This window comes from Rhodococcus sp. 5G237 (assembly GCF_053764735.1).
Genome location: NZ_JBSNCD010000005.1, coordinates 56,739 through 114,409 on the forward strand (window position 1 = coordinate 56,739; position 57,671 = coordinate 114,409).

Annotated in this window: 43 protein-coding genes and 1 pseudogene (2 of these 44 cut by a window edge); 22 read left to right on the plus strand and 22 right to left on the minus strand. The window is 68.2% G+C overall.

All coding sequences use genetic code 11. The features are described 5' to 3' along the window. Positions 1-1,092, minus strand: partial view of a helix-turn-helix domain-containing protein gene (locus ACWPOC_RS12645; protein WP_120282566.1) — the 5' portion only. It extends 237 nt beyond the left edge of the window; only the first 1,092 of its 1,329 coding nucleotides appear in the window; it begins with the start codon at positions 1,090-1,092; the stop codon falls past the left edge of the window. Positions 1,093-1,341: 249 nt separating this feature from the next. Here ACWPOC_RS12645 and ACWPOC_RS12650 point away from each other — a divergent pair, with 249 nt between their 5' ends. From ACWPOC_RS12650 to ACWPOC_RS12665, 4 genes are all read left to right on the plus strand, one after another. After that, positions 1,342-2,802, plus strand: a complete 1,461-nt coding sequence (locus ACWPOC_RS12650) for a TIGR02677 family protein (RefSeq protein ID WP_120284256.1) — start codon at positions 1,342-1,344, stop codon at positions 2,800-2,802. After that, complete coding sequence (locus ACWPOC_RS12655) at positions 2,799-4,193, plus strand: TIGR02678 family protein (protein WP_120282565.1); 1,395 nt, start codon at positions 2,799-2,801, stop codon at positions 4,191-4,193. Before ACWPOC_RS12650 ends, ACWPOC_RS12655 begins: the two co-directional genes overlap by 4 nt. Then, positions 4,190-8,350 (plus strand): TIGR02680 family protein, encoded by a 4,161-nt coding sequence (locus ACWPOC_RS12660; protein WP_120282564.1) that lies wholly within the window; start codon positions 4,190-4,192, stop codon positions 8,348-8,350. Before ACWPOC_RS12655 ends, ACWPOC_RS12660 begins: the two co-directional genes overlap by 4 nt. 75 nt (positions 8,351-8,425) lie before the next feature. After that, the gene (locus tag ACWPOC_RS12665) at positions 8,426-9,574 is read left to right on the plus strand and encodes a beta-mannosidase (RefSeq protein ID WP_455408765.1); all 1,149 of its coding nucleotides are present in this window, start codon (positions 8,426-8,428) and stop codon (positions 9,572-9,574) included. Positions 9,575-9,583: 9 nt separating this feature from the next. Here ACWPOC_RS12665 and ACWPOC_RS12670 read toward each other — a convergent pair whose 3' ends face one another. Together ACWPOC_RS12670 and ACWPOC_RS12675 are read right to left on the minus strand one after the other, a co-directional pair. Further along, the gene (locus ACWPOC_RS12670) at positions 9,584-9,922 is read right to left on the minus strand and encodes a tautomerase family protein (protein ID WP_143533330.1); all 339 of its coding nucleotides are present in this window, start codon (positions 9,920-9,922) and stop codon (positions 9,584-9,586) included. Between the two features lie 108 nt (positions 9,923-10,030). Further along, positions 10,031-11,434: an FAD-dependent oxidoreductase gene (locus ACWPOC_RS12675; protein ID WP_085468173.1), complete on the minus strand. Its 1,404-nt coding sequence runs from the start codon at positions 11,432-11,434 to the stop codon at positions 10,031-10,033. A 146-nt stretch (positions 11,435-11,580) separates the two neighbouring features. On the opposite strand from ACWPOC_RS12675, the gene ACWPOC_RS12680 reads away from it, so the two are divergent. Next, positions 11,581-12,213: a pyridoxamine 5'-phosphate oxidase family protein gene (locus ACWPOC_RS12680; RefSeq protein ID WP_455408766.1), complete on the plus strand. Its 633-nt coding sequence runs from the start codon at positions 11,581-11,583 to the stop codon at positions 12,211-12,213. A gap of 179 nt (positions 12,214-12,392) precedes the next feature. Continuing rightward, positions 12,393-12,701: a type II toxin-antitoxin system Phd/YefM family antitoxin gene (locus ACWPOC_RS12685; RefSeq protein WP_085468171.1), complete on the plus strand. Its 309-nt coding sequence runs from the start codon at positions 12,393-12,395 to the stop codon at positions 12,699-12,701. A gap of 22 nt (positions 12,702-12,723) precedes the next feature. On the opposite strand, the gene ACWPOC_RS12690 is transcribed toward ACWPOC_RS12685, so the two are convergent. Further along, positions 12,724-14,301: an ABC transporter substrate-binding protein gene (locus tag ACWPOC_RS12690; protein WP_455408767.1), complete on the minus strand. Its 1,578-nt coding sequence runs from the start codon at positions 14,299-14,301 to the stop codon at positions 12,724-12,726. Positions 14,302-14,452: 151 nt separating this feature from the next. Between ACWPOC_RS12690 and ACWPOC_RS12695 the strand changes: the two genes are divergently transcribed. The 13 genes from ACWPOC_RS12695 (at position 14,453) to ACWPOC_RS12755 (ending at position 30,525) form a co-directional block, all read left to right on the plus strand. Then, a complete protein-coding gene (locus ACWPOC_RS12695) occupies positions 14,453-16,042 on the plus strand; it encodes an acyl-CoA synthetase (RefSeq protein WP_455408768.1) in 1,590 nt (529 codons plus the stop codon). Positions 16,043-16,247: 205 nt separating this feature from the next. Further along, a complete protein-coding gene (locus tag ACWPOC_RS12700) occupies positions 16,248-17,000 on the plus strand; it encodes an SDR family NAD(P)-dependent oxidoreductase (protein ID WP_455408769.1) in 753 nt (250 codons plus the stop codon). 119 nt (positions 17,001-17,119) lie between these two features. After that, the gene (locus ACWPOC_RS12705; RefSeq protein ID WP_159418360.1) at positions 17,120-18,160 is read left to right on the plus strand and encodes an LLM class flavin-dependent oxidoreductase; all 1,041 of its coding nucleotides are present in this window, start codon (positions 17,120-17,122) and stop codon (positions 18,158-18,160) included. Further along, the gene (locus tag ACWPOC_RS12710) at positions 18,157-19,794 is read left to right on the plus strand and encodes a long-chain-fatty-acid--CoA ligase (protein ID WP_455408770.1); all 1,638 of its coding nucleotides are present in this window, start codon (positions 18,157-18,159) and stop codon (positions 19,792-19,794) included. The genes ACWPOC_RS12705 and ACWPOC_RS12710 overlap by 4 nt, the downstream gene beginning before the upstream one ends. A gap of 74 nt (positions 19,795-19,868) precedes the next feature. Then, complete coding sequence (locus ACWPOC_RS12715; RefSeq protein WP_159418362.1) at positions 19,869-21,842, plus strand: LLM class flavin-dependent oxidoreductase; 1,974 nt, start codon at positions 19,869-19,871, stop codon at positions 21,840-21,842. Beyond that, entirely contained in the window at positions 21,839-22,564 is a 726-nt protein-coding gene (locus tag ACWPOC_RS12720) for an SDR family NAD(P)-dependent oxidoreductase (protein ID WP_120282556.1), read from the plus strand. Before ACWPOC_RS12715 ends, ACWPOC_RS12720 begins: the two co-directional genes overlap by 4 nt. A 145-nt stretch (positions 22,565-22,709) precedes the next feature. Further along, complete coding sequence (locus ACWPOC_RS12725; protein WP_120282555.1) at positions 22,710-23,135, plus strand: nuclear transport factor 2 family protein; 426 nt, start codon at positions 22,710-22,712, stop codon at positions 23,133-23,135. 54 nt (positions 23,136-23,189) lie between these two features. Further along, on the plus strand, positions 23,190-24,287 hold the full coding sequence (locus tag ACWPOC_RS12730) for an LLM class flavin-dependent oxidoreductase (RefSeq protein ID WP_120282554.1): 1,098 nt from the start codon (positions 23,190-23,192) through the stop codon (positions 24,285-24,287). A 64-nt stretch (positions 24,288-24,351) separates the two neighbouring features. Next, positions 24,352-24,846, plus strand: a complete 495-nt coding sequence (locus tag ACWPOC_RS12735; RefSeq protein ID WP_455408771.1) for a flavin reductase family protein — start codon at positions 24,352-24,354, stop codon at positions 24,844-24,846. Between the two features lie 5 nt (positions 24,847-24,851). Beyond that, on the plus strand, positions 24,852-26,096 hold the full coding sequence (locus ACWPOC_RS12740; protein ID WP_455408772.1) for a bifunctional 3,4-dihydroxy-2-butanone-4-phosphate synthase/GTP cyclohydrolase II: 1,245 nt from the start codon (positions 24,852-24,854) through the stop codon (positions 26,094-26,096). Between the two features lie 81 nt (positions 26,097-26,177). Further along, complete coding sequence (locus ACWPOC_RS12745; protein WP_120282551.1) at positions 26,178-28,049, plus strand: GAF domain-containing protein; 1,872 nt, start codon at positions 26,178-26,180, stop codon at positions 28,047-28,049. 97 nt (positions 28,050-28,146) lie between these two features. Then, positions 28,147-29,199 (plus strand): phosphotransferase family protein, encoded by a 1,053-nt coding sequence (locus tag ACWPOC_RS12750; RefSeq protein ID WP_120282550.1) that lies wholly within the window; start codon positions 28,147-28,149, stop codon positions 29,197-29,199. A gap of 30 nt (positions 29,200-29,229) precedes the next feature. Beyond that, a complete protein-coding gene (locus tag ACWPOC_RS12755; protein ID WP_268655689.1) occupies positions 29,230-30,525 on the plus strand; it encodes an acyl-CoA dehydrogenase family protein in 1,296 nt (431 codons plus the stop codon). A gap of 79 nt (positions 30,526-30,604) precedes the next feature. On the opposite strand, the gene ACWPOC_RS12760 is transcribed toward ACWPOC_RS12755, so the two are convergent. From ACWPOC_RS12760 to ACWPOC_RS12775, 4 genes are all read right to left on the minus strand, one after another. Then, the gene (locus tag ACWPOC_RS12760) at positions 30,605-31,336 is read right to left on the minus strand and encodes an ATP-binding cassette domain-containing protein (protein WP_120282548.1); all 732 of its coding nucleotides are present in this window, start codon (positions 31,334-31,336) and stop codon (positions 30,605-30,607) included. Further along, positions 31,333-34,179, minus strand: a complete 2,847-nt coding sequence (locus ACWPOC_RS12765; RefSeq protein ID WP_455408773.1) for an ABC transporter permease subunit — start codon at positions 34,177-34,179, stop codon at positions 31,333-31,335. The genes ACWPOC_RS12760 and ACWPOC_RS12765 overlap by 4 nt, the downstream gene beginning before the upstream one ends. 34 nt (positions 34,180-34,213) lie before the next feature. Continuing rightward, positions 34,214-35,452 (minus strand): ABC transporter substrate-binding protein, encoded by a 1,239-nt coding sequence (locus ACWPOC_RS12770; RefSeq protein WP_229580630.1) that lies wholly within the window; start codon positions 35,450-35,452, stop codon positions 34,214-34,216. 252 nt (positions 35,453-35,704) lie between these two features. After that, positions 35,705-37,213: a protein adenylyltransferase SelO gene (locus ACWPOC_RS12775; RefSeq protein ID WP_085468167.1), complete on the minus strand. Its 1,509-nt coding sequence runs from the start codon at positions 37,211-37,213 to the stop codon at positions 35,705-35,707. 17 nt (positions 37,214-37,230) lie between these two features. On the opposite strand from ACWPOC_RS12775, the gene ACWPOC_RS12780 reads away from it, so the two are divergent. Beyond that, complete coding sequence (locus tag ACWPOC_RS12780; RefSeq protein ID WP_229580602.1) at positions 37,231-38,859, plus strand: Mur ligase family protein; 1,629 nt, start codon at positions 37,231-37,233, stop codon at positions 38,857-38,859. A 59-nt stretch (positions 38,860-38,918) separates the two neighbouring features. Here ACWPOC_RS12780 and ACWPOC_RS12785 read toward each other — a convergent pair whose 3' ends face one another. From ACWPOC_RS12785 to ACWPOC_RS12835, 11 genes are all read right to left on the minus strand, one after another. After that, positions 38,919-39,713: an inositol monophosphatase family protein gene (locus ACWPOC_RS12785; protein ID WP_120282546.1), complete on the minus strand. Its 795-nt coding sequence runs from the start codon at positions 39,711-39,713 to the stop codon at positions 38,919-38,921. A gap of 28 nt (positions 39,714-39,741) precedes the next feature. Next, positions 39,742-41,472 (minus strand): phosphonate ABC transporter, permease protein PhnE, encoded by a 1,731-nt coding sequence (gene phnE / locus ACWPOC_RS12790; RefSeq protein WP_283478869.1) that lies wholly within the window; start codon positions 41,470-41,472, stop codon positions 39,742-39,744. 7 nt (positions 41,473-41,479) lie between these two features. After that, entirely contained in the window at positions 41,480-42,301 is an 822-nt protein-coding gene (gene phnC, locus ACWPOC_RS12795; protein WP_085468163.1) for a phosphonate ABC transporter ATP-binding protein, read from the minus strand. Positions 42,302-42,333: 32 nt separating this feature from the next. Next, a complete protein-coding gene (locus ACWPOC_RS12800; RefSeq protein WP_085468162.1) occupies positions 42,334-43,299 on the minus strand; it encodes a phosphate/phosphite/phosphonate ABC transporter substrate-binding protein in 966 nt (321 codons plus the stop codon). Positions 43,300-43,424: 125 nt separating this feature from the next. Further along, positions 43,425-44,663 carry an alpha-D-ribose 1-methylphosphonate 5-triphosphate diphosphatase gene (locus ACWPOC_RS12805; protein ID WP_085468161.1) on the minus strand — a complete coding sequence of 413 codons (1,239 nt, stop codon included), beginning with the start codon at positions 44,661-44,663 and terminating at the stop codon, positions 43,425-43,427. Next, positions 44,660-45,403 (minus strand): phosphonate C-P lyase system protein PhnL, encoded by a 744-nt coding sequence (locus ACWPOC_RS12810; RefSeq protein ID WP_455408774.1) that lies wholly within the window; start codon positions 45,401-45,403, stop codon positions 44,660-44,662. Before ACWPOC_RS12810 ends, ACWPOC_RS12805 begins: the two co-directional genes overlap by 4 nt. Positions 45,404-45,405: 2 nt before the next feature. After that, on the minus strand, positions 45,406-47,268 hold the full coding sequence (locus tag ACWPOC_RS12815) for an alpha-D-ribose 1-methylphosphonate 5-phosphate C-P-lyase PhnJ (RefSeq protein WP_120282544.1): 1,863 nt from the start codon (positions 47,266-47,268) through the stop codon (positions 45,406-45,408). Continuing rightward, positions 47,268-48,377: a carbon-phosphorus lyase complex subunit PhnI gene (locus ACWPOC_RS12820; RefSeq protein WP_085468159.1), complete on the minus strand. Its 1,110-nt coding sequence runs from the start codon at positions 48,375-48,377 to the stop codon at positions 47,268-47,270. The genes ACWPOC_RS12815 and ACWPOC_RS12820 overlap by 1 nt, the downstream gene beginning before the upstream one ends. 1 nt (position 48,378) lies before the next feature. After that, positions 48,379-48,966 carry a phosphonate C-P lyase system protein PhnH gene (phnH, locus tag ACWPOC_RS12825; protein ID WP_179161681.1) on the minus strand — a complete coding sequence of 196 codons (588 nt, stop codon included), beginning with the start codon at positions 48,964-48,966 and terminating at the stop codon, positions 48,379-48,381. Continuing rightward, complete coding sequence (locus ACWPOC_RS12830) at positions 48,963-49,400, minus strand: phosphonate C-P lyase system protein PhnG (protein WP_006551975.1); 438 nt, start codon at positions 49,398-49,400, stop codon at positions 48,963-48,965. Before ACWPOC_RS12830 ends, phnH begins: the two co-directional genes overlap by 4 nt. Then, the gene (locus tag ACWPOC_RS12835; protein ID WP_283478864.1) at positions 49,397-50,161 is read right to left on the minus strand and encodes a GntR family transcriptional regulator; all 765 of its coding nucleotides are present in this window, start codon (positions 50,159-50,161) and stop codon (positions 49,397-49,399) included. The genes ACWPOC_RS12830 and ACWPOC_RS12835 overlap by 4 nt, the downstream gene beginning before the upstream one ends. An 88-nt stretch (positions 50,162-50,249) precedes the next feature. Here ACWPOC_RS12835 and ACWPOC_RS12840 point away from each other — a divergent pair. Next, a pseudogene (locus ACWPOC_RS12840) lies at positions 50,250-50,447 on the plus strand (VOC family protein); the annotation flags it as partial. A 73-nt stretch (positions 50,448-50,520) separates the two neighbouring features. Here ACWPOC_RS12840 and ACWPOC_RS12845 read toward each other — a convergent pair. The 3 genes from ACWPOC_RS12845 to ACWPOC_RS12855 all read right to left on the minus strand — a co-directional run bounded on the left by ACWPOC_RS12845 (position 50,521) and on the right by ACWPOC_RS12855 (position 54,430). Next, on the minus strand, positions 50,521-51,759 hold the full coding sequence (locus tag ACWPOC_RS12845; RefSeq protein WP_455408775.1) for a vWA domain-containing protein: 1,239 nt from the start codon (positions 51,757-51,759) through the stop codon (positions 50,521-50,523). Then, positions 51,756-52,985, minus strand: a complete 1,230-nt coding sequence (locus tag ACWPOC_RS12850) for an AAA family ATPase (RefSeq protein ID WP_120284245.1) — start codon at positions 52,983-52,985, stop codon at positions 51,756-51,758. The genes ACWPOC_RS12845 and ACWPOC_RS12850 overlap by 4 nt, the downstream gene beginning before the upstream one ends. Before the next feature lie 83 nt (positions 52,986-53,068). Further along, entirely contained in the window at positions 53,069-54,430 is a 1,362-nt protein-coding gene (locus ACWPOC_RS12855; protein WP_120282539.1) for a hypothetical protein, read from the minus strand. Positions 54,431-54,600: 170 nt separating this feature from the next. On the opposite strand from ACWPOC_RS12855, the gene ACWPOC_RS12860 reads away from it, so the two are divergent. Continuing rightward, a protein-coding gene (locus tag ACWPOC_RS12860) for a DEAD/DEAH box helicase (protein WP_120282538.1) crosses the window boundary here: on the plus strand, positions 54,601-57,671 show its 5' portion. Its footprint extends 148 nt past the window's final position; the window shows 3,071 of its 3,219 coding nt (coding positions 1-3,071); it begins with the start codon at positions 54,601-54,603; the stop codon falls past the right edge of the window.

Consider the following 57,671-nt stretch of genomic DNA (forward strand, 5'->3'; position numbering starts at 1 on the left):
TGCGGCAGCGGGATCGTCGGCGGCGAGGCGGCCGAGCACATCCCCCACCCAGGCGCGGGCCCATTCGAGATTCGTGCACATCAACGCGACCGCGCCGACCTCGTCGATCGAAACGAGACGCGGACCCGGCAGAGCCGACGTCAGAGCCACCTCCCGCGCCTGCGCCGCCTGCCGGTGCGTCCGGACGAAACCGTCGATCCCCTCCTGCGGCGCGCCGACGGCGACACCGACGGGTCGCTTCCAGGACGCGACGATCCCGGACAGTCCGCTCGGGTCGATGCGATCGACCGTGCCGAGCGGGATCCATGCCCAGGCGGTGTACTCGTCGAACTGCTCGAACAGCACCCGACCTCCCCGCCCGAGATGTTCGGCCAGAGCCGTCACCGCCTGCTCGAGGCCGTCCCATTCGGTGCCGGACCGGTCCCCGCCGACCACTTCGATGTCGTCCGTCCAGACGATCACCCCGAGGTGGTGCTGGCCGAGCCGGTAGCCGAGGGTGCGCTCGGCGTCCCCCACCTCGATCGGTCGTCCGGCCAGGATGTCCTGGATGCGGGCGGTCCGGGAGGCGTTGCGGTTGAGCAGCCAGGTGTCGCGCTCGGTCTCGTAGACCCCGAGCAGCTTCTGCGACACCCCGTCGATCCCGGCGGAGAGTTTCATCAGGATCTCCACGCCCGCCTGCATCACTGCCGCGGCGTCGTCGCTGAGTCCGGCCAGCACCTCGAGGCACCAGCGCATGATGCTGTCCTGCGCGAGCCGGTTGCTGCGGTCGACCACCGAGACCGGGAATCCCTGTCGGGCCAGCATGCGCACCAGCGAGTAGGACGCCGCCGGGATCTCGATCTCCTCGAGGTCGTCCCGCAGGAACCGGGTGATGGCTGCGACGCCTTCCTCCGCGGCCTGGGCGAGGGAGCGGCGGGTGTGGCGGTCGGTGGACATCGCCTCGATCTCGGCCGAGATCCGCTCGGTCATGTACTGCGTGATCTCGGCGTGCCGCGTCGTCGACAGGTCGGCGACCGCCTCGATCAGTGCACGCGTGGCAGGTCCGGGATCGCCCACTCTGTGGGCGCCCTGTCCGATCTCGTGAGGATTCATCGTGTCCGATTCCGGAGGCTATGGCGTCTGTCCGGGTGCACTGCCGTTGCCGAGCGCACCGCCTCGACCGTAACGGCTCGGGGCGGGCCGCCACCGCGGATCGGGGCGTCCATCGGGCAACGATCGTGCCGACACTCACCCCGGGTGTTGTCCGGACCCGTCGGTTGCGCCGCCTAACCTGTCACGGTGAGTGAATCAGGCCGAGCGCGGTTCGGCGCGATCGAGGACGCGTCGGTGCGGGACGACCGCCTGCGCCTGTTCTCGTTCGCCACGGCCGAGAAGAGGGTGCACTACCTGTGGGTTCTTCGCGCATTCGATCATGCGCGCGGCAACTACTCGGTGCTGCTGCACGCCGGCGACGTCGAGAACGTCCTCACCCGGCTCCCGGGAGGGAGCGGCGACGACGTGCCCGATTCCTCCGAGATCCCGGCGCTGCTCGAGCAGCTCCACGCGTGGGGTGTGCTCGAACGCAGCTACGACGGGTCCCGGGCGGCGACGCTCGCCGAGTACCGCAACCGGCACTACGTCTACCAGTTCGGGCAGGCAGGCTACCGGGTGTTCCGCGCCGTGGAGGACGTGCTGTCCTCCCGCGGGGAGGACGTCTCGCTGTCGCGTCTGGCCCTTCCCGATCTGCTTGCCGATCTCAACGATCTCGCCGACGCGAACGCGGCCGGCGACGGCGAGCTGGTCTACCGGAAGTTGAGCCGCCTCGACGCGACGTTGTCGGACATGGCCGAGCGCGCCGCCCGTTTCTATCTCGTCCTCGGCGAGCTGGTGCGCACCAACGAGGTCACTCCGGAGACCTTCCTCGCCCACAAGGACGCGCTGCTCACCCACATGCGCGAGTTCAGCACCGATCTGGCCCGTTATGCCCCGAAGCTCTCTGCGGCGCTCGACCGGGTGCAGGCCACCGGGGTGCAGAAGCTCACGGCGGCCGCAGCCCGGCACGACGAGCGGGTGCTGCTGTCGTTCGAGGAACGCGAGGCGGACTGGGCGCAGCGCTGGTGGGGAATCGAACATTGGTTCGTCGGTGTGGGCTCCGAACCGAGCGAATCCGAACGCCTGCGCGGCGCGACCATCAATGCGATCTCCGCGGTGCTCGGGTTGCTGCGGCGGCTCACCGAGCAGCGGCGCGGGGGTGTCAGCCGCGAGTCGCAGTTGCGGCATCTCGCCGGTTGGTTCGCTGCCGCGCCGTCCGAAGAGGCCGCACACGCGCTGTTCGGCGCGGTGTTCGACCTGGGCCGGCCCCGACACTTCTCCGTCGCCCATCCCGATGCCGACATCGTGCCGGTCACCCGGTCGTGGTGGGAGGCGCCTCCCGTGGAGATCGCCCGCACCCTCGCCGAGACCGGCCGGCGCCCCGCAGCGGGAGCGCCGGGGCGGATCCAGCGCAACGACGCCGGGGTACGACGGCTGCGCGAGGCGCAGCTCGAGAAGCAGCGTCGCCGCGCCGAGGCGGCGCGCTCCCTCGCCGCCGGAGGTGTGCGCGAACGGAAGCTGAGCGAACCGGAAGCGGAGGTGCTGTTGAGCCTGCTCGACGCCGCACTGTCGGCCCGGGTGCCCGTGAGCGGGCGGGTGCGCAGCGACGATGCCTCCTCGGGTACGCAGAACGGGGTCAAGCTCACGCTCCGACCGAGCGCCGAGTCGACAGTGGTGCACACCGCGCGCGGACGCCTGTATCTCGACGGTCTGTCGGTGGAGGTGCGATGAGGGCGCGTTCGATCCCGTCCGTCGAGCTGGATTCGTATCAGCGCGCCGCACGGCTGGTGCTCACCCACCATCTCGTCACCGCGACCTTCCCCGATCGGTCGGCGCTGGCGACGGTGCGCCGCTGGGCCACCGAACTGCGCGAGGATCTGCTCGCCACCTTCGGATACCGGCTCGAGGTCACCGAGACCACCGCGCGGCTGTTCACCGTCGCCGATCGCCTCGACGCGGGGGCGGGCACGTCGACGCACACCGGCCGGCCGTTCGACCGGCGCCGTTATGCCTATCTCGCCTTGGCGATCGCCGCGCTCGGTCGCGGCGCCGGGCAGATCACGCTGTCCGAACTCGCTCAGCACGTCGCGTCCGAGGCGAGCCGGGTGGACGGCGTCGAGCTCGACACCGAACGTGCCGCCGATCGCGATGCCTTCGTCGACGCCGTGACCTGGCTCGGCGTGCGCGGCGCGATCACCCTCGCCGACGGTGATGCGGGCAGGTGGGCGAGCGATCCCGACAGCGGTGAGGCGCTCTACGACGTCGACCGCGCGGTCGTGCACGCCCTGTTCCGGCCGCCACGGGCGTTGCAGCATCTCGAATCGGTGCGCGGTTTGCTCGGCAATGCCGGTGCCCCGCACTCGGATACGGCGGAGGTTCGGCGGCGGGTGCGACGCGCGCTGGTGCAGCGTCCCGTGGTGTACGCCGACGATCTCGACGACGACGAAGCGCTGCAGTTGGCGTTGCCGCGCACCACCGACGAGGTGGAGTTGCTCACCGGACTGGTGTGTGAGCGTCGCGCCGAAGGTGTTGCACTGGTGGACACCTCGGGACGGTTGTCGGACGTGCGGTTCCCGAACACGGGGACGGTCGCGCAGGTCGCGCTGTTGCTGGCCGGGGAGATGTGCGATCGCATCCTCGATCCCGACGCCCCCACCCCTCCACGGATGCCGGTGCCCGCGGAGACGCAGGACGGCCTCGTCGCGGCGGTCGATTCCGCGATCCCGAGGTCGACGGTGTTCACCCCGCTCGCAGCGTCCGACAACCCGATCCCCGACGAGCAGGAGAAGGACGACGACGCTCGTGCGCCACTGGAGCATCCATTGCTCGAGGATTCGTGGCTGGCGGGCACGGTCGGTCGTCTCGTCGACATCTACGGCCGGACCTTCGCGGCGCAGTGGCAGGCCGACCCGGCGGGACTGGCCGAGGCCGCGGTGGACATGCTCGACAGGCTGAGGCTGGTGTCCCGGGTGCCCGGCGGGGTGCTCGTCCTGCCCGCGATCGCCCGCTTCCGCGGCGTGACGGTCAGTGTGCGCGAACGGGATCCGGAGATCGATCTGTTCCCCGCCACCACCCCGCCGACAGTTCCCGCCCCCGATACGACCCCGACGGAGATCTTATGAGCAGCGCCCGATTCCGCCCCACGCGTGCCGGGATCATCAATCTGTGGGACTACCGCGACCAGGAGTTCTCGTTCGCCGACGGACGATTGGTGCTGCGCGGACCGAACGGGTCGGGCAAGACCAAGGCGCTCGAGGTGCTGTTCCCGTTCGTGCTCGACGGCCGGATCGAACCGCGACGTCTGAACCCGTTCGCCGGCGAGGAGCGCACCATGCGCTCGAACCTGCTGTACCGAGGGCAGGACAGCGCCCACTCGTACGTGTGGATGGAGTTCTGCCGCGGCCGCGCCGACGACCCGGAGGCCGTCACCGTCGGCATCGGGATGCGTGCCACCCGCGGAAACGACAAGGTCACCCGCTGGCATTTCGTCGTCGACGGCCGTGTGGGAGTGGACTTCTCGTTGCTCGACGACGAGGACCGGCCGCTCACCCGCAAGCAACTGGTCGAGCAGATCGGGGCCGACGCGATCGTCGATCGTCCCGTCGACTACCGGGCGGCGATCGACGCGCGCATGTTCGGTCTGGGCGCGCAACGCTACGACCAGCTGATCAACCTGATCCTCACGCTGCGCCGCCCCCAGCTCGCCAAGAACCTCGACCCGAAGGGCCTGTCGCAGGCGCTGACCGACGGCCTTCGCCCCCTCGACGACGATCTCATCGTCGAGGCCGCCCGCTCGTTCTCCGCGATCGAGGAGGTCGAGCGCACCCTCGAATCCCTCGCGGCCGCCGACGATGCGGCGCAACAGTTCGTCAAGGTGTATTCGAAGTACCTCCGTCAGCAGGCCCGCACCGCCGTCGACAAGGTCGCCACCCGTCTCGGGGTGGTGGACACCACGGTCCGGTCGCTGCGTGAGGCGACCGAGGCCCGCACCGAAGCCGCCGCCGCGCGCACCACCTCCGAGGAACAGCTCCTGGTCGCCGAACGCGACCACGAACAGGCACGCACCACCCTCGAGGCATTGCACCGCTCGAGCGCCTACGAGGGCAAACAGCAGCTCGACGACCTCGCGTCGGCGGTGAAGAACCTCGAGCGCACCACCGCCGCGCAGGCCGAGCAGGCGAACCGCGCCCAGACCGTCGTGGCCGACCGGCTCCGCGACCACGACAGTGCCCGCGACGCGCTGGAGACGGCGACGGCGGCACGTCGCCGCGCCGAGGACGGGCTGAGTGCGGCGGCCGAGGACGCCGGCATCACGTGGACAGGCCTCGACGGCACCGCACGGACCGAGCAGCTCAACGCCGCGATCGACGCGCTCGCCGAGGAACGCGACGCCGACGTGCGCGCGGTGCGCAACGCACTGTCCCAGCTCGACGGTGCGACCGCCGCGCGGTCGCGGGCCGAGGCCGCCGCGGTGCGTGCCCGCGCGCAACGCGACACCGCGTCGGCCGCGGTGGAGGCCGCCGAGACCATGGTCGAGCTGTCCCGCAGCGAGGTCGCCGCCGAGCTGGGCCGGTGGTGGTCCGATCGCGCCGAGACCTTCGCCGCCGTGGGTGTGTCCACTCCGGCCTTCGAGGCGCTCGACACCGCATTCGGCACCGTCGGTCAGGACGATGCCCCGTCCCCGGCGGCGGTGTTCGCCGATCACACCGGGCCCGTGCTCGATGACCTGCGGTTCCGGCGTCGCGTGTGCGCCTCGGAGATCGAGTCGCTCGGCACACGGATCGCCGAACTCGAGACCGAACGCACCGCCGTCGCGGCCGAACGCGACGACGCTCCCCCGGCGTTCCCGGCTCGCACCGGCAGCCGCGACGATCTCGTCGGCGCGCCGCTGTGGCAGCTCGTCCGGTTCCGCGACGACGTGTCGGCGCACGACGCCGCCGGTATCGAAGCGGCCTTGCAGGCCGCGAACCTGCTCGACGGGTGGATCACCGACGGTGCCGGCGACCTGCCGGACATCGAGTCGGAGCAGTTGTTGGTTCCGCTCGCGCCCGAGCACCGCCCCAGCGGCCCCACGCTCACGGATGTGCTCGTTCCCGAATCCGACACGGCCGTGCCCGAGGAACGGGTCGCCGCGGTGCTGTCGTCGATCGCGTGGGCCACCGATCCCCGTCCGGACGCGCGGGTGTCGGTCGATGCGCACGGCGGGTTCCGTCAGGGAGTGCAGCTCGGTCGCCACGTCAAGGAGCAGGCCGAGTTCATCGGAGCCACCGCCCGCGCCCGGCGCCGGCAGCGTCGCATCGTCGAACTCGAGACGACCATCGCCGAGTGCCGCGCCGACGTGGAGTCGCTGCGCGAGCAGGACCGCGAGATCGGCGACCGGATCACGGCACTCGACGAGGCCGCGAAGTCGTTGCCGCGCACCGGATCCGTGCTCGCGGCGCTGCGCAAGGTCACCGAATGCGCCGGCGCGTTGCGGACCGCATCCGGATCCGCGGCTGCCGCCGATCGCGACCTGGACCAGGCGATCGCCGCGGTCGCCACCAAGGAGCAGCACCTGCGCTCGACCGCCGGCCGGCACCGGGCGCCGCTCACCGCGACGGAACTCGACAGTCTCGACGCGGCCGTGCGGCACTTCCGTTCGCAGGGCCAGGCCCTGCAGCGCGCCCTGCGCGAGCAGGTCACCTGTGGTGATCGCCTCCGCGACACCGAGGTTCGGCTCGACGAGGCGCGGGTCTCCGCCGAGAATGCGGCCGAGCTCGCGGCGGAGAACGCCGAGACGCTGGCCAACGAGCAGCAGAAGCTCGAGACGCTCCGCGAGTCGATCGGGGCGAGCGCCGACCGGATCGATGCCCAGCTCGACGAGGCCCGGCGCCGGATCGAGGTGGCGAAGACCGCCGAGCGGACCGCACGTAAGGCCCACGAATCGGCGCTCGAACGGATCGGCAAGGCCGAGGCCGCCCATACGGGCGCCGAGCAGACGCTGCGGTCGGCGCTCACCGAGGCCCGCGCCGACGCCGACGCCCTGGCGCCCTTCGCCCGGCGCGACCTGCTGACCCTGCTCGGCGTGGAGAGCGAGCACGTGTGGCCGTCCAGCGCGGCCGCGTGGCTCGACGCCGATCAGCTGGCCTACCGGATCCGGCAGTCCCCCGACGACACGGTCGACGTGCTGCCCACCGCGGTCCTCGCGTTGTTCCGGGCACTCGACGCCGCCACCGAGTCGGTCACGGCCTCCGAGTCGACCCGCAAGTCCACGGCCTCGGCACTGACCTCCGCACTGCAGGAGTTCGACGCCGAACTCGCCCGGGGCCGCGACTACCGGCTGCACTGGGATGCCGCCGACGGCATCACCGTCGTGCAGGTGCAGGACGAACAGGGTTACACGTCCGTCGCGGCGTTCGCGCAGCGCATCGCGCGGGCGCGGCAGGAACAGGAAACTCTGCTCACCGACTCCGAACGGCGCATCCTCGAGGACGCACTGCTCACCGGTCTCGCGCAGCAGATCCACGAACGCACCGTCGACGCCCGCGACCTCATCGCCCGCATGGGTACCGAGATGCGGCAACGGCACATGTCCTCGGGCAACACCATCGGGGTGCACTGGGTGCTCGCCGACCATCTCGACGAGCCGGCGCGGGCGGTGTGCAAGCTTCTGGACCGCGACGCATCGATGCTGGCTCCGGAGGATCTGGCGGGGATCCGCGCGCATTTCGCGTCGCGGATCCGCGCGGAGCGGGCTGCGCATCCGGAACGGTCGTACCCGGAGATCCTCGCCGCGACGCTGGATTACCGCCGGTGGCGGGTGTTCTCGTTCAGTCTCGTCGGTTCGGACGGCAGCGAGGACCGGCTCACCCCGGCCCGACATTCGGCGCTGTCCGGTGGCGAGCAGTCCGTCTCCCTGCACCTGCCGTTGTTCGCCGCAGCGCACGTGATGCTCGATTCCGCCGACCCGCATGCGCCGCGTCTGCTCGCCCTGGACGAGGCCTTCGCCGGCGTCGACGACACCGGCCGCAGCGAATTGCTCGGTCTGTCCGTGCAATTCGACCTCGATCTGTTCATGACCGGTTTCGACCTGTGGATCACCTATGCCGGCGTGCCAGGTTGTGCGCACTACGATCTGTCGCATTCGGTGGCCGAGCACACCGTCGCCACCACGCTGCTGGTGTGGTCGGGTGGCGAACTGCTCGCCGAGCACGACGGGTCGGATCTGGAGAGCGCGCTCGGATCTCCGCGGACCCGGCGGGTCACACGTCCGGTGGAGGGGGCCCTCGAGTTCGCCTGATCGTGACGACGGTCACTGCGGCGTGTTCCGCCTCGATCGGAGCTTTCACCTGCGTCGCGGTCCTACGATCCGGAGATGACGAGGCTTCGGGTATCCAGACTCATCGTCGGTGTTGCGACCGTGGCCGGGCTACTGCTGGGCACGAGCCCCGCGGCAGCGGCACCGGCGCCCGGCGCGCGGGTGACCGCGTCGCCGGACGGTTTCGCGCTCGACGGTCGGGCCTGGTGGCCCACCGGGTTCAACGCCTACCAGCTCGCCACCGACTGGTCGGTGAACTGGGGATGCGGAGCGATGGTCGACCTCGATGCCTATTTCGGTGCACTGCCCCCGAATTCGCTCACCCGCTTCAACCTCTTCCAGGCGCTGGCCCTCAACCGGTTCACCGGGCAGCTCGACTTCGGACCGATGGACGCGGTCTTCGCGGCCGCCGAAGCGCACGATCAGATGCTGTTGCCGGTCCTGGCACCGCAGGACGGCGCGTGCGAGGACGAGGTCTTCAAGGGACGGCAGTGGTACGTCGACGGGTGGACCGAATTCACCCCGGGTCACGAGCGGGTGGTGATGAGCTACCGCGACTGGATGAACACCGCCGTCGCCCGCTACCGGAACTCCCCGTCCCTCGCGGCGTGGGAGCTGGTCGGCGAACCGGAGACGAGTTCGTGCACCGACGCCGCGTGCCAGTGGTGGACCCGGTCGTGCGAACCCGGCGCCGCGCAGGTGCTGCGCGACTTCTTCGACACGGCCGGCGCCGAACTGCGCGCCGTCGACCCTCGCACCCTGATCACGGCCGGTTACACCGGGGGTGGCCAGTGCGGAACCCAGGGTGACGAATACCAGTTCGTCAGCGCCTCCCCCTATGTCGATGCCGTGCAGTACCACGACTACGGTGCCGACGCCGTGCCGTTGCCCGGCGATCAGTGGAACGGCCTCGCCCGGCGGGTCGCACAGGCCGCAGCCGTCGGAAAGCCGTTGCTCGTGGCGGAGATCGGCGAACTCGCCGGGTCCTGCGGGGCGCTCGGTGACCGCGCCGACCACATCACCACGAAGATCGAGGGCCAACGCGCCGCCGGCACCGCGGGTGCACTGCTGTGGGCGTTCGTGCCCGACCCGAGGGAGGGCGACTGCACCTACGACATCGGATTCGACGACCCACTGTGGGATGTGGTCGAGGATCTCGGGTCCCTCGAACCCTCCGCCCTCCCCAACGCGCAGTTCTCTCCATGAGAGCAGTCCTCACACGTCGACGGTGAAGCCGAGGTCCACATCGCAGGCAGCCTGTCCGGCGCGGATCCCCCAGCTCTCGGTCGGGATGTCGCGCACGATCACGGTCACGTGGTCGGCGGGGATCGCGAATGCGCCCAGCCGCTCGGTGATCTCGCGGTAGAGGTGACGCTTGGCGTCCACGCTGCGCCCGGCGAAGCAGTCGACGATCACGAGGGTGTAGAGCTCGGGCGAGGTCAGGGTCGGCGGCACCGCGAAGCGTCCGGGTTCGTGAACCACGAGCCGGATGTGCTTGTCGGCCGCCGGGATTCGGAAGGCGGCGACGAGCGCGTCGTGGACTGCGTCGATCATGCCGGTCTCGACCTAGCGGTCGTGGCGGGTATGAACCTCGATGACGGTGCTGGGCATCCGACACTTCTACCCGTCGGAGAACCCCTGTGCAATGGGCAGAGGCGGAATTCATCTGCGTACGGCCGAGAAGCTCCTCCGCCTCTCGCTGGGGACGGCCGCGGGCTCGCCGCTGGTTCTCCGGTGTCGCCGGAGGTTGCCCACGCATACCCGGCCCACGAGCGCGGGATGCATCAGATGTCCGGGCGGATCCATCAGGCTGCTGACCCGAAGGAATCGGTCGACGACCACGGGATCGTTCTCGGCGGCGGCCAGGACCCGCGCCACGTACGCGTTGCCGAGCCGGGTCTGCACGCTGCGGGGTCCTTCGACCTCGGGTAGCGCCAAGTCGGAGCCGACGGCGAGCTGCCACGCAGCACCGATCGGTTTCGTTGCGGCCCGGAAGAACCTGCGGGACAGGTCGTCCTCGCCGCGCCGCAGGCACTCCCGCAGCGACATCGCTTCGACGGCGGCGACCGTCATGCCCTGACCGTAGATCGGGTTGAAGCTGCAGATCGCGTCGCCGAAGACGAGCAGCCCGTCCGGGAAACGGTGCATCCGTTCGTAGTGCCGCCACTGGCTGGATGGGAACTTGTGCTGTGCCACCTCGCCGAGGGGTTCGGCGGTACGGAGCGCGGCCACGACGTGGTCGGGTGCGTACGCCTCCACGGCGGAGATCATGCCGTCCAGGGTCGGTGGCGGTTCGCGACCGGCCATCGCAGCGACCGTGAACAGCCAGGTGTCGTTCTCGTAGCCGAACAGCGCCATGCCCGAGGGGCGTCCCGGTACGGCACCGATCAGCACCATCTTCTCCATCGGTGTGCCGGGCGCGAGTCGCAGCAGTTGGCTGCGGTACACGACGTGGACGACGACGTGCTCTTCGGCAGGCCGCCCGTAGCCGAGTTTCTCGAGGCCCGCCGGGGTGCGGGCGCCCCGCCCCATCGCGTCGACCACCAGCTCCGCCGTTATGGTCCGAACACCCTCGCGGCTGCCCACTTGCACCCCGGTGACCCGGCAGCGGTCGGGTGTCGTCGCCAAGTCGCCGACGTTATGTCCGTCGAGGAGGGTGATGTTCGGGATGGCGCGGACGCGTCGCCGGACATGGTGTTCGAGCAGCGGCCGACTCGGCACGTAGGTGGCTCGGCGGTCGCGGAACCGGCCCGAGGATGCCAGCCGGTGCCCACCGAGGACGAAGTGCATCTCCGACAGGTCGCCGTCGGCGATCACCGGTGCGCCATCGGCGATCAGGTCGTCGAGGATGCCGGGGAACAACTCGTCCATGGTGCGGGCACCGCGGGCCAGGAGCCCGTGGCCGTGCCGCCCCTGCGGTACCCCGTGACGGTTCTCTGCACCGGACGGGAGGACGTCGCGTTCGACCACTGTCACCGCGTCGTAGGACTCGGCCAGCGCGCGGGCCGCGAGCAGACCACCGACGCTCGCGCCCAGAACGATTGCGTGGTCACCGATCTTGTTCATCTCGTCATCTCCGTCGCCCGATCGACTGTCGCACTTCGTGCCTGTACACGAAGTCTGTGGTGGCGATCGTCGACGGTCGCGAGTAGCGCACTACTCGATTCGGAATCCGGTTGCCCGGCCGCGGCGGCACTGCTTCGATCGGTGCCATGAGCGACCGCACGCGCCTGACCCGCAAACCTGAACGCCGCACCGACGATCCAGCGGTGCTGCACCGCCTCCTCGACGAGGCCCGCATCGCGCACGTGGGTTGCGTCCGCGACGGATCGCCCGTGGTGCTGCCGATGGCCATGGGTCGCGACGAGGACCGGTTGCTGCTGCACGGCTCGACCGGCGCCGGCATGTTCCTCGCTGCGCGGTCCGGAATCGAGGTGTCGGTCGCGGTGACGCATCTCGACGGGCTCGTCTTCGCCCGGTCGGCCTTCGACCACCGCATGAACTACCGCAGCGCCGTGTTGTTCGGCGTGGCCACACCCGTCGCGCCGGGTGAGAAGGAACACGCATTGAAGGTGGTGACGGAGCATCTGATTCCCGGTCGGTGGGACGAGGTCCGGTCGCCGACACCGAAGGAACTGGCCGCCACCACGGTCCTGGAAGTGCCGCTCGCCGAGGTGAGCGTGAAGGTCCGGGCAGCCGGGCCGGGAGATGAGCCCGGGGACGGTGAGGACCACTCCGTGTGGGCGGGAGTGGTGCCGTTGCGTACCGTCGCCGACGATCCGATCCCGTCGCCGATCACCGGGTCCTCGACCGCGCTGCCCCGCTCCGTGCGCGCGCTTCTGTGACATCGAACGGACTTTCCGTTGTGACATCGAACGGACTTTCCGTTGTGACATCGAACGGACTTTCCGTTGTGACATCGAAAGGATTTTCCGTCGTGTCCGCCCCCGAATCCGACATCGGTGATGAAAGGATGCCCGCGTCGGGGAACAGATCGGAGTCGCCGCGAGTGCCATCAACGTCCGTGTCCGTGAAAGCCGCACGCAAGCGGCTCGGTGAGCTGGTCAGGGAGGTCAACGACGACACCGTCGCCGTCGAGATCGTCGGCAAACGCGGCACGGGCGTGCTGATCTCTCAGGACCGCTACGCGGCGCTGCAGGAGGCGACCTTCCTGCTGCGTTCCCCCGAGCTCATGGACAGCTTGCGCCGGGAGATGCAGCGGGTACTGCTCGAGGCCGCCGCCGCGCCGACCGACGAACCGCGCCCGGCTCCCGTGCGCCGGCGCACGAAGAACAAGAAGAAGAAACGCAAGAAGTGGCAGCGTTCCCGCTGACCTTCGCGATGCGGGAGGGTCGTCAACCCGTCGTCCACAGCAGTTCCGGACGGATCGATCCCATCCCGTACATCTGCACGCCGTGCACGCCGTCGCCGAGCACCGCGGCCGGGGCGGTGCGGATGTACCACACGACGGGGTTCAGGTCGACGATGCGCTGTTGCGCGATCTCGTAGGCGGCGATACGCGCGTCGAGATCGGCCGCGCGTCGCCCCTCGTCGATGGCAGTGTTCAGTTCCGCGTCGTCGATGCCGGTGAAGTTGCCGGTCGAGTCGCCGTGAAAGTTCGACCACAGGGCGGTATCAGGATCGAGGATCGTGGCCGAGGTGATCGCGACGTCGAAGTCGTAGGTGTTGAGCCGCGGCAACGCCGAGGCGAATTCGAGGACCTCGACCCGGACGTCGACACCGTCGAACGCGCTCAGTTGGGCCTGCACCGCTTCGGCGACTGCCTTGTTCTCGACGGAGGTGTAGGCCAGGAAGGTGAACGACACCGGTCGGCCCTCCGCGGCGAGTTCGTCGAACAGCTCCTGCGCGGCCTGCGGGTCGTGGGCCGGGACCGCGATGTCGGTGTGGAACGGTGACGACTCGTCGAAGAGGGTGCGCGGGAGTTCCGCGCGTCCGGCGAAGACGACGTCGTTGAGCGCGTCGATGTCGATGGCGAGGGCGAGAGCGCGTCGCGCTCGTTCGTCGTCGAAAGGCGCCCGCCGGGTGTTCAGGGCGAGGAACTGCCCGCCGCCCGTCGGCTGGACGAGAGTGCGGAGCCCGGCGTCCTCGGCGCGGCCGAGTGACGCCCAGCTCCCCTCGATGGCGACGCCGGCCTCCCCGGCGATCACCGCGTTGATCCGCTGGTTGGTGTCGCCGTTGTGGATCAGTTCGATGCCGTCGAGATAGGGCGCCGGTTCGTATCCGGGGTTGCGTTCGAGGATGATCCGGTCCTGCCGCCGCCACTGCGTCATCGTGAACGGACCGGCCCCGACGGGTTGTTCGTCGAACGCTTGTCGGCCGCCGTCGAGTGCGGCCGGGGAGGCGATCCAGTTCAACCCGCTCCACAGCACGGCCTGGCCGTAGTGCGGGTTGGGTGCCCGCAGCGTCACCCGCAGCGTGAGCGGGTCGGTGACCTCGAGTGCCTCGATCTGTGATGCCTGGATCAACGACGGCGAGCCCGCGGCGGGGTCGCGCATCCGGTCCCAGTTGTGGCGGACGGCCTCGGCGTCGTAGGCGGTGCCGTCCGTGAAGGTGATGCCTTCACGCAGTGTCAGTTCGAAGGTGGTGCCACCGTCGGTGGTGTCGAACGATTCCGCGAGGACGGGGCTCGGATCGCCGGTCTCGGGGTCGTTGACCAGCAGCGTGCCGTACAGGGCGTTGCCGATGAGACTGTTGGAGACCCAGGCGTTGACGAGGGTCGCGGGATCGAGCGAACGCGGCTCCCCGCCCTGGACGATGCGCACCGTCCCACCGTGGACCGGGTCACCGACCTCCGCGTCCGCCGTGGCCACGGAACCATTGCTTCCGCAGGCGGTGAGTACCAGGGCCACCGACACGGCCGCGGCGACCGCCGAAATCGTGCGTCGGGTTCGACGACGTAGGTGATGCAGCATCGGGACTCCTTCACCGGCAGTGCCTGTGGCAGCGGGACTTCGGGGTGGAACATCGGTTGCGGTCGAAGCCTGGCCACGACCGGATCGAAACGATACTCTCACACAAGAGAATCATCTTCTTGTAACGCAGAGTGAATGTCCGGAGGTCCCCATGACGGCATCGGCCGCCGATCCGACCCAGCTCGAACTCACCCCCGCCGTGCACGCTCGGCACACCCCCGACGTGCCGGCGATCGTCATGGGACGGGGCGAGGTGGTCACCTACCGGGAACTCGACGACCGATCCGCGCGACTCGCGACCTACCTGCGCGATCGAGGACTGACACCCGGCGACCACATCGCCATCCTCATGGAGAACTCCCGCGCCTTCCTCGAAGTCGCCTGGGCCGCCCAGCGCTCGGGCCTGTACTACACCGCGATCAACCGGCATCTGCGCCAGTCGGAGGTCCAGTACATCCTCGACGACGCCGGGGCGGCCGCACTGATCACCTCGGAGTCGATGACCGATGTCGTCGACGGACTCGAACTGTCGGCCGCCCACATCCGGGTGTGCACCGACGGCACTCTCCCCGGTTTCGACGATTACGCCGCGATCCTCGCCGGTCACGACCCGCTCCCGCTCGGCGAGTCCGTCGAGGGTCGCGAGATGCTGTACTCGTCAGGAACCACCGGTCGCCCCAAGGGAGTTCGCAAACCCCTGCCCGGCACCTCGTTCGGTGATCCCACCGCGCCGCCGGTGCTGATCGCACAGGGCGTCGCGGCGCGCGGCATCGGACCGGGCAGCGTCTACCTGTCCCCCGCCCCGCTGTATCACGGCTCTCCCCTGGTGTTCTGCATGTCGGCGCAGCGCCTCGGCGCGACCGTCGTGGTGATGGAACGGTTCGATCCGCTGCACTGCCTCGAACTGATCGAACGGCACCGCGTCACCTACGCGCAGTTCGTACCGACCATGTTCGTGCGCATGCTCAAACTCTCCGACGACGAGCGAACACGCTACGACCTGTCGTCGCTGCTGGAGGTCACGCACGGCGCGGCGCCGTGCCCGGTCTCGGTGAAACACCGGATGATCGAGTGGTTGGGTCCGATCGTGCACGAATACTATTCGGGCACCGAGGATGTCGGCGCCAGCCAGATATCGGCGACGGAATGGCTCGCGCATCCCGGCTCCGTCGGCCGGCCCATGCAGGAATGCCACATCGTCGGCGAGGACGGCGAGGAACTACCGCCCGGGGAGATCGGCGTCGTGTACTTCGCGGGCGGTCGGCCGTTCGAGTACCACAACGATCCGGAGAAGACCGCCGGTGTCACCCACCCCAACGGTTGGCGCACGCTCGGCGACATGGGTTATCTGGACGACGACGGTTACCTCTACCTCACCGATCGCCAGGCTCTGATGATCATCTCGGGCGGGGTCAACATCTACCCGCAGGAGGCCGAGAACGTGCTCATCGGGCACCCCGCCGTCCTCGACGTCGCCGTCATCGGGGTCCCCGACGAGGACATGGGTGAGGCGGTGAAGGCGGTCGTGCAACTCGTCGATCCCGATGCCGCCTCCGACACGCTCGCCGACGAGCTGCTCACCCACTGCCGACGCGAACTCGCCACCTACAAGTGCCCGACCAGCGTGGACTTCGTGCCAGACCTGCCGCGCGACCCGAACGGCAAACTCTACAAACGCCACATCCGCGAGCAGTACTGGGACGACCACGGCCCGACCCGCACCCGACTCGTCCAGGGCTGATCGAGACCGATGTTGTTCGCGAAATCAGCGAGGAAATCGCACACAACATCAACCTCGAATCGTTGCACGGAGCACTTTCGTTGTTCCGCTCTCCAATCGTCGTCACAGTTCTCTCACCATCGGGACCCTCGCGTTCGTAGCGTCTGGCGGCACAGGACTCGATCCTGTTCCTCCACCCGACTCCACGGACAGAAACGAGAGAACGATGTCGTTGAACGGAAAGATCGCAATCGTCACGGGCGCCGCACAGGGTATCGGTGAGGCCACCGCCAAGCGTCTCGCCGGCGAAGGCGCCACCGTCGTCGTAGCAGACATCCAGGATTCGACCCGCACGGTCGACACGATCCTGAAACTCGGCGGTAAGGCCGAAGCCCACCATCTCGACGTGCGGCTCAAGGACAACTGGGCGAACGTCGTCCGCGAGGTCGTCGAGCGCCACGGCCGCGTCGACCTGCTCGCCAACGTCGCGGGCGTGGTCAACATGCTCAGCGAGGACAGCGTCGTCGGACTCACCGAAGAGGCGTGGGACCACGTCGTCGGCACCGATCTCAAGGGCGTGTGGCTCGGCATGCAGGCCGTAATTCCCCACATGATCGAACGCGGCGGCGGACGGATCGTGAACATCGCGTCCATGGCCGCGCTCCGCGGACTGCCGAACCTGGCGTCCTATTCCGCCGCGAAGGGCGGGGTGGTCTCGCTGACCAAGCAGGCGGCCTTCGAGTACGGCGAGAAGAACATCCTCATCAACGCGATCTGCCCGGGCACGATCGACACCCCGATTCTCGCCGACATCACCGACGAGATGCGGCAGGCCAACGCAAACGCCCATATCGTGCGACGTCTCGGCGAACCCACGGAGATCGCATCGATGGTCGCGTATCTCATGCGTGAGGGCAGTTTCCTCACCGGCGAGATCTACCCCGTCGACGGCGGATGGGCGGCGAAGGGCAACTTCTGATCCTTTGGATCCGCCCACAAAGGCGGCGGCACGGAGCGCTTCACCGTGCAGCCCCGGCAAGGCATCGTGTGATCCACGACATACCCGAAGCCCGCCGACGAAGCTCGAGGAGATGCGCCGTGAACGATGAGAACTGCACGTTCGGCCTGTGGTACGACTTCCGCAACCCGGAACGGTGGCCGCGGACGTTCACCGACTTCTATGCCCAGACCCTCGAACAAATCACCTGGGCCGAGGCCCGGGGCATCGAATCGGTCTGGTTGACGGAGCACCACTTCATGGCCGACGGCTACACCCCGTCGCCGTTCGTGCTCGCCGCAGCAATCGGAGCACGCACCCGTTCGCTGCGCATCGGCACGAATCTCATCGTCTCGCCGCTACACAATCCCATCCGCCTCGCGGAGGACGCCGCGACCCTCTCGCTGCTCACCGCGGGTCGCTTCGATCTGGGGGTCGGGCAGGGCTACTGGAAGCCGGAATTCGCCGCCTTCGGGCAGAACTTGCGCAACCGCCCGAGTCTGCTCGAGGAGGGTCTCGATCTCATCCGTCGCGCCTGGTCGGGTGAGTGCGGCGAATTCCATGGCAAGCGCTACGACTTCCCCGCCCTGCCCGTCACCCCGCGACCCGAATCCACCCCGCAACTGCTCGTCGGAGCAATGGCCGAACCGGCGATCGAACGGGCCGCTCGGATTGCCGACGGTTATCTCAGCACCCAGAACGCCCACCATGAGATGTATCTGGACGCCCTCGATCGTGTCGGTCGTTCACGCGAGGACGGCCGGATCTATGCCGGCCAATGGGCGGTGATCGCCGACGATCCCGAACGCGAATGGGCACGCATCGGCGAGCACGCGCTGTACCAGATCAACGGGTACATCGAGATGGGCGCGTTCGGTCCGCCGGACGCCGTCCCGACTTTCACGACTCCCCAGGACCTGCTCGACGCGGGCTCGTTCACCCTGTGGGACGCCGACATCGCGGTCTCCGAACTGACCACGATGCTCGTGGCACGCCCGCAGATCAAGGACGTTCATTTCTGGGCGCAACTGCCGGGCGAATCCGTCGACAGCGGCTCGGCACGTATCGAACTGCTCACCTCCAAGGTGATCCCACAGGTACGCGCGGCGGTCGCCGCCGCCCGACAGGAGGTATCCGCATGACCCCGGCGCCGACCACCGGCTCCACCACTCCCCTCGTGATCACCGATTTCCTCTACCGGGCGCGAGATCTGTTCTCCGCGAAGACCATCACCCAATACCAGGGCGGCGCGAAGGTCTTCGAATATACCTACGGCGAGTACGCCGACCGCGTGCTGCGGCTCGCAGCGGCGCTCGTGGACCTCGGCGTGCGTCCCGGTGATCGGGTCGCCACCCTCGCGTGGAACCACTACCGTCATCTCGAGCTGTACATGGCGGTTCCGTTGGCCGGCGCTGTTCTCCACACCGTCAATCTGCGGCTCGAATCCGACGAGATCGCCTACATCGTCGACCACGCCGACGACCGCGTCGTCTTCGTCGACTCCTCCCTGCTTCCCCTGCTCGACGCGACGCGCGCGCAACGTCCCCACATGCCCGTGTTCACCACCGACGGGGACGGCAATGGCCTGCCGAACCTGGACGCGCTCGCCGCAGCCGCCGACCCACTCTCCGAGCCGGTGCCACGGGACGAGAACGACCTTGCCGCACTGTGTTACACCTCGGGCACCACAGGATCACCGAAGGGCGTCGGGTATTCGCATCGGGGCCTGTACCTGCACACCTTCACGGCCTGCCTTGCCGACGGCCACGCGATCAGCGAACGTGACACAGTCTGCCACGTGGTGCCGATGTTCCACGCCAACGCATGGGGTATCCCCTTCGCCGCCCTGATGACCGGCGCGAACCAGGTGCTTCCCGGCGAGCATCCGGTTGTGCCCGACATCGCCACCATCCTCGCCGAGCAACAGGTCACCTACACCGGCATGGTGCCGACGGTCGCCGTAGACCTCGTGCGACACGCGGTGTCCTCGGGCATCGATCTGACGTGCCTGCGCGCACTCGTCCTCGGTGGGTCGACCCCGACCCCGGAGCTGGTGCGCAGCATCGAGGAAGACCTCGATGTGCGCGCCTATCAGGGCTGGGGCATGACCGAGCTCTCGCCGATGGGTACCTTCGCCCGACCGCCACGAACCGCCGACGACGACCCGCAACTGCGATATTCCTACATCCGCAGGCAGGGACGGCTGCTCCCGGGACTGCGGTGGAAGCTCGTCGACGACGAGGGCACTGTAGTTCCCCACAACGGCATCGACCGCGGCGAACTGCTCATGCGGGGACCGTGGGTGGCCGAAAAATACTTCCGCGACGAGCACCCGGAGGCGTTCGTCGACGGCTGGCTGCGCACCGGCGACATCGCCACGATCGATCCCGAAGGCTATCTGACCATCGTCGATCGGGCGAAGGACCTGATCAAGAGCGGCGGTGAGTGGATCAGCTCGCTCGCCCTCGAACAGGCACTGACCACCATCGCAGGCGTGGCCGAAGCCGCGGTGATCGCGGTGCCGCACGAACGCTGGCAGGAACGTCCCTTGGCTTTCGTGTGCCCCACCGAGGGAACCATGCTCGCTCCGGATGCCGTAGCCGACGCGCTCGCCGCGATCGTGCCGCGGTGGTGGCTGCCCGAGCGCATCGTCGTGGTCGACGACCTGCCCCGCACCAGCGTCGGCAAACTCGACAAGAAACGCCTGCGCAGCACCGTCCGAGACCGGTTGTTTGTGGATACCCACAACAGCTCGACCGCAGGTTCGCCCGGGTGAGGCCGCCCTCGCTCTAGCGTCGGGTCCACCGGCCCACCGATCCGGGGGCATCCGTCGTCCCGAGGAGGAACACCGTGAAGTTCGGGATCTTCTACGTCCTCGAATGCCCCGACCACGACTTCGCGCGGGCCTACCGCGAGATGCTCGACCAGATCGCCTACGCCGAGAAGCTTGGTTTCGACGAGGTGTGGCTGGCCGAGCATCACGGAACCGATTACGGCTCGATGCCGTCGCCACAGGTCGCGGCGGCGGCCATCGCAGCTCGCACCGAGCGGATGCGCATCGGCATCGCCGTGAGCAACCTGACCTTCGACTGGCCGGTCCGCATCGCCGAGGACTACGCGATGGTCGACGTCCTGTCCGGCGGCCGCCTCGACTTCGGGGTCGGTCGTGGTTACCAGCCGCAGGAGTTCCACAACATGGGCGTGGGACATCTGCAGAGCGAGAGCCGCGAGCGGTTCGTCGAAGCCCTGGAGATCGTGCGAGGCCTGTGGAGCAAGCCGGTCGGAGCACCGTTCTCCCATCACGGTAAGCACTTCGACCTCGTCGATATCGACTGCCGGCCTGCGCCCGTCCAGCAACCCACTCCGCCGATCTATATCGCGTCCATCAGTCCCGAAACCCTGGATCTGGCTGCCGACCAGGGTTACAACATGCTCGTCACGCCCACGCTCATGACGATGCCCGAGCTCAACACCTTCGTCGTCGACGCCAAACGGCGGCTGCGCGATCTGGGTCGCGACATCCTCGACCTCGACTTCCCCATGAACTGGCAGATTCACCTCGCCGACACCGAGGACGCGGCGGTCGAGAACGCACACGACGCCCTGACCTGGTATTTCGACGCTGCGCTCACCGCGGTGCCGCAGGGACCGGACGTGCCGGCCACCTACGAACGCTACGCCCAGCTCGTCACCGCCAGCGAGGAGGCCGGGGGCATGACCGTCGACGGCCTGCGCGAAGGCGGCGTGGTCTACGTCGGCGAGCCCGACGGATTGATCCGCCAGATCGAGACCCTGCACGACGAGACCGGTCTGCAGCACCTCATCTGCTGGATGCGCTTCGGCGGACTCGAACACGAAAAGGTCATGCGCTCGCTGGAACTGTTCGCCGAACACGTCATCCCGCATTTCCGCGGACGCGAACCCGTCGTCCCCCGCGCGCTGCGCGAATCCGACTCGCACACTGCGACATCCGTACCCGAAATCCATACCTACCCCACTTCCCCACTCGCACAGGAGGACACCATGGGATTTCTGCCCGTCGAGAACGACCGCAGCATCTACTTCGAACATCACCGCGGTGACGGACGGCCGATCGTCCTGATCCACGGCTGGGGTGCCACCACTCGGGCCTGGGACACGACCCTGCCGGCCCTGCGCGCCAACGGCAACGAGGTCGTAACCGTCGACCTGCGTTGCTGCGGACGCTCGGACAAGGACTTCGACGACGTCTCCATCGAGGCGCTGGCGTCGGACATCGTGCGCCTGGTCGATCATCTCGATCTCGACCGGCCGGTGATCAACGGATGGTCGCTCGGCGGGGCGGTTGCCACCGCGGCGGTCGCCCAGCTCGGCGAACGGGCGTCTGCGCTGGTCCTGACCGGTGGCGCCTCTCCCCGCTACACCGCCACCGACGACTGGCCGCACGGCGGCAGCGTCGCCGATGTCGAAGGCGTCCTGGCGTCGGCTGCCGCCAACCGCGCCGAGACCTTCCGCGGCGTTGCTGCGGCGGTGTGCGCCGAGAATCCGGGCGAGGCCGTGCTCGATTCGATCTGGGACATGTTCATGGCCATGGGCCCCCGCGGGGACGACTCGCTGCGGGATCTGGCCACGATCGATCTGCGCAAGGAGATCGCCTCCCTCGAGGTGCCCATCCTGTTGCTGCACGGCCGGGCCGACAACTTCGTTCCGTTCTCCGCGGCCGAAGCCGTACCTGCGCTCAACCCGCGAGCCGAGGTCGTGGAATTCACGTCCAGCGGGCACGCGCCCTTCCTCGAGGAGCGCGACCGCTACCTCGCCGAGTTGACGGGATTCCTGAACCGATGAGCGACTCGAAGAATTGGCTGGTCACCGGTGGTTCGCGCGGCATCGGCCGCGCCGTCGTCGAGGCTGCCACCGCTCGCGGGGACCGCGTCGCGGTGTTCGCTCGCAAACCGGCCACCGAGCAGTGGACCCATCCCGATCGGGTGGTCGAAATCCATACCGATATCGGCGATTCGGCCTCGGTCGGCAGTGGGGTGGCCGAGGTGTTCGACCGGTTCGGTTCGCTCGACGTCGTGGTCAACGCCGCGGGCGTGCACCGCGGCGGACGGATCGGCGATCTGTCCCGGCAGCACTGGGACGAGGTGATCGCGACCAACCTGACAGGGGCGTTCGAACTCGCGCGTACGGTGGTGCCGCGACTCGACGCCGGCGCCGCACTGATCAATGTCGGTGCGGTGGTGGGTTTCCGGGGTTTTCCCGGGGATGTAGCCTACGGTGCGGCCAAGGCCGGGCTGAGCGGGTTGACCCAGGTGCTGGCCGTCGAACTCGCTCCGCGCGACATCCGGGTGAATCTGGTCATCCCGGGTTTCGTGGATACCGACATGACCTCGGCGCTCACAGGGCGTGCCCGCGAGAAGGTCGTCGCTGCCATTCCCATGGGCCGTACCGGCCGGCCCGAGGAGATTGCGCAGGTCGTCGTGGGTGTCGCGGATGCGCCCTACATGACGGGCAGCATTGTGGCCACCGATGGCGGGCTGATGAGCTCGTTCAGCTCGCGTAGTTGAGGTTCCGGTCGTTGTAGCGACCTACAACGACCGGAGAACTCGCGTGACCCACACCACAGAAATCCGATTACTCTCGACCCCAGCAGCACAGAAACTCGTTCCCCCGCTGCAGGATTCGTCCAATTCCTCTCTTCAAGGAGCTCAGATGGACAACGTCGCGAGTGCCGGAAGCCTCGAAGCGGCCAACAAGAAGCTCATCGCCGAATTCATGGAGGTCTTCTCCACCGGCAACGTCGAAGCGATCCTCGGCTATCTCTCCCCCGACGCGACCTGGTGGGTTGCCGGCACCATCGAAGGCATCTCCGGCACCAAGACCAAGGAAGAATTCCGCGCGATGCTCTCGGGGCTGTCGGCGAACACGAAGACCGGCGCGATCGCGCTGACTCCGCTCGCATGGACCGCCGAGGGCGACCGCGTCGCGGTGGAGACCGAGTCGTATTCGGAGATGAACAACGGCCGCGTCTACAACAACCTCTACCACTTCGTCTTCGAAGTCCGAGACGGACTGATCCGGTCGGTGAAGGAGTTCCTCGACACCGAACACACCCGGGCCGTCTTCCTCGCACCCTGACCCACACCTCTCCATTCCCATCCCGTTCTTTCACCTACACAAGGAGATACGTCCATGGACGTCGGAATGCTGCTGGTCTTCCAGAACTACCACGAGAACGTCAGCGACCAGGAAGTCTTCACTCGCGAGCTCGACATGGGCGTCGACGCGGAGAAGTACGGCTTCGACGCCGTCTGGTCCGCCGAGCACCACTTCGACGACTACTCGATGTGCCCGGACAACATGCAGATCATGTCGTACCTCGCCGCGCGCACCTCGACGGTCAAGCTCGGCACCGGCGCCGTGATCCTGCCGTGGAACAACCCGGTGCGCGTCGTCGAGAAGATGACGATGCTCGACATGATGTCCGGTGGTCGCGCCCTCTACGGCATGGGCCGTGGCCTGGCGAAGATGGAGTACGACGCCTTCGGGATCCCCATGGACGAGGCCCGCGGACGGTTCATCGAAGGCGCGAAGATCACCATCGAGGGCCTACGCACCGGTGTCGTCGACAACCCGGAAGGCGAGTTCTACCCCCAGTCACGTGTGGAGATCCGGCCCGCCCCGAACCCGACATACGAGTGGGGTCGCGACCGTCTGTTCGGTGCGGCGATGTCGCCCGATTCTGTGCCCGTCATCGCCGACCTCGGCGTCCGCATGATGACCTTCATGCAGTTCGAGTTCGAAAAGCACGCCGAGACGATCAATCGCTGGCGCGACCTGTACCGGGAGCGCTGGGGCACCGAACCGCTGCCGCCCGTCATCCAGGACTTCGTCATCTGCCACGAGGACGCCGAGGAGGCCCGCCGGCTCGCCTACGAGCACGTCGCCCGCTACTTCCTTTCGGTTATCAAGCACTACGACTTCGCCGGTGAGCACTGGCGGAACACGAAGGGCTACGAGACGTACCAGGTGGGGGCGGACATGATCCGCGAAGCCGGCATGGAGGCCGCCGCCGACGCCTACGTGGAGGCCAACGTCTACGGCACGCCGGAGCAGATCGTCGAGAAGTACGCGGCCCGGCACGAGAAGATCGGCGACTTCTTCGCCAACGCCGCGTTCGCATTCGGTGGCCTTCCCATCGAGCAGGCCGAGAAAGCTCTGAAGCTGTACGGCGAAAAGGTCGTTCCCGAGCTGCACAAGATGAAGGCACCGGTTCCGGCCAACGCCTGACCCCTGACCCGGGCGGTGCCCGAAACCTCGGGCACCGCCCGTTCGATTCCCCTCGGAGGACGACATGAACTCCCCTGCCACCCAGGACTTCACCACCGCGTTCCGCGACGTGATGGCCGGCGTCTGCACCCCGGTCACGGTGGTGACCGCACTCGACGGTGATCGACCGCACGGCACCACCGTCAGTGCCTTCGCGTCGTTGTCGATGGCTCCTCCGATGGTGCTCGTCGCACTCGATCGTGCCTCGGATCTGTTGACGGTGGTCCGCAAGCAGCGCCGCTTCGGCATCAACATCCTCGGTCACGGTCAGGACGCCCTGGCCCTGGCCTTCGCCCGCAAGGGCACCGACAAGTTCGCCGGCATCGACTGGTCGCTGTCGTCCGACGTGCCTCGAATCCAAGGCGTCCCCGGCTGGGTGGCCTGCACCGTGGCGGATCTCGTCGACGGCGGTGACCACGTAGTGGTCCTCGGACACGTCGAGGACGCCGACTGTACGGACAACCCGCCGCTCACCTACCACCGGCGCGCCTTCGGAACATACAGCGCAGGACAGGAGTAGTCGCCATGCCTCACACACCCGCACAGCAGGTCGAGCTCGCCGTCGAGACCCTCGCCGCCGGCGGCATGGTCGTCGTCGTGGACGACGACGATCGTGAGAACGAAGGCGATCTGGTCGCCGCGGCGGCCACGATGACCGCCGAACAGATGGCATTCGTCGTCCGCCACACCACCGGCATCGTGTGCGCGCCCATGACGGCCCATCGTGCCGATGTGCTCGAGCTGCCTCTGATGGTCGAACGCAACACCGATGCGCACGGCACGGCGTTCACCATCACCGTCGATCACGTCTCGACCGGTACCGGGGTCAGCGCCGAGGACCGAGCGGCGACCGTGCGGGCGCTCGCCGCCGACACCACCGAGTCCCCGGACCTGCGCCGACCGGGTCACATCTTCCCGCTGCGCGCCCGCGAGGGTGGGGTCCTCGCCCGGGCCGGACACACCGAGGCGACCGTCGATCTGCTGCGTCTCGCCGGCGCCGGTGATGTCGGCGTGATCGGCGAGATCGTCGCCGAGGACGGTTCGATGCGCCGGGGAGACGACCTCGTCGAGTTCGCGCGCGTCCACGATCTACCGATGCTGCACATCGCGGATCTGGTGCGGTACCGCGCCGCGACCGAACCTTTCGTCGAACTGGTCGCCGAAGCGACGATGCCCACCGAGTTCGGGCAGTTCCGGGCGGTGGCGTTCCGGTCGGTTCTCGACGGCACCGAACACCTGGCGTTGGTGATGGGTGATGTCACCGCTGCCGGACGCAGCCACGAAGGCGTGCTGGTCCGCGTGCACAGCGAGTGTCTCACCGGCGACATCCTCGGTTCGTTGCGCTGCGACTGCGGCGCTCAACTCGAACAGGCCCTCGCCGAGATCGCTCGCGAAGGATGCGGGGTGCTCGTGTACCTTCGCGGCCACGAGGGTCGCGGTATCGGTCTCGCCCACAAGATCCGTGCGTACTCACTGCAGGAACAAGGTCTCGACACCGTGGACGCCAACCGCGCGCTCGGCCTGCCCGACGATTCACGAAGCTACGGCGTCGGCGCCCGCATCCTCGCCGACCTAGGGGTTCGCCGGATGCGTCTGATTACGAACAACCCAACGAAACTCGGTGGACTCGAAGGTTATTCGATTGACATCGTCGGTCGGGTCGCACTTCCCACCGTCGCGACCGCCCACAACGTGCGGTATCTGCGGACGAAGCGGGACCGCATGGGCCACGTACTCGATCACGGCCTGCCCGACGCGATGGCCACGTGACGGGATCCGGTAGATTGTGATATTCCACAATTCAACGATGTGGAGTAACGGCCGCCACATCCTGGGAGGAGAGGGAACGATATGACACTGCTGCCGAGCGCGGGCACCGAGAGCACCACGCGGCCCGACGCCGTCGGCACTGTGCCACCCGCCTCCGCCGACCCGCCGCGAGAACGCGACGTCATCACCGCCTTCGCCGAGATAACCGGGGAGGCCATCGGGGACGCCGACCTCGAACACCTCCTGCGCTCGGTGTGTGTGAAGCTGTGCAACGTCATCGGAGTCTCCCGGTCGTCGCTCTACCTCAAACGCCCGGACGGCCGGTTCCGAGGCGCCGCCGGCCACTGTTCCGACCAGGGTGACATCACCGAGGCCGTCAAACGCCAGGAGTCCGGTATCGCGGGCGACCGGTTCAGCCGGGAAGTCATCGAGACCGCGCGCCCTGTCCTCATCGACGACGTCGCCAACGATCCGCGCCCGCACCGCCGCACCATGGAGCACTGGCGGGTGCGGGCGATGCTGGGTGTGCCGCTGGTGTTCGACGGCGAGGTCATCGGCCTGCTCTTCGTCGACGACAAGGACCGCGATCACGTCTACACCCAAGAGGACGTCGAGATCGCGGAGATGTTCGCGCAGCTCAGCGCGCTGTTCATCAGTCAGGCGATGCTCAACGTCCGGCTGCGCAGCCAGGCCTCGGAGATCGCCCGCAGCCGCAACACGCTTGCCTATCTCGCGGACGTGCACCGCAAACTCACCAACGCCGTCCTCGAAGGCGCCGACATCCACAGCGTGGTGACGCTGCTGTCGAGCTTGTCCGCCAAACCCGTAGTGCTCTACGACGAGGACTTCCGGGTCCTGGCCTGGGCGTCTCCCGCAACGCTCGGTCTCGACCGCCCGCCCGTTATCTCCCAGCAGGTGCGGAGGATGCCGTCGGTCGAGGCGGAACTGGCGGGTCTCAGCCCGGAACGTCCCTCCGCGATCGTCCCACCGACTCTGTCGGTGGGACTCGGACGACGGCACCTGATGTGCCGGCTGATCATCGAAGGGCGGCCGAACGGCTATCTCGGCATCGTCGAGGTCGGGCGTTCCCTCGAGACGGTGGACAGCCATCTGGCCGAGCACGGCGCGACGGTGCTGTCACTGCAGATCCTGTCCGAACGACGCCAGATCGAAACCCAGGGTCAAGCGCGAGACGACTATCTGTCCGACCTGCTGCGCAACACCCGCGACAAGGAGCATCTGCTGCGCCGGGGCCCCCAGTTCGGCATCGACCTCACCCACCCGCACGTGCTGGTACGTTTCGAGCTGTCCGCTGACCCGCGTACCACCGCCTCCGCGGCGCAACGGCTCGTCACCCGCCGGTTCCGGGAGGTCTTCGGCATCGACGAACCCGCCGCGGTGAAACTGCCCGGCCACGTGATCGTGCTCGTCCCGCTCCCCGACGGCGGGTCGGCGGAGGAGATGCAGACCCTCCGCGACCGGGTCGGGCGGGTGCGGGAGTCACTGCAACCCGAGCTCGCCACCGGCGCCACGGTCATCTCCGGCGTGTGCCGCGAGGTCACCGGCTTCCCGCAGGCGGCCCGCGAGATGAAAGAGGTTGCCGACATCGCGCGATCGTTCGACTGGTCCGACGGTGTCCTCGACGTCACCGAACTCGGGCTCTTCCGCGTCGTCGTCAGTTCCGGACGCGTCAAGGACGCAGTGCGCTTCGCCCACGAGTACGTCCACGCCGTGCGCGGTGCCGACGACGGTGTGCTGCTCGAGACGTGGCGGGCGTTCGTCGCCGCGGAGGGAAGGGTGCAGGGCGCCGCGCTGGCGCTCGAGGTCCACGAGAACACGGTCCGGTACCGCATGGGCAAGATCAAGGAACTCACCGGCCTGGACCCGACGAGTCTGGACGTACTGCTCGCTGCGCGCCTGGCCTTCCAGATCCTCGACTTCGCGGCCCGCTGACCAGCGCAGATCCCTGACCGGATGCCATTGTAGGAATCCACAACGAGGGTCGACGAGGTACGGTGCCACCGACGGATCCGGTCGATACGTTCTATTCATGCCGACCGACACCACACACAGCGACCTCCTCGGGGTCGACCTCACCGCCGTGCGGGACTGGATGGACGCGCAGGGCCTCGGGTCCGGTGATCTGACCGCCGCCTCGCCTATCGGGGGTGGAACGCAGAACGTCATGCTCGGCTTCGAACGTTCCGGCGTCCACTACGTCCTCCGAAGGGGACCGAAACACCTTCGGCCACATTCGAATCGGATGATGGCGAGAGAGATGACGCTGCTCCGCGCACTCGCCGGCACCACCGTGCCGCATCCCACCTTCGTCGCCGGCAGCGAGAACACCGACATTCTCGGCGCAGCCTTCTACCTGATGCACGCTGTGGACGGCTACAACGCCGCCGAGTCACTTGCCCCCGGCCACGCCGCCGATCGCGGCGCCCGCCACCGGATGGGACTGGCCATGGTGGACGCGCTCACAGAACTCGGTCGTGTCGACCCCGTGCAGATCGGGCTCAGCGACTTCGGTCGTCCCGACGGTTTCCTCGACCGCCAAGTCGCTCGCTGGAGCAGCGAACTCGAGTCCTACACGCTGCTGCCGGGCTACCCGACAGTGCTGTTGCCCGGTGTCGACCGGATCGCGTCCTGGCTCGACGACCACAAACCCCGGACCTGGACACCGGGAATCCTGCACGGCGACTATCACGTCTCCAACGTGATGTTCGATCGCATCGATCCGGTGCTCACCGCCATCGTCGACTGGGAGATGGCGACCATCGGGGATCCCCTCCTGGACCTCGGCTGGATGCTCGCCATGTGGCCGGACACGGACGGCGGATCCGACCTGCTCGAGAGCCGTCTCGCCGCGGCAGGTGGTCTCCCGTCCCGCACCGAACTGATCGACCGGTACGCGGCGAACACCGAGCGCGATCTGAGCGCAATCGACTGGTACACGGCGCTGGCCGGCTTCAAACTCGGCATCATCCTCGAAGGCACCTACGCGCGCGCCTGTTCCGGGCAGGCATCCACCGAGGTCGGTGATCGCCTGCACCGCTACGCCCTTCGACTGTTCGACCGCACTCTGCGGTTCCTCGACTGACGCTTCACCCACCGACCGGAGGTACGAAAGATGGCATGGGATTTCTCCACCGAGCACGAATTTCAGCAGAAGCTGGACTGGATGACCACCTTCGTGCGCGACGAGATCCGTCCGCTGGAAACGCTCGAACTCACCTGGCCGCAGCTGTTGAAAGCCATCGCGCCGCTGCAGCAGGAGGTCAAGTCCCAGCAACTGTGGGCCGCTCATCTCGATCCCGAACTCGGTGGCCAGGGCTATGGTCAGGTCAAACTCGGCCTGATGCACGAGATCCTCGGCTCCTCCCCGCTCGGCCCTCTCGTGTTCGGTTGCCAGGCACCGGATTCCGGCAACGCCGAAATCCTGGCCGCGGTGGGCACCGACGAGCAGAAGCGCCGCTGGCTCGACCCGTTGCTCGCCGGTGAGAAGTATTCCGCCTTCGCCCTGACCGAGCCCGACAACGCCGGCGCCGACCCGACGAACCTGCAGACCACCGCCGTGCGCGACGGCAACGAGTGGGTGCTCGACGGGCACAAGTGGTTCATCAGCAACGCCTCGACCGCCGATTTCGTCATCGTCGTCGCCGTCACCGATCCGGACGCGGAACGACACCGCCGGGCATCGCAGTTCATCGTCCCGATCGACGCTCCCGGCCTCGAGGTGGTGCGTGACATCGCGTCGATGGAGAATCCCTCACCCCGGGACAACACTTACGGTTCGCATTGCGAGGTCGTCCTGCGCGGTGTGCGCGTCGGTGACGACGCCCTGCTCGGCAATCCCGGCGACGGCTTCCTCATCTCCCAGAAACGTCTCGGCCCCGGCCGGATCCACCACTGCATGCGCTGGATCGGGCAGGCCAACCGCGCTTTCGACATGATGTGCGAGCGCGCCACCTACCGTTTCGCCCATGGCAGTGTACTGGGCGAGAAGCAGACGGTGCGCAACTGGATCGCCGACTCTGCCGCCGAGATGCAGGCCCTGCGCCTGATGACCCTACAGGCCGCCTGGGTGATCGACACGAAGGGCACGAAGGAGGCGCGCAAGGAGATCGCCATGATCAAGTACTACGGTGCGAAAATCCTGCACGACATCATCGATCGGTCGATACAGACACACGGCTCTCTCGGTTACAGCTCCGACCTGCCGCTGGACTTCATGTACCGCGCGGCCCGCGCCGCACGGTTGTACGACGGCCCCGACGAGGTACACCGCGACACCGTCGCCAAGCTGATCCTTCGCGGCTACGAGGCCCCCGCAGACCGCATCCCGTCCGAGCACGTGCCGACCCGTCGGCGCGCGGCGCAGGAGCGCTACGCCGACCTGTTCGACGAGGTCCTCGCCTCCGTCTGACGGCACTCGAGGACGGTGTGGTGTGCGATTCCTCGAGGAATGCCGCCCACCCCACCGTTCTCGTCCGCGGCTGGCGAGGTCAGTAGACGACCGCATCCGCTCCCGCCGACTCCCCCAGATACGCCTGCTCGAGCAGGTGCGGGGAGGCCGCGAGTTCGGCGGCGGGGCCGCTCGTCGTCACTTCGCCGTGCCGCAGCACCATCGCGTGGTCGGCAACCGACAGGGCCAGGTGCACGTGCTGCTCGACGAGCACGACCGCGGCGTTCCTCTCGTCGGCGAAACTGCGGACGACGGGCAGTAACGACTCGACCACGACGGGCGCGAGACCCATGCTCAGCTCGTCGACGAGCAACACCTTCGGTGCCTGCACGAAAGCCCGTCCGAGCGCGAGCATCTGTTGTTCGCCGCCGGAGAGCATGCCCGCCGCGATCGAGCGACGTTCCCCGAGTGCCGGAAAGTACTCGATCACCTCGTCGATCGTCGGGCCGTCCTTGCGCCGGGCGAGGCGCAGGTTCTCGACGACCGTGAGGGACTTGAACAGTGAGCGATCGTCGGGGACGAGCACGATGCCGGCCTTCGACGCCGCGCGTGCGTTGCCCGCCGCGACGGGTCGGCCGTCGAGTTCCATCGACCCGCCGAGCGGGGTGAGCAGCCCGGCCAGCGTCAGCAGCAGCGTGGTCTTCCCCGCCCCGTTCGGGCCGAGCAGCGCCATGACCTGCCCGGAACCGAGTTCGATGTCCACATCCCGCACACACGGGCGTCCGCGGCCGTAGCCGGCGAACAGTCCGGTGGCACTGAACTTCGTCGTCACGAGCCCGCCTCCGCTTTCGCTGTCGTCATGAGCTCGCCTGCGCTCGCTGTCGTCATGAGCTCGCCTGCGCTCGCTGTCGTCATGAGCTCGCCTGCGCCCTCCCGGGTGGCACCGAGGTAGGCCGCGACGACCGCCGGGTTACCACGGATCTCGTCGGGTGTGCCGTCGGCGATGATGCGTCCGAGGTCGAGCACCACGATGCGGTCGCACAGTTCGAGCACCAGATCCATGTCGTGGTCGACGATGAGTACGGTCACCCCGGCATTGCGTACCGCGCGCAGTTTTTCCCCGAGCCAACGGCTTTCCGAACTCGCCAGCCCGGCTGCCGGTTCGTCGAGCAACAGCATCCGGGGACGACCCGCCAGTGCGCGCGCGACCGAGACCAATTGCTTTCGGCCCTGCGACAGTTCGGCGACCGGATCGTCGGCGCACGATTCCAGGTCGAGGATCCGGAAGAGCGTGTCGATCCACGGGCCACCCGCCTTACCGGCCCGCGGACCGGCCGTGAACGTGCCGACCGCCACGTTCTCGCGCACCGACAGGTCCTCGTAGAGCGACATGTCCTGGAAGGTGCGGCCGAGCCCGAGACGGCTCCGTCGATGCGGGACGAGACCGTCGATCCGCCGACCTTCGAGGGTCACCGCCCCCGCGGCGTCCGCGAAACCACTCAGGGCGTCGATGCAGGTCGTCTTGCCGGCACCGTTGGGTCCGATGAGCCCGACGATCTCGCCCGAACGAACCTCGATCGAGAAGTCCGCCAGCGCCGTGACGGCACCGTGGGTGACGGTCAGGCCGTCCGCGGTGAGCACCACCGCGCCTTCCGGTCCGCCGGACAGCATCGTCGACAGCTCGGTCTGTGTGTCGATCGGGACGGCGACGTCGGTCTTCTCCGGGCGTCCCGACCGCGCGCGAAGGGCTGCCTGCAGCCGCGCGATCCGCTCGGCGAAGTGCCCGGCGATGCCTTCGGGGTAGCTGATCACGGTGAAGGTGAGCAGGACCCCGCCGATGATGGCGTAGTAGTCGGCAAAGCCGAGCAGCCGGTCGAGCAGGATGAACATCAATCCGCCGGTGCCGAGGACACCGGAGAGGATGCCGCCGCTGACCAGGGTGACCCCGGCGATGTAGATCATCGCGAACAACGCGATACCGCCGATCGTCGTGTACGACTCCGCGGTCACGACGGTCTGCTGATAGGCCATCAGCGATCCGCCCAGACCCGCGATGAACGCCCCGATGGCGAAGGCCAGCAGTTTGGTGCGCGACACGTCGATACCCGAGGCCGCCGCAGCGCGCTCGTCGGCGCGCACCGCCAGCATCGCCGCACCCAGCCGTCCGGTCCGCAGCTTCGCCACGGCCACCGCCACGATCACGAGCACGGCCAGGCAGAGGAATCCGAAGGCCACCCGCGGATAACCCGCGCCGGAGCCGATGGACAGGTCGATGCCGAAGAGCGTCGGTGGTTCGACCTGGGCGCCCTGCATCCCGCCGTTGAGATCGGTGTTACGGAACCACACGAACTCGAGGAAGACCGCCAGCGCGAGAGTGACCACGGTGACGGGCAATCCGCGGATCCGCAGCGCAGGCAGTCCCACGATCACGCCGATGACCGTCGCGGCCAGCGCCCCGAGGATCGGCGCGAGCGGGAACGGGATGCCCCAGTCCGTGGTCAGGCGGCTGAGGGTGAACGCGCCGACACCGGCCAGGGGCAGCTGCGCCAACGAGATCTGCCCGGCGAAACCGGTCACGACGACCTGCGACAGGCCGATGATCGCGAGGACGAGACTGACGATCACTGCGGCCCGGTAACTTCCGGAGGTCAACGTCAGCGCAAGGATCGCGACTACCACCCCGATCAGTGTCGGCAGCAGGATCCGTCGCGGCCGCGGTGCCCTGCCGAGCGACGACCTGACGATAGCCCCGCGGGTGGGCAACGGCTTGCCGCGCACCACCAGGAAGGCCAGGATCAGCACGAGCGGAACGAGTTCCGCCATCCCCGACTGGGGGAACCAGTCGACGGTCGCCTGCAGGTGGGTCATCTCGGACTGCAGCATGCCGATCGCGAACCCGGCAGCGACGGTCACACCCATCGCGGTGAAGTTCCCGACCAGCGCCGCCGCGAGCGCCGGAATCACGAACAGCGAGTACGACACCGGGACGAGCGGGACGATGGGTGCGATGAGGATGCCGCCGATGCCGGCGACCACGGTGCTCAGCGCCCAGTTGCCGAACGCGATCCGATCGGGCGACAGACCCGTGACGAGTGCGCCCTTCTCGGACTCGGCGGCCGCGCGGGTCGCGAGTCCGAACCGGGTGTACCGGAACAGGCACACGAGCACCACCGTCATCGCGATCATGAGGACCGCGAACCACAACCGGTCCTGCGGGATCCGCATCCCGGCGACGGTGAGCGCACCGTTGGGCAGGATCGGCTTGACCGAGACCGGGGTGGTGCCGACCCGCAGCGCGAGCAGCGCCTGCACGACCAGCATCACGCCGATCGACACGACCGCCTTGGCGACCGGCGGCGCGTTCCGCACCAACCGGAACACCAGGCCGTAGAGCACCACGCCGAGGACCGCGGCGATCAGCAGGGACAGTGCCAGTGCCGGCACGAATCCCCACGGACCGCCGAGGTCGACGGTGGTCGGCATCCCCGGAATCGGATTGAGCAACTCGCCCTTGCGGAGGAACCCGTAGGTGTACGCCACGTACAGGGCGATCGCGCCGGTCGCGAAGTTCACGACCCCGGAACTCCGGAAGGTCATGACCAGCGCGAGCCCGAGCGCCGCGTAGACGGCGCCGTTGCCCAATCCGAGTGCGAGGAAGACGAAGTGATCGGACATCAGTCACTCGTTCCCGGTGAGCCGGCCCGACCCGTCACTGTCCGACCTTCGGGTCGGTGGCCTTGCCGCCTTCGACGGTCGCGATGATGCCCTGGTTTGCGCACACGGCGGGCATGCCGGGCATCGCGGTGCCGTCGCAGGTGAAGGTGATGCCGTCGGCGGCGGGCATGGGCACGTCCACGGCGCTCTTGATCGCATCGTCGATCGTGGCGGCGGTCGGCTCGCCTTCGAGGTTCTCGGCCGCGCGGATCAGGCCGAGCATGGCCTGGTAGCCGGTGAACGTGAAGCCGTTGATGTCGGCATCGGGTGCGTAGCGTTCCATGACCGAGCGGTAGAGCACGGCTTCGGGTTCGTCGGAGTCGATGTCGGCCCCGAGGAAGGCCGTGGCGCCGTCGAGGGAGTCGCCGACGGCGTCGATCACAGATGGGTCGAGACACGGCTGGATGATCATCTTCGCCTGGTCGGCGCCGAGCGTCATCATCGAGCGGAGCACGGAAGTGCACATCGTCGCGTCGCCGATCACCGCGACCACGTCGACGCCGTCTGCGAGACCTGCGCTGACCTGCGGCGTCGCGTCGGGGGTGCCGGGGGTCACGGGGGCGATCTTCAGCTCCACACCGGCGGCGCCGAAGGTGCTGTCGCCGAGCGCCTGGGTGGAGGCGATGACCGCGCCGGTGTCGATGACGAAGGCCGCGACCTTCTGATAGCCCTGCTCCGCAGCGTAGTTCGCCATCGCGGCGAGCGAGCCCGGGAAACCACTGTTCAGGGCGTAGGCCGACGGGGAGGTCAGTTCCGCGGGGGTAGTGCCGGACGGCGTCATGTACGGGATGCCGGCGCCGGTGATGATCGGGACCATCGCGGCGCCGTGGCCGGAGGAGGGCACGACGACCGCCGCGACCCCCTTCTCGACCATCTGGTTCGCGCAGTCCTGGTTGGAGGCGGGATCCTCCTTGGCGGCGCAGATCTCGAGTTCGATCGGGTGTCCCCCGATACCGCCGAGATGGGCATTGGCGTATTCGGCGGCTGCCTCGGCGGCACGGCGGTTGTCGGGCATCGAGATCGCCGGTCCGCCTTCGGGATTGATCACCCCGATCCTCACGGGTGTGCCGGTCGCCGGGTTGTCCGGGAACGCACTGCTCGGTGCTTCGGCGGACCCGGCGTCCGCGCTGTCGTCCGTGCTGCCGCACGCCGTTCCCATCACCAGCGCGGAGGTCACCAGGAGCAACCCCAGACGCATTCTCTTGACGGATTCCCTGCGGGTCGAACCGAACATCTGAGACACGGGGCCACTCCTCGTTTCCTGACACGGGCGTTGGACGTTCCGGCTAAGTGATGCAACTCACACTGGAGTGGGCTGAGCGTAAGTTGGCTTCCCAGTTGTGTCAATAGGATTACATAGTTATCTATGTAAGAATGGTGGAGCAGTCACACCCGACGACGCGGACGCCGCTCGGGCACGCCGAATGCGCACATCTCGTCGCGCCGGTTCGGCGTGTCGCGACGAGATGTGCGCAGAATCGGACGATCAGGTTCCGCAGAAGGTCCGGAAGGACTCGGCGAACGAACGCGGTGCGGGCGAGGAGTATTCGGACCACTCGCTCCGCGCTTCGAAGGGATGCGTGACGACGTCGAGCAGCCTCGCGAACGGCTCGAGATCGCCGCCGGTCGCCGCCTTCAACGCGGCATCGACCTGATGGTTGCGCGGGATGTACAGCGGGTTGACGCGGTCCATCGCCTCCGCCCGCTCCCCCGCTGCGCGGCCGTCCCGTGCCGCTGCGGCGTGCCAGCGTTCGAGCCACGACGCCGAGCGCTCACGCGGCACGAGTCCGTCGAGGGGTGTCGGATTGCCGCGCAGTTCGTCGGCGAGGGCGCGGAAGGTCGCCGTCCAGTCGGCATTGTGCTCTTCCAGCAGCGTCAGCAGATCGTCGACCAGAGTCTGGTCGAGAGAGCCTTCCGGGAGACCGAGTTTGGCGGCCAGACCGGACCGGTAGTGGCGCTCGTAGCGGGTGTCGAAGCTGTCCAGAACGGCGGTGACCGCGGCGATTGCCGCATCCGGAGTCGAATCGACGAGTCTGAGCAGGGTTTCGGCGAAGCGCGCCAGATTCCATTTCAGGACGGCGGGCTGGTTGCCGAACGCATAGCGCCCGCTGTGGTCGATGGAACTGAACACCGCCGCCGGATCGAAGGCGTCGACGAAGGCGCACGGACCATAGTCGATGGTCTGCCCCGAGATGGTGGTGTTGTCGGTGTTCATCACCCCGTGGACGAAACCGACGAGCATCCACTGCGCCACCAGCGACGCCTGTGCCTCGACCACGGCGGCGAACAGGCCGAGGTAGCGGTTGTTCTCACCGGTCTCCGGCAGGTCGAGCAGATCCGGATAGTGTCTGGCGATCGCGTGGTCGGCGAGCGCGCGCACGACCTCGCCCTGCCGCGCCGCGAACTCGAAGGTCCCTACCCGCAGGTGGCTGGCTGCGACACGCGCCAGCACCGCGCCGGGTTCGGCGCCCTCGCGGTAGACCGGCCGACCGGTCGCCACCACCGACAACGAACGGGTGGTCGGAATGCCGAGCGCGTGCATGGCCTCGCTCACCAGATACTCGCGCAGCATCGGCCCGACGACCGCGAAGCCGTCCCCACCCCGGGAGAAGGGAGTGGGACCCGAACCCTTGAGATGCAGATCGACGCGGCCACCGTCCGCGTCGACGAGTTCACCGAGCAACAACGCCCGACCGTCGCCGAGCAGCGGAGCGTATCCGCCGAACTGGTGCCCGGCATAGGCCATCGCGACCGGCTTGGCACCCGCCGGCACCTCCGCGCCGGCCAGGACGGCGACGCCGTCGGCGCTGCGCAACGCCGCCACGTCCAGTCCCAGCGACACCGCGAGGTCCTCGTTGAGCGCGAGCAGTTCCGGGTCGGGGGCCTCGGCGCCCTGCCACGGCACCGACAATCCGCTCAATTCGTCGGCGAAGGAACTGCCGAGACCGGATATCGTGGTGTTCGTGCCGACGGGGAAATCCGGAATCGCAGTCATCCTTCGAGGGTAACCGTGTGACACCGACGCACGCTGCGGGCGAGGGAAACGCCGGTGGAGCCCGGTCACCGGCGGCGCATCATTCCGCCCCGGACCGGGTATCCGCCCCCGTGCACACCGACCCGGACGATCCTTGCCGTCCCACCCGGCGGATCCAGGTCCGCGACGTCGCCGAGCACCTCCACGATGTCCTGCGATCCGGACCGCAGGGCGGACACGACCGCGTGATCACCGGCATCAGCGATGATTCCCGCGCGGTGCGGCCCGGCGATCTGTACGTAGCGCTACCGGGACACCACGCCCACGGCCTGGAGTTCGAAGCCGAAGCCGCCACCCACGGCGCGGTCGCGGTGCTCAGCGACCGACCGTCGCGCCTGCTGCCCACCTTCGTGGTCGATCGACCACGGGAGGTGGTCGGCCCGTTGGCGTCGTGGATTCTCGGGTATCCCTCCCACGACCTGCAGGTCCACGGCATCACCGGCACCAACGGCAAGACGAGCGCGACCTATCTCCTCGACACCGCACTCGCCGCCACCGGCGTGGTGACCGGCATGATCGGCGGGGTCGTCGTGCGCGGTCCGGCCGGCACACGACCCGCGACCCGCACCACCCCGGAGGCCTCGGTGGTGCACCGCACCCTTGCCGAGTTCCGTGACCAGGGCGTGCAGGCGGTGACGCTCGAGGTGTCCTCGCACGGAATCAGTCAGGGTCGCGTCGACGGTGTGCGTTTCCGTACCGTCGCCTTCACCAATCTCGGGCGCGACCACCTCGACTTCCACCACACGATGGAGCAGTACTTCGCCGCCAAGGCGGCACTGTTCACCGCCGACCGCACGCAGACGGCCGTGGTGAACATCGACGACGAGTACGGCCGACGTCTGGCTGCCTCCGTCGACGTGCCGCTGTGGACGCATTCGACCCGCGATCCCCGCGCCGACGTGTACGCGGACACGATCCGGTGCGATCTCCACGGCACCACCTTCACCGTGCACACACCGGCCGGGAGTGCGCCGGTGCGACTGTCGCTGCTCGGGCCGCACCAGGTGGCCAATGCGCTGACGGCGCTCACCTCGGTGGCCGCCGTCGACGGCGACGTCCTGCAGGCCGCGGCGGGTCTGGAAACCCTCGCGGGTGTGCCCGGCCGACTCGAACGCGTCGACACCGGCGAAGGCGTTCTCGCGCTCGTGGACTACATGCACAACACGTCCGGGCAACGCGAACTGCTGCCCTTCCTCCGGTCGCTCGCCCCCGAGCGGCGACTGGTCCTCGTGATCAGCGCGACCGGCGAACGCGATCCCGGCAAGCGATTTCCGCTCGGGCACACCGCCGCGACTTACGCCGACGTGGTGGTCGTGACCGACGACAGTCCCCTCTCGGAGGACCCGCGGGTGCTCAGGGATGCGGTCGCCGAAGGTGCCTTCGCAGCGCGCAGTGCCCGCGTCGTCGTCGAGGCCGACCGACGTCGCGCGTTCGACATCGCCGTCGCCCACACCGGCCCCGGAGACGTCGTCGTCGTGGCCGGGCGCGGATGCGAGCCCCGGCTGGTCTCCGGGGACATGGTGCAGGTATTCGACGACCGGGACGAACTGCGCCGCGCACTGCGCCGCGCGCAACACAGGCCCGTCTCGCGCGTCCCCCGCCCCTGAGTGATCCGCTCGGTGACCACGGTTGCAGCCACATGTAGCCGCCGGTATCCCGATTGGGATCACCCGGCAATGGCGGCCCGCAACTCTTCCGCCAGGTCGGGAGTGGACGCGACGATCCCGCTCCACCGTTTCGTCAGGTCCGTATCGAACTCGACGGGCCGATCGTAGGCGTCGATCACCGCACCACCGGACGCCTCGACGAGAACCACGGCCGCGGCGATGTCCATGAGGCGATGCGTGTCGCTGCCGGCGTCGACGAAGGCATCCGACGCACCCGTCGCCACGAACACCGATTCCAGGGTGCTGCAGCTGAGGATGCGGATGCGGGTCGCGGCCGATGCGACCCGCCACCAGGCGTCGCGGTTGCGTTCGTGCGGACGCAGCATCGACACCGCCGCCCTGTCGAGCGACGTGCAGCCGCTCGTCCGGTACTCCGATGCCGTGCGCGACGCCCACCATCGTTCGTCGGTGTGCAGCCACGACGTCATCGCCTCGGTGAACTCCCCGTCGACGACGACCGCTGCACTGAAGCAGGCCAGCGGGATGCCCGCTGCGGCGTTCGCGGATCCGTCCACGGGGTCGACGACCAGCGTGATCGCCGAACCCACGTCGACGAAGCCGCGCTCCTCCGACAGGATGTTCGCGCCCGCAGCGGTGGCGGCACCGATGATCGCGTCCTCCACCAGCACGTCGACGAACATGGTGTCGGTGCCGTCGGCACCCACCATGGCCACCGAACGAAGCTTCTCCCGCGAGTAGGTACGCACCGCGTCGCGGTAGGCAGCGGTTGCGGCGTCGGCGGTGGCGGTGAGGATGCCGGTGGCAGCGGTCCGGGCCGCTTCGATAATGGTCACGTGAAACTCCGGGTCGTAGTTGTGGGGGTTACGAAATGACGCGGCGCACCCATATCGCGAGCCCTTCGACCGCCATGACGACCACGAAGATCATCACCACGACCATGGTCACGACGTCGAACTGCATCACCCGCGCGGCATTCATGAGATAGAAGCCGATACCGCCCGCGCCGACGACGCCGAGAAGCGTTGCGGCGCGGATGTTGCTGTCGAGCTGATAGAAGATGTGCGCGATGATCGCGGGGCCCGACTGGCGGACCGTCGCACCGATGAGCACCTGCATCCGGGTGGCGCCACCGGCCAGTACCGCCTGCTGAACGCGCACGTCGGTTTCCTCCACCGAGTCGGCGATCAGTTTGGACAGCAGTCCGATGGCACCGACGGACAAGGCGATCGCGCCGGCGGTGGCACCGAGACCGGTGACGACGATGACGATGATCGCGAAGATCAGGTCGGGGATGCCGCGGACCGCGACGATGAAGATGCGGAAGCCTTTGGCGATGCCCGGCGTCGGTGCGACGTTGCGGGCGGCGAGCAGGCCGACGGGGACCGCGACCACCAGACCGATGAACGTTGCGGCCAGAGCGATCTGGACGGTGACGAGCAGCTGCTCCCACAGTTCCGACCCGATGCCGCCGGTACCGGGCGGGAAGAACAGCGACAGGGTGTTGAACATGGAGCCGAAACCGTCGGCCATGCGCGACAGGTCGATCTGCGCACCCCACGTCGCGAACACGAGCGCGAGTGCGAAGAGCACCACGTAGATCGTGCGGCGGATACGTTCGCCGGTCCACGGCGGGCTGACCCGGTAGTTTCCGTCGGCGGTGCGGGCGGCGGCCGTGCGTGCCCGGGCCTCGGAAGTGGCTGCGGCGCCGCGGTCGAGCCAGCCGTTCTGCGCGGTGGCGACCTTCTCGCGCATCCGCGTCCAGATGGTGCGGTGTGCCGGTGCCTGATCGCCGAGCACCATCTTCCGCAGCGCTCCGGAGATGAGTTCGACGACGATGCACAGTGCGACGACGAACAGCGCCAGCGCCATGCCGCGCTGATAGTTCATGGTGCGCAACGCACCCGACAGTTCGAGGCCGATGCCGCTGACGCCGACGTATCCGAGGATGACCGACGCGCGCAGGTTGATGTCGAAACGGTGCAGGGCGGTGGCGACGAAGGCCGGCATGGCCTGCGGGAACACTCCACCCACGATCTGCTGCCACCACGACGCACCGGCCGCACGCAGTGCATCGCGGGGCCCGGGATCGGTGTCCTCGATCGCATCCGCATAGAGCTTGCCGACCATACCGATCGAGTGCAGGCCGAGCGCGAGAATGCCGGCGACCGCTCCGAGTCCGAACAACCGCAGGAACAGGATCGCCAGCACGAGTTCGGGAATGGTGCGGGTGACGACGATGATCGCACGGGCACCCCAGCGCAGCGACGTGCCGGGGGTGGTGTTGTGGGCCGCAGCGAGGGCCACGAACATACTGAGTATCACCGACAGCACCGTCGCGAGGAGCACGATGCCGAGGGTCTGTGCCGTCATCGTGACGAGTTCGCCGATCGGCGGGAAGTCGAGCGGGAAGATGCGCCCGATGAAACTCACCGCATTGTCGGCACTGTCGATGATCGTGGCCACATTGATCTTCAGGTCCGCCACCGCCCACAGGGACGCGGCGAACAGGCCGAACAGGATGACGTTCACGCTCACCGTCTGCCACGTCGGGCGTGGCAGCGTCGAGCGCGGTGGGTTGGTCAGAAGAGTCATGGAGACGCTACACCGGCTGTCCGACGGAGACCGGTTCGACGGCCGAGTAGATCGACATCGTCTCGTTCTTGTCGATCTGCGACACCGGCTTGTCGAGAACGAGTGTGCCGCCACGCAATCCGACGAACCGATGTCCCCACGACAACGCGAGGTCGACCTGGTGCAGACTGCACACCACGGTCAACGAATCCTCCGACGCAATCCGGGAGATCAAGGCCATCACCTGAGCCGAGGATTCCGGATCGAGGGAGGCGACCGGTTCGTCGGCGAGCAGGATGCGCGGCTTCTGGATGAGTGCGCGGGCCACGGCGACTCGCTGCTGCTGGCCCCCGGAGAGGGTGTCGGCGCGCTGGAACGGACGGTCGGCGAGGCCCACACGGTCGAGTTGTTCCATCGCGGCGAGCCGCACCGACTTCGGATAGCTCATCAGCCCGAAGCGCGGGCCGCGCAGCGACCCGAGGGCGCCGGTGCATACGTTCTCGAGCACCGTCATGTTCCCGACGAGATGGAACTGCTGGAAGACGAAACCGACCTTGCGGCGCAACGCCCGAAGTTCTCGTCCGCGGGCGGTGCCGACGTCCTGGCCGAGGACCTGCACCGTGCCCGAGGTGGGCAGGTGCAGGCCGTCGAGCAGACGCAGCAGGGTGGATTTTCCGGAGCCCGACAGGCCCAGGAGCGCGACAACTTCACCCGGGTACACCTCGAGCGACACGTCGTCGAGCGCCCGCAGATCGGGACCGAACTGTTTCGTGACGCCGCTGAGCGAGATGGTGGGCCGGAGGATCTTGTCGATGGATGCGCCGAGGCGCGAATGATCGGAGTCGGTCATGTCGGGCTCCAAGAGGGTCGGGGTTCGTGGGGTCAGCTCGCGCAGGACGGCGACTGGGTGATCTCGCAGACCTTGCGGACGCCGTCGTAGACGTCGTCGGTCACCGGGATGTATCCGTACTCGGCGCTCTCCGGCAGTTCGCACTCCTCCGCGGTGCTGCAGTAGCCGGCCTCGACGAGCGCCGGACGGTTGAGCTTGTTCTGGAAGATGTCGCTGAGCTGGTCGACGAGGTCCTGCGGCAGAGTGCTCAGCACCGCGGTCGGGCTGGACGCGATGGTCTCGGATTCCCAGACGACGTCGAGGTCACCTTCGGCGAGATCGCCCTTCTTCACGAGGGTCTCGGTGACCATCGTGTCGAACGCGAAGCCCGCGTCGCACTGGCCGCTCTTCACGGCGAGCGCCGACGCGTCGTGACCGCCGGCGAAGACCGGGGTGACGTCGTTCTCCGGGTCGATTCCGGCCTCGATGAGACCGGCCGAGGGATACAGGTAGCCGGATGTGGAGGTGGGGTCGACGAAGCACACCGTCTTGCCACGGAAGTCTTCGAGCGAGCGGATGTCGGAACCGGCAGGCACGATCGCGTACGACTGGTAGCCGGGCTTCTCGTCGGGGGCATCGGCGAAGCTCGCGAGAGGCTGCACGGGCACACCGCTGTCCCGTGCCGTGACGTAGGAGAACGGGCCGTAGTGGCCGATGTGCACCTTTCCTGCGCGCTGCGCCTCGATGACAGCGGCGTAGTCGGTGGCATTCTGGAATTCGGTCTCGAGGCCGGTCTCGTCCTCGATGACCTTCTGCACCAGCGCGAACTGCTGCTGGAGACTGGAGCTCTCCTCGCTGGGAATGGCGGCGATCACCAGGGTGTCGGGGGCGCCGTCACCGGCGGACGTGCCGCCGGCGGAGTTGTCCTCGTCGGCGCTCGACCCGCAGGCGGAGAGGGCGAGCGTCGCGGCGGCGGCCACGGCGGCAGCCGTCAGGGAACGTGATGAACGAATACGCATGGGAAGAACTCCTTGTCGGGGCGTCGCGTTCAGACTGTCTGCATGGTGTATCCGGGTATCGAACTGGAGATGAACCGTTCATCTCGCCCGAGCGACGATCCGTACGCCTTGTGCGGTAATTCGGATCACACCGCGCGCAGCACGGCGCGGGTGACGGGATGGCCGTGCTCGACGGCGACGAGCACCAGATCAGCGCGCTGACCTGCGGCGAGAGCCCCTCGGTCGGCGAGCCCCACGGCCGTGGCAGGGCCACTGGTGACCAGCGCGACGGCGGCCGGAAGGCCCATCCCCCGCTCGGCGAGGACGAACGCTGCACCCAGCAGCGACGACGGAAGGTAATCCGACGCCAGCGCGGTCACCAGACCCAGGTCGGCCAGCTCACCGGCGGACACGTTGCCGGAATGCGACTTCCCGCGCAGCACGTTCGGTCCGCCCATGACCACCGACATCCCGCGATCCCGCGCCTCTCGCGCCGCCTCCACCGTCGTGGGGAACTCGGCGACGTTGCCGCCGCGCGCAGCGAGGTCGGCGATCTCCAAGGCCGACTCGGGGTCGTGCCCGAAGATGCGGACGAGCCCGGTACGGGACTGCTCGGCGAGCCAGCCCATCGTCGTGTCGCGGATGCCGGCGTTGGCTTCGCGTTCGGCTGCCAGTTCGTCGACGTAGGCGCGGGCGGCCTCCGCGGAGATGCCGCGAACACCTGCGATGTGGTTCTCGTAGTAGGCGCGGTCCGCGTACTGCCCGATGCCGGGGGTGTGGTCCTCGTGCGAGATCACCGCGGGCGTTTCGGTGGTGACCGCACCGGTGGCGACGAGCCGCTCGAATTCGGCACGCATGGCCTCGAACCCGGCCTCCGACCGGACGTCCAGGCGGTGCAGCACCCGGTGGTCGACGAGCCCGCAGTCGGTCTCGCGCAGCGACCACTGCTCGATGGACTCGCACATGCGTTGCGCGACGTGCACGCTGCGGCCCGACGTCGCGGTGGCCCGGTCGGAGAACGACGCGCCGTGGAAGACCGTGGTCACGCCGGCGGCGCGGACCTTGCCCTCGAACGACATGAGCGCGAACGACCAGGGCAGTTCGACGCCGGGTCGCGGCATCCGTTCCTTCTCGAGGCCGTCGGAGTGCACGTCGACGAGCCCGGGCAGGCACAGCAGTCCCCCGCCGTCGACGTCGGCGCGGACATCGGGCACCGACGGGCCGACCTCGGCGATACGACCGTCGCGCACCACGATGCGGGCGTCGTCGAGGACCCGGTCCGGCAGCACGGCCCGCACGTGCCCGATCACGTAGTTCTGCGGTGCGCGCTGCAACGTCCAGGGCAGTGCGTCGGTGGTCTCGGGGGCGAGTTCGATTCCGGTCATGCTGCGTGTGCTCCCAATACGTCGGCGGGGGGACCGATTTCGGCGATGTCGCCGTCCGCGAACCGGACGACACGGGTGGCGAGGCGGTGCATGGCGTCGAGGTCGTGGAAGACCGCGAGAACGGCGACGCCGGAGGCGGACAGCGAGGCGATCAGGTCGAGGGCGCGCTCCCGGTTGACGGGGTCGAGCGCCGAGACCGGTTCGTCGAGCAGCAGCAGGCGCGGCGGGTGCACGGTGCCCGCGGCGATGTTCACACGCTGACGTTCACCGCCCGACAGGACGCTGCAGTCGACGTCCCACAGTGCCTCGTCGAGGGCCAGGCGCTTCAGCGACTCCGCGGCGGCGTCGCGGGCCTCGGTGCGGCTCATCCCGCGGCGACGAGCGGCGGATGCCACCACCTCGAGCGGTGCGGTGCGCGGCGGCGCCGACAGGAACTGGGAGACGTAACCGAGTTCGCGGCCGCGGAGGCGGGCCATCTCCCGGTCGGGCAGGTCGGTGAGTTCGACCGGGCCGTCGTCGGTGTGCAGCACGACGGATCCGGAGTCGGGCAGGTAGCTGCGGTGCACGCAGCGCAGGAAGCTGGACTTTCCTGCACCGGACGGCCCGGCGAGCGCCACGTGCTCGCCGGCGGCCACGTCGAGGTCGACGCCGTGCAGCGACGTCACCTTCCGTCCGTCGATGGTGTGGAGGGTGAACGACTTTCGCAGGTCGCGCACGGTCAGAACAGGTGTGGTCTGCATGGTCATCTCCGGGCGGCGGCGACGAGCCGCTGGGTGTAGGGGTGGTGGGGGTCCTGGAACAGCTGGTCGGTGAGGCCGGTTTCGACGGCGCGTCCCACGTTCATCACCAGCGTGCGGTCGGTGAGCGCTTCGATGACCGCGAAGTCGTGGCTGACCACCACGGCTGCGGTGTCGCGTTCGGCGAGCAGGTTGCGCAGCAGGTCGAGCACACCCGCGGCGACGGACGCGTCGAGACCGGTGGTGGGCTCGTCGAGCAGCAGCACCCGCGGATCGGTGGCGAGGGCCTTGGCGATCTGCACGCGCTGGCGCATACCGCCGGAGAAGGTGTGGACCGGATCGTCCATGCGGTCGAGGGGAACTTCGACCTTCTCGAGCAGATAGGCGGCGCGGTCGCGGATCTCGTAGTAGTTGCGCCAGCCCGCCGCGGTGAGCCGCTCGGCGATGTTGCCACCGGCCGACACCGTCATGGTGAGTCCGTCGGCGGGGTTCTGGTGGACCAGCCCCAGGGTGTCGATCCGCAGAGCACGACGCTCGGTGTCGTCGAGGGTGAACACGTCGGTGCGGCCCTCGTCGAGCGTGGTCAGGAACATCGAACCGGCCGTGGCCTTCTCGTCGCCGATGAGGCAGCGCAGCACGGTCGACTTGCCGGATCCGGATTCGCCGATGATGCCGAGTGCCTCACCGGGTGCGACGTCGAAGCTGACGTCCCATGCCGCGACGACCGCTCCGGTACGGGGACTGATGGCCGTGCCGGCCTCGGGTCCGGTGCCGGGAACTGCGTCGGCGCCACCGGGGCCGTGCACCTTGCCGACTCCGCGGACGGCGAGCGTCCAGCCTTCGGCATGGGCCGGGACGGGCCGGTCGACGAGTTCCTTCGGGTCGCGGTGATCGGCGGCAGCGGCGACGCGGACGCGACGCTGCGGGTCGGGCAGGTACTGCAGCGGGGCGTTGTTCGCGTGCCGGTCGAGGTCGACGTCGGCGTCGGTGACGCGGGTGCACCACTCGACGTCACTGCACATCATGCGGCCGGGGGCGGCTTCGACGAGGAAGGTGTCGGTGGAACCGCACCGCTCGCACTGTTGATCCTTCGAACCCTCCACCTCGAAAGGCACGTCGTCGAACGTCAGCGGGCGTACGTCGGTGTACGGGGGGACGGCGAAGATGCGCTTCTCACGACCCGCACCCAGCAGCGTCAGGAACGGCGAGTCGTGAAGCTGCGGCACGTCCCAGCGCGGGATGGGCGAGGTGATCATCACGTAGCGGCCGTTGACGAGCACCGGGTAGCCGGTGGTCTTGGTGATGACACCGTTGCGGACGAGATCCTCGTAGAGGCTCACCCACATCATCGAGTAGTCGGCCTCGGCGTGCATGCGCGCGCACTCGGTGACGGACTTCTGCACGGCGCGAAGAGGTTCGGAGTTGGGGACCTGCAGGACGAGGATCTGGTCCTCCCCCATCGGTTCCTCGGGGATCCGGTGACGCGACTGGATGATCGTCGCCTCGCGGGTGTCCTTGGTGCTCGCGCACTTCTCGCTGTCCTCGATGAGGCGGCGCAGGTTGGTGGCGTTGACGCCGTCGTCGTCGCCCTGGTCGATGACCTTGACGACGTCGTCGGCGGTCACCAGACCGAGCGTGACCTGCAGGCCACCTGAACCCCAGCCGCGTGCCACCGGCATCTCGCGGGACCCGAAGGGGGTGAGGTAACCGGGCACGCAGACCGCGGTGAGGGATGCGCGGCGGATCTCACGCTTGGAACCTTCGTCGAGGATGCCGCGGCCGGGGGTGGCGGCGTCGATCGCATCGAGGGTGTGGGTCAGGCGGGACGGCGCAGCGCCGGGAGCGTGCGTCGTGAGGGTGTCGGTCATCAGCAGATGCCTCCGAGAGGTTCGGCAGCGCGGGCCGGAGCGTCGTCCTCGCCGGCCTGGACTGCGAGTTTGCGGTCGATCATCGATCGGAAGGTGACGTAGTGCGGAAGCTTGAGGTGCTCGAGGAAGCCGCAGGAGTCGAGGCCGTCCGTGGTGAGCAGCAGGGTCTGTTCGAGGCCGGTGCTGTCACCGAAGCGACGGCACGCGATGTCTAGATTGGCCATGGCGATGGCCTTGCGTTCGTTGTGCCCGAAGCACAGGCCGTAGCCGACGTCGAAGCGGCCGCGGTCCTCGTCGGGACCGTTGAGGTCCTCGATCGCTTCGCACTCGCTGGCGCGGATCTCGCCCATGATGAAGGGATTACCGGTGTGCGGGTGCCGGATCCGGACCGGGATACGCCCATGCCGAACCTCGCCGAGGGTCGTTTCGTGGATGTTCCCGTCGGTGCCGCGGACCGAGCGGTACCAGGTGCCGACGAGCGCACCGGTCTCGGCTCGCGCCATCGAGGCGAGCACCGCCGAGCGCGGCGCCGGGGGAACGGGCAGGTGACGGGAGATGTCGAACGGTTCCGGGTCGAAACCGTCCTTGGGCCGGCTGTCGACCATCAGGTTCATGTCGCGCAGCAGGTCGGAGAAGCGGCGCGGGTGCCGTTCGGCCTCGGTGCGTTCGACGGACGGATCGGTCTCGGACGGCACCGTCACGATGTTCGTGCCCTCACGCACCAGCATGCGTCCGGTGTAGTCGCTCGTGCGGCCGAGCAATTGGGGTCCGTCCGGGGTCCGCCACGCCGGCACGATGCGGCGCAGCACCGTCATCTCGTCGGGGTCGACCGGTTCGCTGGTCGCCAGTCGCGGCAGGGTGGACTGGTGGGCGCGGACGAGGTGGGTGGCTTCGATGACGTCGCCTTCGGCCTGTCGCAGCGCATCGGCGGCGGTGGCCTCGTCGTACAGCGAGCCCTCCCCCATCACGCGGTCGACGGCGAGTCGCATCCGGCCGGTGATCTGCGCGGTGGTCAGCGCGGGCGAATCGTCGGTGTCGCGGGCGGTGCGGACGAGTTCTTCGGCGGCGAGGATCGCGTCGAGTCCGCCGCGTGCTCCCGAGTACCCCATGTCAGTTCTCCTCTGCGATCGGAACGACGCGTGTCGTGCGGGGAATGCCGACCATCGCACCGTCTTCGGCGACGATCAGCAGGTCGATACCTGCGGGAAAATCCGCAGTGGCCTCGTTGCGGGCCCGCCACAGCTGCTCGTCGAATCCGGACGGCGAAATACGTTCGGCTTCCTTGACTCCCGGTCCGGTCAGTTCGACCGGGGTACCGCCGCGCAGCGAGGTCACCTCGACCACGACGGTCGCGGCCGATTCGGGCGACAGGGCGCTGCCGCGGGTCGCGGTGAGCAGATCGTCGGCGGTGGGAGCTCGCAGCACCGTGAGGTAGCGGGCCCGGTCGGCCGACGTCACGGGAGCGCCGGTGGCGACAGTGAGCACCTCGAGCCAATGGCGGCCGTCGGATTCGAGGACCTCGACACCGGTATCGAGATCGGCGAGGGCGAGCGCCGGCAGCAGCGCCGCCGGGAAATCGGTCGAGGGCAGCATCTGCTCGAGGCCGGGGCGCGTGTACGCGGCGAGAACGTCGCGGTAGATGCGTCCGGCGGTGGCGGGGTCGAGTCCGATACCGACGATCGGGTCTGCGATGGTCACGTGAGCTCCTCGAATTGCACGATGGTGGGGGCGATCCGGGCCCATTCCTCCTGATCGGCGCGGTCGAGGTCCTGCTCGACACGGGCACACAGATCGCGGACGACATGGGCGTGCGGACGATCGGCGGCGACCTCGGCGTCGCACACCGCGGCGGCGAGCACGGCGGCGCGGTCGTCGCCCATGCGCAGAGCCCAGCCGCGGGTTCCGGCCACGCGCACCTCGGCGTGGCAGGCCAGGACGTTGCCGAGATAGAAGCGGTCGTGGGCGATGGGTTCACGTACCTGTACCGCAACGCATCCCACTTCGGGAGCGGTCAGGACGGTGAGGTCGGCGCCGTCGGACAGACACGCGTCGGCGGCCGCGACGAGGTCGGGTTCGGGTGCCGCCGCGAGCAGTTCGGCGAGCCGCTCACGCGTGTAGTCGGCTGTAATCATGCGAATGTCCCTGTTCTCCTCTGAGATTCGAGTGGGTTCGATACGGAGCGGTCGCCTATTTCCATGACCACGCGGATCATGTCGGCGCGCATCCACGACATGCTGTAGGTGACGGCGACGCCGGTGTCGGCGTCCCGATTGATCGATTCGACCGTCCACACCGGCGTCACGAAGTTCATTTCGAGTGCGTCGGCGATCTCCGGTGCCGGCACTTCCGTTCCGATGCGGCACCACGACCGCACGACGTCGAATCTGCCCATCTGACGGAGTAATTCGTCGAGAGATTCTTCGACCCGCAGAGCGGAGCCGAGTTCCGTGAGCGCTTCACGGGTGACCCATTCGTCGCCGATCGCTGCGACGTTGCCGTCGACGAACCGCAGGCGACGCATATGGTGCACCTCGGTTCCGGGCGCGACCCCCAGATACGCGGCTTCGCGTGGCGAGGCCGGCCGGACATCGGAGGACAGCACCGTCGACCGGGGCGTCGCACCTGCGGCCTCGACCGTGCGGTGCCACGACGGTCGCTGTTCGTGCGAGATGAGGTAGTCGATGGGCCGGTTGACGAAGGTGCCCGACCCTCGGACGCGCCGAACCAGTCCGCGACGTTCGAGTTCCTGCACGGCGGCGCGGGCGGAGGCCCGGCCGACTCCGAACCGATGCATCAACTCGTGTTCGCTGGCGAGCTTCGTACCGGTTTCGAGCTCGGAGATCTCGTCGGCGAGCACACACGCGATGTCGTGGTAACCGCTACGTTCTGTCACGTCGACGACTGTCGCCGACGGAGTTGTACAGACAACTTCCCTTCAGATAAGCAGAAGGGAAACAAAGCTGAACGACTCGGGTAGTTGTATGGCCACCAGTACCGCGTGGTACTCCCGCCTCTTCGACACCTCACCCGCGCTCGACGAAGACGACGAACCGGGCGCCGTCCATCATGCGGTCTTCACGCTCGACGGTGGCACACCGTTCGGATTGCGCACCCATTCCGATTCGCCGCCGCAGGCGTCCTTCGACGAGCGGAACACGGGGCTCGACCACATCGCGTTCGAGTTCTTCGCACCACCGAGCTGATCGACCACCCGGTCGGTGGAGCATCAGCGCGCGTGCGTGGCGATGCCGCTCAGGTGCGCGAGGTGCCGATCTCCACCACCTGCGCCCATTCCGGTGGCAGGTCCGGAACGAAGTCGGGGTTCGCTTCGCTCAGGGAAGCGAACCGGGGGAACAGGCCGACCACCGTTCGGCACCTCGGACGGTTGCTGGGCCAGGGAGTCTGCCCGTCGGTGAGGACGACCACCACGTCGGGCCGGGGCGTACTGCGCAGCACCCGGGTGAACCCGGCGCGCAGATCCGTGCCACCGCCCCCGAACAGTGGAATGTCCTCGGCCGTGCACAGCGGGTGCACGATCCGCGCCGCTGCGTCGCAGGACAGCACCGTGACGAGGTCGCGTCGCCCACCTACGGCCCGCACGATGGCGGCCACCTCGAGCAGCGCGCTGCCCAGGTCGGCATCGGAAACCGAGCCCGACGTGTCGACGATGACGCCGACCCGGGGCGGGGTCCGCCGCAGGCTCGGTAGTACCGCCCCGGGCACGGCTGCCGAGCGGCGCGCCGGTCGACGATAGGTGTAGTCGTCCCCGGCGCCGGACGATGCCGTGGCCGAGCGGATCGCCGCGCCCAGCAGGCTTCGCCAGGGTTGCGGCGGGTGCAGCGCCTCCTCCGCCCACCGACGCCAACCTCGAGGTGCGCTGCCCGGATGCCCGATGATGCTGTTCGCGACGCGGAAACGGACGGCCTCCTGTTGCTGATCGCTGAGCGCATTCGCCCCCTCCGGACCCAGTTCCCATGCCCGATCCAGTCCGTCGGCGCCACTACCGCAGTCGAGCCAGGCCAGCCTGTCGGTGCACGGACCGAGACCCAACTGCTGCAGATAGTCCTCCATGAGCCGGCCTGCCGGCAGCTGCAGGGTCGACGGCAGAACGGCATCGTCGGGTATCGGTAATCCGTCCCCGAACGCGTCATCGTCGATCTCCGCGTCGGCGGCGATGTTCATCCGCAGCCGATCGGCGCGCGAGCCCGCTCCGTGTGCGCGGGCGTAGCGTTCGCTGCGGCCGTGATGATCGCGCAACAGATGCGACACCGCGTGGACGAGGAGCGAGGCCAATTCCGCCACCGGCCGCTGCGCGACGAAAGCCGGTGAGACGTAGCAGCGCCAGTACCGGTCCACACCGATGGTCGGCACCCGGGTGGACTCGACGATGTGCAGCGCGTACAGAGCGGTCGCGAGGTACGGCCGGACGCGCACGGCGTGCAACCGCGCGGCGTAGATCTTGTCCGCGTCGAATGCCGGTGACGTCGTCATCGTCCGACCTGCGCGGCGGCACGGTCCGCCGCCCGAGCTACCGAGACGACACCGACGAGTTCGTCGACCGAGGCCGGCAGCTCCCAGTCGTCCCGGCGCAGGGCGGCCAGCGTGGTCGCCGGGACCACCACGAGGTCGGGCGGCCCGGAGTGCACCGCGATGCCCAGGAGTGTCCACGCCGCATCCCAGCGGGATTTCTCCGGCCGTCGGCGGACAGCGGCGACCACCGCATCGAGCACTGCCTGGCGCAGATCCCCGCGCTCGGGAAGCTCGGCAGCCCCCGGATCGGCGAGCAGCGTCTCGGGATCCGGGAGATCCATACGGTCGATGGCGGCCAGCAGTTCGAAGCCGGGCCCGTCACCGACACTCCCCCGGACCAACAGCGACAACACGTCCTTCGACGACGCGGCCGCGGTCGCAAAAGCGATCAGCCGTACGGCCATGTCCCAGCTTCGTGGCGACGGCCAGGCACTGCCGCGACGGGTCTGGCTGGTGGGCAGCTGGTGAACGAGAGCGGGTCGGGCGCTGAGCAGCTCACAGACCGCGCGCCGGGCGAAGGTCACCGCGGCAGGGAACTTCTCCCGGTCGAGGTGCGGCAGCGTCGCCCGAGGCCACGTCCCGCCGAGGCCTCGCACGACCACGTCGTGGTCGTAGGTCCAGTGCAGGTGCACGAATCGGTTGGCCAGAGGTGGGCTCAGCTCCCAGCCTTCTGCGGCCGAGGACGGTGGATTGGCGGCGGCTACGATGCGGACCTCTGGCGGGAGTTGCAAGGCTCCGATCCGTCTTTCGAGGACGAGGCGGAGCAGGGCTGCCTGCACGGCGGGCGGTGCCGTGGACAGTTCGTCCAGGAAGAGCAGTCCCTTCCCCGCCTGCACGAGCCGGACGGCCCAGTCCGGTGGAGCCATGGGGACACCGTGTGTTGCCGGGTCGTCCCCGAGAACGGGCAGGCCCGAGAAGTCCGACGGCTCGTGCACGCTTGCGATGACAGTGGTCAGCGGTAGGTTCACGGCCTCGGCGAGCTGCGTCAAGGCGGCGGTCTTACCGATTCCCGGTTCACCCCACAGCAGCACCGGTAGGTCCGCGGTTACGGCCAGGGTGAGCGCTTCGAGTCGACTGTCGGGGCGAGGCTCGGTGGTGACCGCCCCCAGCATGTCCAACAGAGTTGCGGCACTGTCGAGTTCGTTGTTCGATGAACTACCGGGAAGAGGCGTGGAAGACACGTGCATCACCTGTGAGGTCGTGGAGGAACAGCAGGATGCAGCCCGACCGGCTGCCCTGCGGGACACTGTTTTTCGGGATCGAGACGGGTTCAGCGGAATCGGGTCCGGGGTGACCGTCGGGAACGTCGAGGTCGCGCTGCCGGGGGCGCTTCGACGGGTGCAGTACGGAAGCGGTCGTATGCGTCGCGTCGGTCGACCGACGCACGGAGTTCGTCCAGCAGGGGTCCTTCACGGAGGACGGCAGCGGGACCGAGCAGTCCTTCGACGACTGCCAGCGCCCCGGCGGCGTCTCCATGGTCCAGGCGTTCACGAACGCCCGGCAGACAATCCGGACGGCGATGGGCGTGATCGATGGCCTGAAGGCACGGCAGCGGGATGCCACCCAGGGCGGCGAGCAGTTCCTCGCGCCGGATCTCGGCGGGGTCGTGATCGAGGGCGGTCAGCGCACCGTCGACGAGCCCGAGCCGGTGCCGTTCGCCACGGCAGTCGACCAGGTGAATCCGCTTCTCCCGGCTCGGCATCCGGAGTGTTGTCGGCGTTGGTCGGTCCGGATCCAGAGCGGCGGCGACGAGCGGGTGCAGTCGGTCGGCGGTGATTGCTCCCGACCGGATCAACTCCAGGTCGGGCAGTACCAGAGTCGCCGCGTCCGGCAGCACGGGCAGCGCGGCGAGCCGGCCGCGAGGATAGTGGTCCACGAGTCGAAGCGCCGCGGGATCGTCGCCGCGCCCTTCGATCACGACGTCGAACCGACTCCCGGATCGCACCCGCACGGGACCGTCGCACTGCCGGGCCGCGCGGAGCAGAATGCCGGATTCGGCCGCCCAGCGGTCGACGGCGCAACCACTTGGGATCATCGCGGCCAGGGCGGGGTCGAGCGTCGTTCCGTCCGCCGGTTGTCCTGTACCACTGCGTAATCGCAGTTCTCCGGACCTGCGCGCGTCCCACAGGTGCCGGTGGAGGTCGAGCCGAAATCGTGCATTGGGACGCGGGTGCGGATGGTTCCCGGTATTCGAGCCGTCCCACAGGGTCAATACGACGCGCTGCCCGGCATCCGCCCAGGCAGGAGCGGTACGGACAACCAGATGAACGGAACCCGTTCCGCGACATCGATTTCCAGGAACGATGTCACCGTATTCGGCCAGTGTGACGGTCAGCGCGGGGCGCAGCAGTCCATCCGGGGCCACACGTGGCAGGTGCCAGCGCAGCAGGTCGGGCGCCAGGTGGTGGAGGTCGTCCGAGACCTGCGCGGCGATGTCGGCGCCGTGGGTGCGGGCCGACACGGACAGATCGATGTCGACATCGAACCCCGCTGCGGCACAAGCGCCACGCCAATCACCCGCAAGACGCCGGTCGGTTGCGGACTCGATCATGGACGGCGGCACGGCAAACTCGCGCACACGCAGCCAGAAGGACAGTCGGGGGTCGATCCCGTTCGCGGTCGGAGGGTGCATCAGCACTCACCGTGAGCGAACTGGGCCCCCAATCTTTGATCAGAGAAGGTTGTCATCGACGCAATCGTAGCGTGTCGCGGCGCTTGCGGCCAGCGCCCGGTCCGGACGGCATGGCGACGGGTACGAGTCCCTGCCCTCGCGCGGGATGTGGGCGCATAGACTGCCCATTCATGTCCGGAGATCCAGCATTCGACCACCTCATCCAGTCGCTGGTCACCGCGGTGGGTCGTCCTACGTTCGAACGAGGGAGGCGCTACGCCGAATCGGGCGCGGTCGTCGACTGCGGATTCGACGAGGACAATCTCGTCGGTTTCGGACGAATTGCCGGGACCCGGATGTACCAGGCTGTCGTTCAACTCCACCCCGGACCGCGGGGACTCGAATTCGAGTACGGCGAATGCTCGTGCCCGGTCGGCTACGACTGCAAGCACACCGTGGCGCTTCTGCTTGCGCTGCTTGCCCCACAGGAGGACATGCCCCCGGACACACCCTCGTGGGAAGCACCGTTCGAAGCTCTCTTCGAGGACCACGAGACCGGTAGCGGTGTGCCCCTCGCACTGCAACTGGCGTTGACCCAACGAGCCCACACTCCCATACCGGCACTCACCGCGCGGGTGCTGCGGCCCGGACGCACCGGGTGGGTGTCCGGCAACATTTCGTGGCAGAACGTGGCCTACGCCTACGACGTGAACGAGCAACACCGGCAGTTGCTGCTCGAGTTCGCGGCACTGGTACACGCCTCGACACGGAGTTACTACAGTTCCGCCTCGACCGCCCTCGACCTGTCCGCAGTGTCATCGCGACTGTGGTCACTGCTCGACGATGCCCACCGTCTCGGGATCGAACTACGCTACGCGAAGAAGAAGCACGGTGCGGTGCCGCCGCCGGGCACCGCAGATGTGCATGTCGACGTCGCCGATTCGGGTGACGGCCTGACCGTCACCCCAGCCCTGCACATCGGCGACGATTCGACCGGGACCGCGGTCGCGTTTATCGGCGCCCCCGCCCACGGCGTCGTCTACCTCCCGTCCGGGGATCACGACGGCAGCGCGCCGGCAGATCTACCGTTCCGTCTCGCGCAACTCCGCAACCCCGTTGCCGCCGGCATGCAGCAACTGCTGCAGAGCGGCGGTGCGCTCACCGTGCCGGCAGATCAGGTGCCGCGGTTCGCGACCACCTACTACCCGCGCCTGCACCGAGCAGCGACCGTCACCTCCGCCGACGGCTCGTTCACGGCCCCGACCGTCAGCGGGCCGACGCTGCTCCTGCACGTCGCCTTCCGTCCCCGACATCGCGCCGATCTGCACTGGCAGTTCGGCTACACCGTCGGCGACGGCGAGTACACGGTCGAGTTGTACGACCGTCTCGGCGACACCGTCCGCGACCGCGACGCCGAGGACGCGCTGCTCACCGAGATCCGGCCGATGGTCGCCCCGTTCGGCTTGGACAACTCCGTCGACCGGCGGCTGTTCCCCCGCGTCGCCATCACCGACCTCGACACCGCACGACTGGTATCCGAACTGCTGCCCCTGCTGACCGGCCGGGACGACGTGCAGGTGCGCGTCGAGGGCACCCCCGCCGACTACCGCGACGTCGGCGACAGTCTGCGCATCGGACTGTCCACCGAGGCCACCGCCGACTCCGACTGGTTCGACCTGAATATCACCATCGAACTCGACGGCGCCACCATCCCGTTCCGCGAGGTGTTCACCGCCCTCAGCGAGGGCGCGACATACCTGATGCTGCCCGACGGGGCCTACCTGCCGCTGGACAAACCCGAACTGCAACAACTGCGCCGGCTCGTCGACGAAGCCCGCGCGCTGCACGAAGACGACGATCCGGATCGGTTGCAGCTGAGCCGATTCCAGGCCGGCATCTGGGAGGAATTGGCAGCGCTCGGTGTCGTCGACAAGCAGGCCGCGGCCTGGAAGAAACAGGTACAAGGACTTCTCGACGTGAAGGCCACAGCGAAGACCCGGGTGCCGAAGGCATTACAGGCGACGCTGCGCCCGTACCAGCTCGACGGATTTCGGTGGTTGACGTTCTTGTGGACGCACGGGCTCGGCGGAATCCTCGCCGACGACATGGGCCTCGGCAAGACCCTGCAATCGCTCGCACTGATCTGCCACGCGCGCGCGAAGCGACCCGCGGATGCCCCGGTACTCATCGTCGCGCCGACCTCGGTGGTTCCGAATTGGGCTACCGAGGCACAGCGGTTCGCGCCGGACCTGAACGTCGTGGCGATCACCGAGACGTCGGGAAAACGCGGTGCGTCGCTGGACGAACTGCTCGACGGCAGCGACGTCGTCGCCACGTCGTACACGTTGCTGCGCCTGGATATCGACGAGTACCTCGAACGGGACTGGTCAATGTTGCTGCTCGACGAAGCGCAGTTCGTCAAGAACCACCGGGCGAAGGCCTATCAGTGCGTGCGGCAGATCGAGGCACCACTGAAGGTCGCGATCACCGGAACTCCGATGGAGAACAATCTGATGGAGTTGTGGTCGCTGCTGTCGATCACGGCACCCGGCCTGTTCCCTCATCCGACGAAGTTTCAGGACTACTATCGCAAACCCATCGAGACAGGCAGCAACCCCGAACTGCTGGTGCAGTTGCGGCAGCGCATCAAACCACTGATGTTGCGTCGCACGAAGGAACAGGTCGCCACCGACCTGCCGGAGAAACAGGAGCAGGTGCTCGAGGTGGAGCTCGCACCGAAACACCGTGCCCTCTACGACCGGCAGTTGCAGCGCGAGAGGCAGAAGATTCTCGGGCTCGTCGACGACCTCGACAGCAACCGCTTCACGATCCTGCGGTCGCTGACACTGCTACGGCAGATGAGCCTCGATCCGGCGCTGGTCGACGACGCGCACGGCACAGTCGGCTCCGCGAAAATCGATGCACTGCTCGAACAGCTCGACGACGTGATCGCCGGTGGACACCGGGCCTTGGTATTCAGCCAGTTCACCGGGTTCCTCGACCGGGTCCGGCCACGGCTCGATGCTGCCGGAATCGACTACCTGTACCTGGACGGCAGAACCCGAAAACGCGGAAACGTGCTAGAGGACTTCAAGTCCGGGGTGGCGCCGGTGTTCCTCATCAGCCTCAAGGCCGGCGGGTTCGGCCTGAATCTGGTGGAAGCGGACTACTGTTTCCTGCTCGACCCGTGGTGGAACCCCGCGACCGAAGCGCAGGCAGTCGACCGTACCCACCGCATCGGGCAGACCCGCAACGTCATGGT

Excerpts from the sequence above, each read along its gene's own strand:
- ACWPOC_RS12655 (WP_120282565.1), top strand. The coding sequence starts at position 2,799 with ATGAGGGCGCGTTCGATCCCGTCCGTCGAGCTGGATTCGTATCAGCGC.
- ACWPOC_RS12660 (WP_120282564.1), top strand. The coding sequence starts at position 4,190 with ATGAGCAGCGCCCGATTCCGCCCCACGCGTGCCGGGATCATCAATCTG.
- ACWPOC_RS12665 (WP_455408765.1), top strand. The coding sequence starts at position 8,426 with ATGACGAGGCTTCGGGTATCCAGACTCATCGTCGGTGTTGCGACCGTG.
- ACWPOC_RS12670 (WP_143533330.1), bottom strand. The coding sequence starts at position 9,922 with ATGATCGACGCAGTCCACGACGCGCTCGTCGCCGCCTTCCGAATCCCG.
- ACWPOC_RS12675 (WP_085468173.1), bottom strand. The coding sequence starts at position 11,434 with ATGAACAAGATCGGTGACCACGCAATCGTTCTGGGCGCGAGCGTCGGT.
- ACWPOC_RS12680 (WP_455408766.1), top strand. The coding sequence starts at position 11,581 with ATGAGCGACCGCACGCGCCTGACCCGCAAACCTGAACGCCGCACCGAC.
- ACWPOC_RS12690 (WP_455408767.1), bottom strand. The coding sequence starts at position 14,301 with ATGCTGCATCACCTACGTCGTCGAACCCGACGCACGATTTCGGCGGTC.
- ACWPOC_RS12695 (WP_455408768.1), top strand. The coding sequence starts at position 14,453 with ATGACGGCATCGGCCGCCGATCCGACCCAGCTCGAACTCACCCCCGCC.
- ACWPOC_RS12700 (WP_455408769.1), top strand. The coding sequence starts at position 16,248 with ATGTCGTTGAACGGAAAGATCGCAATCGTCACGGGCGCCGCACAGGGT.
- ACWPOC_RS12710 (WP_455408770.1), top strand. The coding sequence starts at position 18,157 with ATGACCCCGGCGCCGACCACCGGCTCCACCACTCCCCTCGTGATCACC.
- ACWPOC_RS12720 (WP_120282556.1), top strand. The coding sequence starts at position 21,839 with ATGAGCGACTCGAAGAATTGGCTGGTCACCGGTGGTTCGCGCGGCATC.
- ACWPOC_RS12725 (WP_120282555.1), top strand. The coding sequence starts at position 22,710 with ATGGACAACGTCGCGAGTGCCGGAAGCCTCGAAGCGGCCAACAAGAAG.
- ACWPOC_RS12730 (WP_120282554.1), top strand. The coding sequence starts at position 23,190 with ATGGACGTCGGAATGCTGCTGGTCTTCCAGAACTACCACGAGAACGTC.
- ACWPOC_RS12735 (WP_455408771.1), top strand. The coding sequence starts at position 24,352 with ATGAACTCCCCTGCCACCCAGGACTTCACCACCGCGTTCCGCGACGTG.
- ACWPOC_RS12740 (WP_455408772.1), top strand. The coding sequence starts at position 24,852 with ATGCCTCACACACCCGCACAGCAGGTCGAGCTCGCCGTCGAGACCCTC.
- ACWPOC_RS12745 (WP_120282551.1), top strand. The coding sequence starts at position 26,178 with ATGACACTGCTGCCGAGCGCGGGCACCGAGAGCACCACGCGGCCCGAC.
- ACWPOC_RS12750 (WP_120282550.1), top strand. The coding sequence starts at position 28,147 with ATGCCGACCGACACCACACACAGCGACCTCCTCGGGGTCGACCTCACC.
- ACWPOC_RS12755 (WP_268655689.1), top strand. The coding sequence starts at position 29,230 with ATGGCATGGGATTTCTCCACCGAGCACGAATTTCAGCAGAAGCTGGAC.
- ACWPOC_RS12765 (WP_455408773.1), bottom strand. The coding sequence starts at position 34,179 with ATGTCCGATCACTTCGTCTTCCTCGCACTCGGATTGGGCAACGGCGCC.
- ACWPOC_RS12770 (WP_229580630.1), bottom strand. The coding sequence starts at position 35,452 with ATGTTCGGTTCGACCCGCAGGGAATCCGTCAAGAGAATGCGTCTGGGG.
- ACWPOC_RS12775 (WP_085468167.1), bottom strand. The coding sequence starts at position 37,213 with ATGACTGCGATTCCGGATTTCCCCGTCGGCACGAACACCACGATATCC.
- phnE (WP_283478869.1), bottom strand. The coding sequence starts at position 41,472 with ATGACTCTTCTGACCAACCCACCGCGCTCGACGCTGCCACGCCCGACG.
- phnC (WP_085468163.1), bottom strand. The coding sequence starts at position 42,301 with ATGACCGACTCCGATCATTCGCGCCTCGGCGCATCCATCGACAAGATC.
- ACWPOC_RS12800 (WP_085468162.1), bottom strand. The coding sequence starts at position 43,299 with ATGCGTATTCGTTCATCACGTTCCCTGACGGCTGCCGCCGTGGCCGCC.
- ACWPOC_RS12805 (WP_085468161.1), bottom strand. The coding sequence starts at position 44,663 with ATGACCGGAATCGAACTCGCCCCCGAGACCACCGACGCACTGCCCTGG.
- ACWPOC_RS12810 (WP_455408774.1), bottom strand. The coding sequence starts at position 45,403 with ATGCAGACCACACCTGTTCTGACCGTGCGCGACCTGCGAAAGTCGTTC.
- ACWPOC_RS12815 (WP_120282544.1), bottom strand. The coding sequence starts at position 47,268 with ATGACCGACACCCTCACGACGCACGCTCCCGGCGCTGCGCCGTCCCGC.
- ACWPOC_RS12820 (WP_085468159.1), bottom strand. The coding sequence starts at position 48,377 with ATGGGGTACTCGGGAGCACGCGGCGGACTCGACGCGATCCTCGCCGCC.
- ACWPOC_RS12830 (WP_006551975.1), bottom strand. The coding sequence starts at position 49,400 with ATGATTACAGCCGACTACACGCGTGAGCGGCTCGCCGAACTGCTCGCG.
- ACWPOC_RS12845 (WP_455408775.1), bottom strand. The coding sequence starts at position 51,759 with ATGACGACGTCACCGGCATTCGACGCGGACAAGATCTACGCCGCGCGG.
- ACWPOC_RS12850 (WP_120284245.1), bottom strand. The coding sequence starts at position 52,985 with ATGCACGTGTCTTCCACGCCTCTTCCCGGTAGTTCATCGAACAACGAA.
- ACWPOC_RS12855 (WP_120282539.1), bottom strand. The coding sequence starts at position 54,430 with ATGCACCCTCCGACCGCGAACGGGATCGACCCCCGACTGTCCTTCTGG.